This is a genomic window from Kitasatospora sp. NPDC043950 (assembly GCF_056435345.1).
Genome location: NZ_JBWKER010000001.1, coordinates 137,096 through 194,766, shown reverse-complemented (window position 1 = coordinate 194,766; position 57,671 = coordinate 137,096). Strand labels below are relative to the sequence as shown.

At 72.8% G+C, this 57,671-nt stretch carries 29 protein-coding genes (1 of these 29 cut by a window edge); 22 read left to right on the top strand and 7 right to left on the bottom strand.

Annotation, left to right across the window (positions count from 1 at the left end):
• From AC07BF_RS00720 to AC07BF_RS00710, 3 genes are all read left to right on the top strand, one after another.
• A protein-coding gene (locus tag AC07BF_RS00720; protein ID WP_363587547.1) for an S-(hydroxymethyl)mycothiol dehydrogenase crosses the window boundary here: on the top strand, positions 1–123 show its 3' portion. It extends 963 nt beyond the left edge of the window; 123 of the gene's 1,086 nt are visible here — the last part of the coding sequence; its start codon lies beyond the left edge, outside the window; the stop codon is at positions 121–123.
• A gap of 73 nt (positions 124–196) precedes the next feature.
• Positions 197–826 carry an MBL fold metallo-hydrolase gene (locus tag AC07BF_RS00715; protein ID WP_400806008.1) on the top strand — a complete coding sequence of 210 codons (630 nt, stop codon included), beginning with the start codon at positions 197–199 and terminating at the stop codon, positions 824–826.
• A gap of 55 nt (positions 827–881) precedes the next feature.
• Positions 882–1,283 carry a pyridoxamine 5'-phosphate oxidase family protein gene (locus AC07BF_RS00710; protein WP_063350534.1) on the top strand — a complete coding sequence of 134 codons (402 nt, stop codon included), beginning with the start codon at positions 882–884 and terminating at the stop codon, positions 1,281–1,283.
• Positions 1,284–1,304: 21 nt separating this feature from the next.
• Here AC07BF_RS00710 and AC07BF_RS00705 read toward each other — a convergent pair whose 3' ends face one another.
• The 3 genes from AC07BF_RS00705 to AC07BF_RS00695 all read right to left on the bottom strand — a co-directional run bounded on the left by AC07BF_RS00705 (position 1,305) and on the right by AC07BF_RS00695 (position 4,450).
• A complete protein-coding gene (locus AC07BF_RS00705) occupies positions 1,305–2,213 on the bottom strand; it encodes a phosphotransferase family protein (protein ID WP_400806005.1) in 909 nt (302 codons plus the stop codon).
• A 130-nt stretch (positions 2,214–2,343) separates the two neighbouring features.
• Positions 2,344–2,874, bottom strand: coding sequence for a DinB family protein (locus tag AC07BF_RS00700; protein ID WP_363631959.1), 531 nt, complete (start codon positions 2,872–2,874; stop codon positions 2,344–2,346).
• Positions 2,783–4,450 (bottom strand): serine/threonine-protein kinase, encoded by a 1,668-nt coding sequence (locus tag AC07BF_RS00695; protein WP_363587555.1) that lies wholly within the window; start codon positions 4,448–4,450, stop codon positions 2,783–2,785. Before AC07BF_RS00695 ends, AC07BF_RS00700 begins: the two co-directional genes overlap by 92 nt.
• 224 nt (positions 4,451–4,674) lie before the next feature.
• Between AC07BF_RS00695 and AC07BF_RS00690 the strand changes: the two genes are divergently transcribed.
• Positions 4,675–5,229 carry a TetR/AcrR family transcriptional regulator gene (locus AC07BF_RS00690; RefSeq protein ID WP_063350538.1) on the top strand — a complete coding sequence of 185 codons (555 nt, stop codon included), beginning with the start codon at positions 4,675–4,677 and terminating at the stop codon, positions 5,227–5,229.
• A gap of 221 nt (positions 5,230–5,450) precedes the next feature.
• On the top strand, positions 5,451–6,563 hold the full coding sequence (locus AC07BF_RS00685) for an agmatine deiminase family protein (protein WP_363587557.1): 1,113 nt from the start codon (positions 5,451–5,453) through the stop codon (positions 6,561–6,563).
• Here AC07BF_RS00685 and AC07BF_RS00680 read toward each other — a convergent pair.
• Positions 6,560–7,168, bottom strand: a complete 609-nt coding sequence (locus AC07BF_RS00680; RefSeq protein ID WP_363587559.1) for a TetR/AcrR family transcriptional regulator — start codon at positions 7,166–7,168, stop codon at positions 6,560–6,562. The genes AC07BF_RS00685 and AC07BF_RS00680 overlap by 4 nt on opposite strands.
• Before the next feature lie 206 nt (positions 7,169–7,374).
• Between AC07BF_RS00680 and AC07BF_RS00675 the strand changes: the two genes are divergently transcribed.
• Positions 7,375–8,574: an agmatine deiminase family protein gene (locus tag AC07BF_RS00675; RefSeq protein ID WP_363587561.1), complete on the top strand. Its 1,200-nt coding sequence runs from the start codon at positions 7,375–7,377 to the stop codon at positions 8,572–8,574.
• A 134-nt stretch (positions 8,575–8,708) separates the two neighbouring features.
• Here AC07BF_RS00675 and AC07BF_RS00670 read toward each other — a convergent pair whose 3' ends face one another.
• A complete protein-coding gene (locus AC07BF_RS00670) occupies positions 8,709–11,828 on the bottom strand; it encodes a phosphocholine-specific phospholipase C (RefSeq protein ID WP_363631968.1) in 3,120 nt (1,039 codons plus the stop codon).
• Between the two features lie 268 nt (positions 11,829–12,096).
• On the opposite strand from AC07BF_RS00670, the gene eccB reads away from it, so the two are divergent.
• The 8 genes from eccB (at position 12,097) to AC07BF_RS00630 (ending at position 39,386) form a co-directional block, all read left to right on the top strand.
• The gene (eccB, locus tag AC07BF_RS00665) at positions 12,097–13,575 is read left to right on the top strand and encodes a type VII secretion protein EccB (protein WP_363587565.1); all 1,479 of its coding nucleotides are present in this window, start codon (positions 12,097–12,099) and stop codon (positions 13,573–13,575) included.
• A 105-nt stretch (positions 13,576–13,680) separates the two neighbouring features.
• Positions 13,681–13,992: a hypothetical protein gene (locus AC07BF_RS00660; RefSeq protein WP_400472581.1), complete on the top strand. Its 312-nt coding sequence runs from the start codon at positions 13,681–13,683 to the stop codon at positions 13,990–13,992.
• Between the two features lie 41 nt (positions 13,993–14,033).
• The gene (locus AC07BF_RS00655; RefSeq protein ID WP_363587569.1) at positions 14,034–14,330 is read left to right on the top strand and encodes a hypothetical protein; all 297 of its coding nucleotides are present in this window, start codon (positions 14,034–14,036) and stop codon (positions 14,328–14,330) included.
• Between the two features lie 21 nt (positions 14,331–14,351).
• Positions 14,352–14,717 carry a hypothetical protein gene (locus AC07BF_RS00650; RefSeq protein WP_363587571.1) on the top strand — a complete coding sequence of 122 codons (366 nt, stop codon included), beginning with the start codon at positions 14,352–14,354 and terminating at the stop codon, positions 14,715–14,717.
• Between the two features lie 89 nt (positions 14,718–14,806).
• Positions 14,807–17,212, top strand: coding sequence for a hypothetical protein (locus AC07BF_RS00645; protein ID WP_400985059.1), 2,406 nt, complete (start codon positions 14,807–14,809; stop codon positions 17,210–17,212).
• A gap of 146 nt (positions 17,213–17,358) precedes the next feature.
• The gene (locus AC07BF_RS00640; RefSeq protein WP_363587575.1) at positions 17,359–17,811 is read left to right on the top strand and encodes a YbaB/EbfC family nucleoid-associated protein; all 453 of its coding nucleotides are present in this window, start codon (positions 17,359–17,361) and stop codon (positions 17,809–17,811) included.
• Positions 17,804–18,106, top strand: coding sequence for a hypothetical protein (locus AC07BF_RS00635; protein ID WP_363587577.1), 303 nt, complete (start codon positions 17,804–17,806; stop codon positions 18,104–18,106). The genes AC07BF_RS00640 and AC07BF_RS00635 overlap by 8 nt, the downstream gene beginning before the upstream one ends.
• Before the next feature lie 76 nt (positions 18,107–18,182).
• Positions 18,183–39,386 (top strand): WXG100-like domain-containing protein, encoded by a 21,204-nt coding sequence (locus AC07BF_RS00630; RefSeq protein ID WP_478332725.1) that lies wholly within the window; start codon positions 18,183–18,185, stop codon positions 39,384–39,386.
• A gap of 34 nt (positions 39,387–39,420) precedes the next feature.
• Here the strand turns inward: AC07BF_RS00630 and eccD are convergent, their stop codons facing one another.
• On the bottom strand, positions 39,421–40,803 hold the full coding sequence (gene eccD, locus AC07BF_RS00625; RefSeq protein ID WP_400805984.1) for a type VII secretion integral membrane protein EccD: 1,383 nt from the start codon (positions 40,801–40,803) through the stop codon (positions 39,421–39,423).
• A 201-nt stretch (positions 40,804–41,004) separates the two neighbouring features.
• On the opposite strand from eccD, the gene eccCa reads away from it, so the two are divergent.
• The 6 genes from eccCa (at position 41,005) to AC07BF_RS00595 (ending at position 54,523) form a co-directional block, all read left to right on the top strand.
• On the top strand, positions 41,005–44,931 hold the full coding sequence (gene eccCa / locus AC07BF_RS00620) for a type VII secretion protein EccCa (protein WP_363588564.1): 3,927 nt from the start codon (positions 41,005–41,007) through the stop codon (positions 44,929–44,931).
• A complete protein-coding gene (locus AC07BF_RS00615; protein ID WP_363631975.1) occupies positions 44,928–47,642 on the top strand; it encodes a hypothetical protein in 2,715 nt (904 codons plus the stop codon). The genes eccCa and AC07BF_RS00615 overlap by 4 nt, the downstream gene beginning before the upstream one ends.
• Before the next feature lie 215 nt (positions 47,643–47,857).
• Positions 47,858–48,304 (top strand): hypothetical protein, encoded by a 447-nt coding sequence (locus tag AC07BF_RS00610; RefSeq protein WP_363588556.1) that lies wholly within the window; start codon positions 47,858–47,860, stop codon positions 48,302–48,304.
• 67 nt (positions 48,305–48,371) lie between these two features.
• Positions 48,372–49,874, top strand: a complete 1,503-nt coding sequence (locus AC07BF_RS00605; protein ID WP_363588554.1) for a carbohydrate-binding protein — start codon at positions 48,372–48,374, stop codon at positions 49,872–49,874.
• 63 nt (positions 49,875–49,937) lie between these two features.
• On the top strand, positions 49,938–53,297 hold the full coding sequence (locus AC07BF_RS00600) for a right-handed parallel beta-helix repeat-containing protein (protein WP_400985055.1): 3,360 nt from the start codon (positions 49,938–49,940) through the stop codon (positions 53,295–53,297).
• Positions 53,294–54,523 carry a S8 family serine peptidase gene (locus AC07BF_RS00595; RefSeq protein ID WP_363588550.1) on the top strand — a complete coding sequence of 410 codons (1,230 nt, stop codon included), beginning with the start codon at positions 53,294–53,296 and terminating at the stop codon, positions 54,521–54,523. Before AC07BF_RS00600 ends, AC07BF_RS00595 begins: the two co-directional genes overlap by 4 nt.
• A gap of 191 nt (positions 54,524–54,714) precedes the next feature.
• Here AC07BF_RS00595 and AC07BF_RS00590 read toward each other — a convergent pair whose 3' ends face one another.
• Positions 54,715–55,719, bottom strand: coding sequence for a MinD/ParA family ATP-binding protein (locus AC07BF_RS00590; RefSeq protein ID WP_363631978.1), 1,005 nt, complete (start codon positions 55,717–55,719; stop codon positions 54,715–54,717).
• Between the two features lie 565 nt (positions 55,720–56,284).
• Here AC07BF_RS00590 and AC07BF_RS00585 point away from each other — a divergent pair.
• Positions 56,285–56,635 carry a hypothetical protein gene (locus AC07BF_RS00585; RefSeq protein WP_363588546.1) on the top strand — a complete coding sequence of 117 codons (351 nt, stop codon included), beginning with the start codon at positions 56,285–56,287 and terminating at the stop codon, positions 56,633–56,635.
• A gap of 217 nt (positions 56,636–56,852) precedes the next feature.
• Entirely contained in the window at positions 56,853–57,551 is a 699-nt protein-coding gene (locus AC07BF_RS00580) for a sigma-70 family RNA polymerase sigma factor (RefSeq protein WP_350879510.1), read from the top strand.
• The last annotated feature ends 120 nt before the right edge of the window (positions 57,552–57,671 follow it).

Below are 57,671 nucleotides of genomic sequence, written 5' to 3'. Positions count from 1 at the left end.
CACCTCCAGGGCCGCCTGGACCTCGGCGCGTTCGTCACCGAGACCATCGAACTCGACGCGGTGGAGCAGGCGTTCGAGCGCATGCACCAGGGCGACGTGCTCCGTTCGGTCGTGGTCCTGTGAGCGAGCGTAGCGAGCGAACCATCGAGAGGTGCGCATCGGGCGAAGCACCTGCCGAGCGAAGCGAGGTGGGCGCATGAGTCCGCGCATTGACCGGCTGGTGACGGCCGGGACCTTCGAACTCGACGGCGGCAGCTGGGAGGTGGAGAACAACGTCTGGATCGTCGGCGACGACGAGCAGGCGGTGGTGATCGACGCCGCGCACGACGCCGACGCGATCGAGGCCGCGCTCGGCGGGCGCCGGCTGCTGGCGATCGTCTCCACCCACGCGCACAACGACCACATCGACGCCGCCCCGGCCCTCGCCGCCCGCACCGGCGCGCCGATCCTGCTGCACCCGGACGACCTGCCGCTGTGGAAGCTCACCCACCCCGACCGTCTCCCGGACGGCGAACTCGCCGACGGGCAGCGGATCGAGGTGGCCGGCACCGAGCTGACCGTCCTGCACACCCCGGGTCACGCCCCGGGCGCGGTCTGCCTGTACGCGCCGGAGCTCGGCACCGTCTTCACCGGCGACACGCTGTTCCACGGGGGCCCGGGCGCGACCGGCCGGTCGTTCTCGCACTTCCCGACGATCATCGACTCGATCCGTGAGCGGCTGCTGTCGCTCCCGGCCGAGACGGTGGTCCGCACCGGCCACGGCGACCCGACCACCATCGGCGCCGAGGCCCCGGCCCTGCCGGACTGGATCGCCCGCGGGCACTGACGATGAACGGCCCCCGGAGCACTGCGCGTGCTCCGGGGGCCGTAGCATCGCGATCATGGCCCATGATCCCCGCGACCTCGACGACGCCTTCCTCGCCTTCTGGCGGGAGCGTCACATCGCCACCCTGACCACCGCTCGCCCGGACGGCTCGCCGCACGTGGTGCCGGTCGGCGTGACGTACCAGCCGGAGACCGGGACGGCCCGGGTGATCACCAGCCGCACCAGCCGCAAGGCCCGCAACGTGGCGGCGGCCGGCCCGCAGGGCCTGCGGGTCGCGGTCTGCCAGGTGGACCGGGCACGCTGGTCGACCCTGGAGGGCGTGGCCGTCGTCCGGGACGAGCCGGAGCAGGTCGCCGACGCCGAGCGGCGCTACACCGAGCGCTACCGCGAACCCCGGGCGAACCCGGACCGGGTGGTCATCGAGATCGCCGTCGACCGCGTCCTCGGCCGGCCCTGAGAGCCCTGCTCCCGGGCTTCCTCACGCGTGGCCCGCGCCCATCCTGAGCGCGAGCTCGCGGGCGTGGTCGGCCGCCGCCGGGCCCCGGCCGGCGTCGGGCGCCTCGGAGAGGAAGACGAGCGCCAGCATCAGCGCGGCGTCCAGCCGGCCCACGACCAGGCACGGATCGTCGTCGGCCGGGGCGGTCGCCGTCCTCGCGTACCCGCTGCGGACCGCCGCCGGGTCGAGGTCGTTCTCCGGGTACCGGGCGTACTCGACGAGCCGGCCGAACTCCAGGGCCGGGGGCCCGAGCAGGGCGTTCGACCAGTCGAGCAGGGCGACCGCCCGCCCCTGGTGGCGGCGGATGTTGGCGCTGCGCACGTCGAGGTGCAGCAGGCTGTCCTCGGTGAAACCGGCGAGGTGGCCGGCGATCAGGGAAGCGGCCGGCGGCTCGGGCCAGTCGCAGACGCGGCGGCCGATCTCGGCCCAGCGGCGCCCGATGCGTGCGGCGATCGCCGCCGCCGTGCCGGTTCCCTCCGCCGCGACGGGCCTCAGCTGCGGCGGCGGCACCCGGTGGAGCCGCGCGAGGAGGTGACCCAGCTCGAAGGAGTCGAGGTCCGAGCCGTCGTCGGGGACGTAGGCGGACAGCAGTACGTCGGGGGCGGCCGGGTCGTCCGCCAGGACGAGCTCCCTCGGCTGCGCGACCGGCAGGCCGTGGGCGGCCAGGTGCTTCGCGATGGCGTACTCCTGCCGGAGCAGGGTCCGGGTGTCCACGTGGGGGTCGTTGGCGTTCGACTCGAACCGCTGGCGCGCGAGCCGCACCGCGACGGGCTGCCCGTCCCGCGCCTGCGCCCGGAACACGGAGAACTCCAGTCCCTGGCCGACGAGTTCCAGGCCGCTCAGGCCCCACCGCTCGGCCAGGTCGTCCAACGCGGCGAATCGCTCACTCATGTGCACCTTCGGGGTTTCGCGGTCGCAGGTCGGCCTGCGTCTTTCACCACCAGTGTGAAGGCGCCGGGCGGGCACGTCAGGCGTTCACCGGAGACAGCGCGGGATGGCGCGGGTGCGGCTCCTGCCCGGCTCAGCCCCGGTTGTGGTCGCCGGCCGCGCCGTCGAGGAGTTCGCGCAGGATGTCCATGTGGCCCGCGTGCCGCGTGGTCTCCGTCACCATGTGGATGAGCACCCAGCGCAGCGACACGGCGTCGCCGAACCAGGCCTTGCCCAGGTCGTCGAGGTCGAGCTCGCCGATCATCTGGTCGGCGGCGGCGGCGGCGCGGGCGCGGGCGTAGTAGGCCAGGACGTCCTCGGTGGACTCGTGCGGCTCCACCCTCATGTCGGAGGTCTCGTCGGCCTCCAGGTCGAAGGGCAGGGGCCCCGTCCCGCGGCCGAACGCCTCGCAGAACCAGCCCGGCTCGGCACCCCCCGGGTGCTTGACCAGGCCCGGCAGGTTCGTCCCCGACGGGGTCATCGGTCGCCGCAGCTGCTCGTCGTCCAGGCCGTCCGCCCGGGGTGGCGCCGCGTCAGGCGGAGCGGTGGTAGGAGGTGAGCGAGATCCGGACCGGGCCGTCGTCGGCCGTGGCGAGGATGCGGATGATGGCGATGTCCTGGCCACCCTGGGCGCGGACGCAGAAGCTGCGGTCGGTGCGCAGGGCGTTGAAGGGCAGGGAGGAGACCGGCTGGGTCTCGACGCCCTTGACGCAGTCGGGGAGGGTGAGCCGGCCGGTCGGCGCGACGTAGGCGTCGCTGTCCTCGGGGATGGAGAACTCGCCGGCGTGGCGGCCCAGGTACCAGGTGGAGGCGTCCTGGGCGGTGACCTTCCCGGCCTTGAGGTCGAACTCGTAGGTGGGGTCGGGGGAGGTGAGTTCGAGGTTGGTGTGGACGGCGGTGTACCCGGCGGCCGTCGTGGTGGTGGCGGCGGCGGTGGTGGCCTGGCCGGGGGCCGGGGCGGTGGTGGCGGCGCCGGCGGACGGGGCGAGGCCGGCGGCGACGTTCTGGTCGTCGAGGTCGTCGAGGTACTCGGGATCGAGCAGGACGAACGCGGCCGCGGCGCCGACGAGGAGGGCGGCGGTGGTCAGGAGCACGGTGCGGGTGCGGGTGCGGGTGCGGGTGTGCCGGCGGGCCGGGGCGGCGGGCTCGGGTCTGTCGGGGGCCGGTTGCAGCCGGGTGGGCGGCGGGGCGGGGAGGCCGAGCGTGGTCGGGGCGTCGGCCGCGGCCCGGGCCGGGGAGAGGACGGTGGCGGGCGGGGCGGGTGTGCCGGGCGTGGTCGGCAGGTCGCTGTGGCGGCGGATCGCGCTGCTGACCCGCTGGGGCAGCCAGTCGTCGGAGAAGCGGAGCTCGCCGCCGGTGGCGGGGTGCCGGCGGGCGGCCTCGATCAGCTGGGCGGTGCCCGGCCGGTCCTCGGGGCGCTTGGCCAGGCAGAGCCGGACCAGTTCGTGCAGTCCGGGCGGCAGCTGGGAGAGGTCGGGCTCCTCGTGCACCGCCCGGTACAGCGAGGCGGGCTCGGGCCCGTCGCCGAAGGGGGGAGTGCCGGAGCCGACGTAGGCGATCAGGGCGCCCAGCGCGAAGACGTCGGTGGCCGGGGCGGCGGACAGGCCGAGGGCCTGTTCGGGGGCCATGAAGCCGGGCGAGCCGATCCGCAGACCGGTGCCGGTGAGCGGGCTGGCGTCGGCGGCCCGGGCGATGCCGAAGTCGATGACGCGGGGGCCGTCGGTGGCGACGAGGACGTTGCCGGGCTTGAGGTCGCGGTGGACGACGCCCGCCGCGTGGATCGCCTGGAGGGCCTCGGCGATGCCGGCGAGGAGCAGCAGGACGCTCCGTTCGGGCAGCGGTCCGTAGTGCTGGACGACCTGCTGGAGGGAGGGACCGGGCACGAAGGTGGTGGCCAGCCAGGGAGTGGCGGCGTCGGTGCCCGCGTCGACCACCTGGGCGGTGTAGAGGCCGTGGATGCGCCGGGCGCTGGCGACCTCCTGGGCGAAGCGGTGCCGGAACTCGGGATCCTCGGCGAGTTCGGGCCGGACGACCTTGAGCGCGACCGGCCGCCCGCCGGGGGTGTAGGCCAGGTAGACGAGGCCCATGCCGCCTGCGCCGAGCCGCGCGCAGAGGCGGTAGCCGCCGACCTCGCGGGGGTCGTCCGGGGACAGCGCCTGGAACGCCGTGGGCGACGGGGCGCCGAAGGGCTCTGCGGTCATGCTGGCTCCCAGCGGGTCGTGCGGGTGGGACGGGGGAGTGGCGGAGCGGGGGCGGGGCACAGCGAGGGTGCGGCGGGTGGGCCGGGGCCCGGGCGGACGCCGGTGTCGTGAAGCGCACCGGATCATACCCCGACTGGGATTTCAGTCAGGAATGGGGTCCTCCGGTCGGTCGGTGCCCCGTCCGGGTAAGGTGATTCCTTGTGGCTGACCGTCGAACCTTGATCATGGAAGCGGCTGCGCGGGTCATCGCCCGGCGCGGCGTCCGCGGGCTGCGCGTGGAGGAACTGGCGGCGGAGGCGGGTGTGTCCACCGCGCTGATCTACTACCACTTCAAGGACCGCGCGGGGATCCTCCGCGCGACGCTGGAGTTCATCAACGACCGGGCCGAGCGCTACACGACGGAGCGCGCGGCGGACGCGCCGCCGCTGGACGCCCGGGGCGAGCTGGAGCAGACGCTGCTGCTGGAGCTCCAGGACACCCCCGAGGTGCGGGAGAACAGCACGGCCTGGGGCGAGCTGCGGGCGAGTGCGGTGTTCGACCCCGAGCTGCGGGAGGACCTGGCCCGGGCCACCCTCGTCTGGGTTCAGGAGGTCGCGGAGTTGCTCGGACAGGTGCGGCCGATGAACGGGGCCGCCGCCCTGGCGGCCTCGGCCGAGCGGCTGACCGCGCTGCTGGAGGGGCTGAGCGTCCGTTGGCTCAGCGGCAGCCTGCCGGTGGCGCACGCGCGCGAGCTGATGGCCGGCGCGATCGAGGCCGAAGTGGAGCGACTGCGCGGGTAGCGCGCGTCGCGTTCCGGCCCCGGGCGAGGCGGCCCGGGGCCTTCTCGCGTGCCGGGGCCTTCTCGCGCGCCGGGCCTCTTCCCGGGCCGGGCCTTTTCCCGTGTCGGGGCCGGCTGGGCAGTTCCATGATCTGGAGCTTGACTGAAAATTCAGTCAATGTCAGAGTTGCGGCTGCGGGGCCACCGGTCACTCGGTGGGCAATACTTGATTCGGAGATCGTCATGAGCAACACCCACGGTGACAACCGCTCCCTGTTCGACCGCCTCTTCGGGGCCCCGCCCCCGCACCAGGCGGAGCACGGGCTGCCGTACGCCGGCGAGGCCGGGCTCCCGCAGTGGTGGGTGGACCGCGACGACGTCCCGCACGCCCGCACCTGGATGTCCTGGCCGTCCCGCAAGTCCGTCTGGGGCCGGCAGCTGGCGGGTGTCCAGCAGGACATCGCGCTCATCGCCCGGACGATCGCCCGATTCGAGCCGGTGGTCATGTGTGCCCCGGACGACTACAGCGTCCGGGAGGCCCGGTCCCTGTGCGGATCCGCCGTCACCGTGACGGACGCCGTCCCCACCGATGACCTCTGGATGCGGGACACCGCCCCGGTGTTCCGGCGCGACGGCTACGGGCGGCTCGACGCCGTCGGCCTCAACTTCAACGGCTGGGGCGGCAAGCAGACCCACCGCGACGACGCGGAGGTCGCGCGCGGCATCGCCGAGATGCTCCGACTCCCCTTCTCCTACGCGGAGTTCGTCGGCGAGGGCGGCTCGGTCGAGACCGACGGCGACGGCACCCTGATGGCCACCGAGAGCAGCCTGGTCAACAAGAACCGCAACCGGGGCATGAGCCGGGACGAGATCGAGGAGGCCGTCCTGGAGGTGTACGGCGCGGACAAGATGATCTGGGTCCCCGGGATCAAGGGCCGGGACATCACCGACGACCACATCGACGTCACCTCCCGGTTCGTCCGGCCGGGCGTCGTCCTGGTGCAACTGCCCCCGGCGGACCGCCACGACGTCTGGGCCCGGGACGCCCGCGAGCAGTTCGACATCCTCTCCCGGGCCACCGACGCCAGGGGCCGCCGGCTCCGGGTGATCCGGGTGGACGGCCCCGACACCGTCCGCTCGCGGGACTCGAAGTTCGTCGACTCGTACCTGAACTTCCACGTCGTCAACGGGGGCGTGATCGCGGCGCAGTTCGGCGACGTGTACAAGGACGAGGCCGCCCGGCGCACCCTCGCCGAGGCCTTCCCCGGGCGCGAGGTCGTCCAGCTCGACGTCGACCGCCTGATGGCCGGGGGCGGCGGCATCCACTGCTCCACGATGCAGGAACCGCTGCCTTAGGGCCTGTCCGGTCGGCCCGGGAGACGTTCGGCCCGCCAGCCCGCGATCTCCGTGCCGATCGCCTCGCCGAGCAGGCTGCGCGCGCGGTCGAGCGGCAGCGAGCCGCTCAGCCACCGGATGGAGAGGCCCTCCAGGAGTGCGGTGAGGCGTTCGGCGGAGGCCGCGTGCGCGGGCGCGGTGCCGAACGGGTGGGCGCGGCCGAGCAGGCCGGCGATCTCGTGCACCCAGGTGTGGGTGGCCCTGGCCAGGTCCTCGCGGAGGCGGGACTCGAAGACCGCGCTGGCCCGCAACTCGCCCCAGGCGGTGCTGTTCTCGCGGACCTCGGTGGAGTCCTGGAGTTCCAGCAGCAGGGCCTGGGCCAGTTCGCTCCAGGGGTCGTTCGCGGGCGCCCCGGGCTCCGGTTCGGCGGTGTAGCGGTCGGCCCGTTCGCCGATGAACTCCAGGGTCTCGCGGAGGATCCCGGCGCGGTCGGTGAAGTGGTAGTAGATCAGCGAGGTCGACACCCCGGCCGCGGCCGCCAGTTCCCCCACCCGCAGTCCGCGTACGCCGCGTCGCGCGATGAGTCTCGTGGCCGCTCTCAGTATCTCTGTTCGACGGTCTGGCATGGTGGTCCACTGTACTCGAATTATTGACTGAACTTTCAGTCTCTCCCGGGAGGTGCCCACCCGGCCCACCCGGCCCACCCGGCCCGGCGGATCGCCCGATTCGCCCGATCGGCGCCGCGCGGGCTCGCCGCCGGACCCGCCGGCCGCCCCTACTGTCGGATATCGCCCGTTTCGGGGTGGAATCCGTGTCAACGAGGGGACCTGCCGTGAGAGAACCCGCCCTGTCCCGCCGGGCCGTGCTGCGCTCCGGGGCGGCCGTGGCCGTGGTCGCGATGGTGGAAGGCTGCGGTTCGTCGGGGGCCTCGTCCCCGAAGGACGAGCCGACCACGGCCGCCGGCACGGGCACGGGAGGAGCCGCGAGCGCCGCGGCGTCGTACGCGATGCCGGCCGAGTGGCGTCCGCACACCAGGACGTTCATGGCCTGGCCGGCCCTCGACTCGGTGTGGGGCGACCAACTGCCCGCCGTCCGCCAGGACATCGCGCACGTCGCGCAGGCCGTCGCCCGGTTCGAACCGGTGGTGCTGATGGCCCGACCGGACCAGAGCGCCGCGGCCCGGCAGCTGTGCGGCTCCAGCGTCGAGGTCCTCGACCTGGCGGTGGACGACCTGTGGGCCCGCGACACCGGCCCGACCTTCGTCACCGGCCCGGCAGGGCTGGCCGGCGTCGACCTCAACTTCAACGGCTGGGGCGGCAAGCAGACCCACGACAACGACGCCAAGGTCGCCCGGAACCTCCTCGACCACTACGGGATCCGGCGCATCCAGGCGCCGATCACCGGCGAGGGCGGCGCGATCGAGGTCGACGGCGAGGGCACCCTGATGGCCACCGAGAGCTCGTGGGTCAACTCGAACCGCAACCCGGGCACGAGCCGCGACCAGATCGAGGGGGCCCTGAAGGACCTGTTCGGCGTCCAGAAGGTCATCTGGTTCGCCGGCGTGGCCGGGCAGGACATCACCGACTGCCACATCGACGCCCTGGCCCGGTTCGCGGAGCCGGGCGTGGTCGTCATCCACCGCCCCGGCCCCGACACGCCGCCGGACATCTGGTCCCGCGCCTCCGACCAGGCCTTGCAGGTGCTCGGCTCCACCACCGACGCCAAGGGCCGCAAGCCGCGGATCGTGGAACTCGCCGAACCCGACCTCACCGGGCAGCCGGACCGGGGCAAGGACTTCCTGGCCACCTACCTCAACTACTACGTCGTCAACGGGGCGGTGATCATGCCCCAGTTCGGGGACAAGGCCTCCGACGACCGGGCGGCGGGCGTGCTGGCCGACCTCCACCCCGGCCGCGAGATCGTCCCGGTGAGCATCAACGCCATCGCGGCCGGCGGTGGCGGCATCCACTGCTCGACCCAACAGCAGCCCGAGGCCGCCGGGGCCTCCGGCGGCTCCTCGGGCCCGGCCTGACCGATCGGTCCGAGCGGCCGGGCCCGCCGGCCGACCTGGCCTGAGGAGCCGCCGGGCCTGACCGATCGGCCGGGCCGCGCCGAGCCCGGAAGCCGGGGCGGCGCAGCACGGCCGATCGGGCCGTTCCCGGACGGTCAGCCCGTGATCGGCCGGCTGTCCAGGCGGACGTGGTCGACCGCCCAGTACCAGTTGTTGCCCGCGTCGTACATCCGGAACTTCAGCGTCACCGCCTGCGCCCCCGCCGGGACGGCGAGGCGGCGGGTGACGAGGGTGTTCTGGACGTCCTTGCCGGCGTTGTCGTTGCCGGTGGCGTCGGCGCTGTAGAAGACCAGGCGGGTCTCCGTGCCGTTGTCGAACACGGCGGTGACGGACGCCTTCTGCGGGGCCTCCTGCCGGTAGTGCGAGTCGAAGGCCAGGTACAGGGTGTCGGCGCCGGCCGGGAGGCGGACGGCGGGGGAGACGAGCGTGGAGTCGAAGACGCCCTTCCGGGAGGGGGAGCCGGTGTCGTCCCAGTCGTCCGGGTCGGCGACGGCGAGGACGCCCAGGCCGCGGGTGAAGTTGCCGCGGTCCTGCCCGGCCGGGGTGGACCACTCCCGCTTGGTGTGGAAGGTCCAGCCCTGGAGACGGACGGTGCCCTGCGGCATGCCGGGGGCGTTGACCACCGACCAGCCCTGCGGCGCCTGAGCCGTCCAGCCGAGCACGCCGTCCTGCGGCTGGAGCACGCCGGCCAGCGACTCGAAGTCCTCGCCCAGCAGGTGGCCGGCCATCACGGGGGCGGGGCGGGCGGCGAGTTCGCCGTCGGCGATCGCGAAGCGGTCGCCGGCCAGCGCCCGGGCGGTGACCAGGATCCGGTGGGTGGCGCCGTCCGGCAGCTGGGCGGGCGGGGTGACCTCCCAGACGGCGGTGGCGGTGGCGCCGGCGGCGAGCGAGGCGGGCGGCGCGGTGACGGCGGTGACCGTCCAGCCCGGCGGGACGACCGGCTGCGCCTCGACGGCGGTGAGCGCGGCGGTGGCGGTGAGCACGGCCGAGACCCGGGCCGGGCGGCCGGGCAGCAGGACGGGTTCGTCGATGGTGCTGGAGGCGGCCCCGAGGGCGACGTCCACGGCGAGCGGGTCGGCCAGGCCCAGGGCCGGGTCGGTGACCGTCCGGTCGTCCCAGGGGAAGCGGCCGGCGATCCGGCGGCGGAAGGTGAGGTCCCCGCGGACGGCCACCGCGACGTCGTACCAGCCCTCGGGCCGGACCGCGAGGTTGACGGTCCGGTCGTCGCCGGCCGCGACCCGCACCTCGCGCAGCCCGTCGCCGTAGGCGAGGTCGCCGACCAGGAAGGTCTGGGCGGTGCGCGAGCGGTTGATCACGTCGACTTCGAGGACCTTGCCGTCGCGCTCCTCCGACAGCGACACCTCGTACGTGGCGGCGGCATCGCCGCGCAGGTGCCACAGCGCGCCGTTGGGGCCGTGGACGCGCAGGTCGTAGCCCTCCGGGCCGACCGTCCAGACGTCGGAGAGCCGGCTCTTCGCGCCGACGGTGTAGTGCCGGGGCGCGCCGCCCGGTGCCGGGTAGACGGCGAACACCGCGCCCTGGCGGCCCTGGTTGACCAGGTCGAGGGTGAGCTCGCCGCCCTTCAGCCGGGGCTTGACCAGCAGGTCGTAGGGCGCCGGGCGGGCCGAGCGGGTGCCGCGCTGCTGCTGCGGGAAGGCCTGCGGGCTGGGCACGGTGGGGGCGGGGAGCTTGCCGGTGTCGACCACCTTCTGCCGGTTGCCGCTGGTGTCGGGCAGCTGCGGCCAGACCGGGTTGCGGCCGGAGAAGTCGAAGACGTTGGTGAGGTCGCCGCAGACGGTGCGCCGCCACGGGCTGATGTTGGGCTCCTGGACGCCGAAGCGCTGCTCCAGGAAGCGCAGCACCGAGGTGTGGTCGTAGACGGTGGAGTCGACGACCCCGCCGCGGGTCCACGGCGAGACCACGACCATCGGCACCCGCACGCCCAGACCCATCGGGTACGGGCCGGAGACCAGGGTCTCGCCGGCCGGCAGGGTGTCGGACCAGGTGAGCGAGCCGTCCGCGGCCTTGACCCGGTACTTGCCGTCCTGACCGACGACCCGGTGGTAGGTGGCGGAGCCCTTGCCGACGCGGACGACGACCTCGCCGTCCACCGGCACGGTCGACTTGCCGCGCCCGGTGGCCAGCGGCGGGACGGGCGGCAGCTGGTGGTCGAAGAAGCCGCCGTGCTCGTCGTAGTTGAGGATGAAGACGGTCTTCTGCCACACCTCGGGCTTCGCCGCCAGGGCGGCGAGCAGCCGGGCGGTGAGGTGCTCGCCGTTCGGCGGCGCGTAGTTGGCGTGCTCGGAGAGCGCGGCCGGGGCGACGATCCAGGACACCTGCGGCAGCTGGTCGGCCTGGACGTCTGCGGCGAAGGCGTCGACCAGGGCGTCGCCCATCGCGAACGGGTCGTTCTTCTTCGCCGGGTCGCCGACGGCCCGCATGCCGCGCTCGTACAGCGGCTCGCCGGGCTTGGCCTTGACGAAGGGGGCGAACCAGGCGAGCGCGTTGTCGTCGAAGTTGTCCAGCGCCTGGTAGGTCTTCCAGCTGACGCCGGCCCGCTCCAGGCGCTCGGCGTAGGTGGTCCACTCGTAGCCGCCGGGGATCTCGGTGTTGTCGGTCACCGGGGTGTCCCGTACGGTGCCGCCGCTGGTCCCGGTCATCAGGTGGTCGCGGTTGGTGTTGGTGTTGCACTGGACGGACGCGTAGTAGGCGTCGCAGGTGGTGAACACCGAGGCGAGCGCGTGGTAGAAGGGCATGTCGGCGCTCTCGTAGTAGCCCTGGCCGAGCCAGCCGCCGGAGCGGCGGGTGACCGAGCCGTCGGCGAGGCCGTCGTTCCAGGCCTTCATGGAGTCCACGAAGCCGAAGGCGGGCGCGCCCTGCTGGTAGGCGCTGGTGTGCGCGGCGTTCATCGGGAAGGGCAGCAGGTGGCCCTCTTTGCGGCCCGGGTCGGGCTGGTGGAACACCGAGCGCCCGTTGATCCCGCGCACCGCCGTCCGGTCGCCGAAGCCGCGGACGCCCGCCAGGGTGCCGAAGTAGTGGTCGAACGCGCGGTTCTCCTGCATCAGCACCACGACGTGCTGGATGTCCGCCAGCCGTCCGGGCTTGGCCGGCGCGGCGAGCGCCTCCTGGACGCTGATCGGGAGGGCGGACAGCACGGCGGCCGCCGCCGCGCCGCCGAGCAGGCTGCGGCGCGACAGTTCGGGCATCGGACTCATCGGGTGGGGCTCCTTGCTGACGGGCGCCGGACCATCGGTTCGACCCGGACCAGTCATGTTTCTAAGTGACCGAGGTGACCGGGGCCGGGGAGTTCGATGACGATCCGATGGCCGCCAAGGGGCCCGGAGCTGTACAGACAACTTGACTTGACGCCGAGCCACGGAGAACCGCGGTCGACGAAGCCCGGTGAACTCTCGCGCCCCTCCGGGCCGTAGCACCGGGGTGGGGGCGCGGAAGCGGCGCGCCCGGACACCGGGGAGGAACTGGATGCAGTCCCGACGCGACCAGGTGCAGGCGCACCTGTTCGTGATGAGCAGGCTGGCCTCCGGCATGCTGCGGGCCGAGCCCGACGCGCCGGACACCCCCACCGGGCGGACCACCCGGGGCACCACGACCGGACTGGCCGTGGCCGTCCTGATCGGGCTCGGGGTCGTGGTGTACGGGGTCATCAAGCCCGGCGGCGACGCCGGCTGGACCAAGCCCGGCACGCTCGTGGTGGTGGAGGAGACGGGCGCCCGCTACCTGTTCGTGGGCGGGCAGCTGCACCCGGTGCTGAACGACACCAGCGCCCGGCTGGTGGCCGGCGACCAGATGGCGGTCGCTCAGGTCGGCCGGGCGTCGCTCGCGGACGTGCCGCGCGGCGCTCCGGTCGGGATCGTCGGCGCCCCCGACGGGCTGCCGCCGGCCGCCGAACTCGCGGGCGGCACCTGGCTGGTGTGCGGGACCGTCCAGCCCGGCCCGACCGGCGCCCCCGCGCCCCGGCTGGGCCTGCTGATGGACCCGGTCAAGGAGGGCAAGGCGCTGACCCCTGGTCAGGCCGTGCTGGTCTCCCTCCCGGACGGGACGGTGCACCTGCTCTGGCAGGGCCAGCGACTGCGCGTCGACACCGCCAACCAGGCCCTGCAGGCACTCGGCTACGGCGGAGCGACGCCCTTCCCCGTCCCGGCCGGGGTGCTGAACGCGCTGCCCGCCGGACCGGATCTCGCCTCCCCCGCCGTCCCCGGGCGCGGCGGCGACGGCCCGGTGCTCTCCGGGAAGCCGACCCGCATCGGCCAGCTCTTCGACGTCGCCGGCGGTGCGCACTACCTGCTCACCAAGGACGGCCTGGTCCCGCTCACCACGACCCTGTACGAGCTGCTGCGCGGCGATCCGCGCACCCAGAAGGAGGCGTACGCGAACAACGCCCCGGCGCCCGCGCTGATCGGCCCGGTCGACCTGGCCGCCCACACCGCGCCGGGCGGGGCTCCGGCCACGGGACTGCCCGAGACGCCGCCGACCCTGGTCACCCCGCTGCACGGCGAGGGGGTCTGCGCCGACCTGCACACCGGCGCCGGCTCCCCGGTCACCGCGATCACCCTCCTGGACGCGGCCGCGGCGGACACCGGCCGCCCGCCGACGGTCCCGTCGGGTGCGGCGGGCGGCACCTGCGCGGTGGCCGACCGGATCTCCGTCCGGCCCGGGCGCGGGGCCCTGGTCAAGGCGGTCTCCGGCGCGGGCACGGGCAGCACCGAGTACCTGGTCACCGAGGCCGGGGTGCGGTATCCGTTGCCCTCGACGGCCGTCGCCAAACAGCTCGGCTACGGGGGCGCCACGCCGGTCTCGGTGCCCGCCCCGGTGGTCGGGCTGCTCCCCGCCGGGCCGCTCCTCGACCCGGCGGCGGTGGCCGACGGGGCCGCCGCCACGCCGACGGCCGCCTCGACGGCCGCCGCCGCGGCCGCCGCGCCCGGTTCGGCCCCGTGCAGCTGAACCACCCGGTCTCGCGGGCCCGTTGAGTCGGTCAGGAACGTGTGCGGGGTCGCAGTCGCGCCCCCGCTCGTGCAGGGAAGGGAGCATGCCGTGGGCACACCGTCCATGTTGACGAAGGAAGACGAGGCGATCCGCCAGGTTCTTTCGAGCCTGGAGCAGCAGATCGAGAACATGGTGACCGCCGGCCGCACGGTCGAGCGGATCAAGGAGGAGCTCGCCGCCGGCTACATCTCCGGGGCGAGCAGCATGTTCCAGTCGAGGGTCGACGACTGGATGCAGCGCTACCAGCAGGTCATCGGTGCCTTCGAGCACTTCGTCCAGTCCACCCAGGGCGCCAACCAGATCCTCACCCAGGCCGAGGACGACGCCCGGGCACACGCCGCGGACGGCATCTACAACGGGCTCCAGGGCGCCTGAGGGCGCGTCGGAAGAGCAGGAAGACTAGGGAAAGCGAACCGATGGACTTCGGAAACATCCAGCTCCACCACGAGACGGTCGAGCAGTCGGCGGCCGAGCTCCGGCAGGCCGGCAACCTGATGCGCAGCAACCTGGACGAGCTCATGGGCAAGCTGAGGGGCGTGATCGACGGCGGGCACTTCCAGGGTGTCGCCGCCACCGCCTTCGAGGAGCTCTCCCGGGTCGTCGCGGCCAACGAGTCGAAGATGGACGAGGACATCGAGGGCGCGGCGGGCACGCTCACCAAGATGCACGACATCATGATCGAATCGGACTACAACGCCGGCAAGCAGTTCTAGTCCGGGCGGGGGCACGCGACCATGGGTGAATCGACGATCAAGGTGACGGTCGAGGGTCTTGAGACCTTCGTGAAGGACCTGAACGCCTTCGAGCAGGACGTCAACGGCCAGAAGACGTCCTGGAGCGAGGTGCCGGCCCTGAAGCCGGGGCGGGAATCGTTCCCCGCGACGAAGGCCTTGAAGGCCAACTTCGACGCCTTCTCCAAGAGCGTGGGCGAATCGATCGAGGCCATCCGGGGCGACGTCGACAAGATCGTGCTCGACCTGATCAAGGCGCGGGAGAAGCTTCACCTCGGAGACGGTGAAGCCCTGACGGAGGCCCAGATGATGGACGTCCTCAAGGACGTTCTCGGCGGAGTCACCGGAGCTCCCGCCCCGCCCAAGTGAGGGCCGTCGTCGGATCGGACGGTTGTGGGGCCGCCCGATCCGACGGCACACCGATGTCCTGACCCGTGTCACCGCGTTCGGAGGAAACCATGGCGGACGAGCCGCCCAAGACAGAGCCGCCCAAGGTCACGTACACCTGGGAACAGATGCTGGAGGCGTTCGCGGGGTCGGACCACAGCGCCATCGTGAAGCGGGGGGACGTCACGGGGCAGCCGTGGATCACCGGGCAGGAGCTGGTGACGGACTCCCGGTACAACAACAACCTGCGCAAGAAGAAGGACGGCCTGTCCACCCACAACGCCGGCTACGACATGTGGGCGGAGTGGGACTACGGTGACGGCAACGCCACCACCGCGTTCACCACGATCCTGGGTGTGACCTACAACTGGCCCTTCTTCGACGACAAGCCCTCCGGTAAGACGGGGAGCGTGCTGCACCTGTTCCATACCGACCCCGGAGAGATCCTCGGCGGGGCCATCTTCCAGGGGGGCCCGGGTAACGACAACACGAACTACAAGACGCTGACCGAGGCGGCGCGGATCCTCGCCCTGGTGGACACGTTCTTCGCGGACAACCGGGCGAAGATCCACCAGTGGGCCGAGTCCGTGGACGGCGCGGGCAGCGATTTCCAGGGCAGTGCGGCCGGCCGGTTCAAGGAGGTCCTGGTCGGGCTGCAGAACGAGTTCAAGACGCTGCACTACCGACTCAGCGGCGACCTCGACGCGTTCAAGGACGACGCCCCCGCGCCGGCCGCGGGCAGCAGCATCGCCGACAAGCTGAAGGCGGCAGGCGATGCGCTGGTCAAGGTCCAGCAGGACATGTACAACAACGGGTACAACCCCTGGCGCGGGTACAGCGCCTTGACGGACCCCACGGGCTCGTGGGCGTACAAGAAGAACGACGACCCGGACAAGCACGCCACGTACGCCTGGCCGGACCTGTGCATCCACTACGCGTTCACGCAGGAAGTCCAGAAGCTGACGGCGACCCGCTACCCGACGAACGACGCCTCAGGGGATTCGTACGAGGCCACGGTCACCGGCGGCTCTACGACCATGACGAGCGGTTCCACCGGAACCGCGTCGGTCGCCGCCTTCGCCACGGTCCTGAACAACGCGGCGACCAAGCAGTGGACGGACGAGGTCGTCAGGGTGCTCGACAAGGCGGCCACCGACGCCGGGACCGCCCTGGCGACCGCCTACGAGGCCGCGGCCAGGGTCCTGATGTCGTTCGCGGCCCCGGGCATGGACCTGGCGCCGGACAAGGTGGACCCCCCGAAGGACGGCCCCGACAAGGGGCCCGGCGGTCCTGACGGCCCGAAGGACGACACCAAGGGCCCGCCGAAGGGCGGCGCCGGTGCTCCGCCGCCGGGCATCGCGCCGCCCCCGCCGCCGAAGCCCGGCGGGATCGGCGGCGGGGGCGGTGGCAAGGGCGGCGGCACCGGGACCGGTGGCATCGGCGGCATCGGTGGCATCGGGGGGATCGGCGGAGGCAACGGCCAGGCGCCGCTGCTCGACAAGAACGGCAAGCCGGTCCTCGACAAGGACGGCAAGCCGATGTACGTCCCGCCGGGGACGACGGTCAACGGCAAGGGCGAACTCATCGGCCCCGACGGCAAGCCGCTGCTCGGCCCCGACGGCAAGCCCCGGCACGTGCCGGTGGGCACCGTCGTGGGCCAGCCGACCACGGGGTCGGGCGGCTCGGGCGGTTCGGGCGGTTCGGGCGGGTCGACGTCCAATACGCCGTTCAAGGTGCCGCCGGGCTCGAAGATCAACGACGACGGCACGGTCACCACCCCCGAGGGCAACCTGCTGAAGGACTCCAACGGCAACCCGGTGGTGCTCCGCAAGGACGACAAGATCGACGCGGACGGCACCGTCCGCACCGCGAGCGGTCGGCCCGTCTCGCAGTTCGAGCAGCTGCTGTCCGACGAGGAGCACGCGCTCTCCGGGCGGGGCGGCGGGCTCGTCGTCGGTGGGGGAGGTGGCAGCGGCGGCAGCGGCAGCAGCTGGACCGGCCTGCCGAGCTCGCTCGGCGGCGGCGGAATCTCCTTCGGCGGTTCCGGCGGTTCGAGCTCCCTCAAGAGCGGCACCGACCTGTTCGGCGAGCCCTTCAGCGGCCAGGGCTCCGGCCCCAAGACCATGGGCGGCATCGCCGCTCAGGGACCGCCGCGCATCGGCGTCAGCGACCGCCTGGCCTCCGCCCTGGGCATCGACAAGGGGGCGACGGCCGCCGAGGAGGCCATGGCCTCCCGCACCATGGCGGCCGAGCGGGCGTCAGCGGCCGGGCTGGCCGGCGAGGAGGCCCAGCTGATGGGCCGGGGGGTCTCCACCACCGGTGGCGGCGGCCCCATGATGCCGCCGATGGGCGCCGGTGCCGGCGCGGGCGCGGGCGGTCAGGGGGAGAAGGAACGGCAGCGCACCACCTGGCTGGCCGAGGACGAGGAGGTCTGGGGCACCGACTCGGGCGCCGTGACGGGCGTCATCGGCCGCTGACCGGGCGATTCGCGTCGGCGGTCGAACCGCAGGACCCCGCCCATCCGTAGAGAGAACCGTACGACCCCACGAGCCGGCGCGTCCCGGGCCTCACCCCCGTAGGCCCGGGACGCGTCATCGGGATTCGGGACGAGACGGAAGTGCGGGTGAAGGCGTTGTCGTACGCCGAGCAGATCGAACAGGCCATGGCCGCTCTGGAGGAGCAGCAGGCCAAGATGGCGGTGGCCGCCAAGGAGTTGCAGGCGGCCACCGCCTCGGTGACGTCCAAGGACCGGATGGTCACCGCGACGGTCGGGGCGCAGGGGCAGGTGGTGTCCCTGGTCTTCCACACCACCGCGTACCGGTCGATGGCACCGGCCCAGCTGGGGCAGGTCCTGGCCGACGTGCTGAACACCGCGCGGGCCGACATCGGCGAGCGGGTCGCGGAGACCATGGGCGCGTTCAGCGGCCTGGGCGAGGCCCTGCGGGCCTCGATGACCGGCGGGACCGAACTCGACGACCTCTTCGCGCCGCTGCGGGACATGCGGCCCGGCTACGCCGACGAGGCCGCCGCGGCGGACCGCCGCAAGCGCGACCGGCAGGAGGAGTTCCGTGGCTAAGCCCCAGCTGACCGCGATGGCGGACCTGAAGGACAAGTTCGCCAAGTTCGGCCCGCTCTCGGACACCATCGAGGAAGTCCGCCGGTGGACCGACGAGATCAACGAGTTCAACAAGAGCTCGGCGGGCAACGACGACATCGGCAAGGAGTACCACAAGAACGTGGACGGGCCGACCGCCGATCTCGACGACCTGTTCAAGAAGGTGCGCGACCAGGTCGAGGGCGCCGGAACCAAGGGTCAGAAGACCTCCGAGATGCTGAAGAACGCCGACGAGGAAGCCAAGAACCAGAACTGACGATCCGTCAGGTTCTCGGTCCGGCCCGCTTCGCCCAACCCTCGACGAACGCCAGGAGTACGCCCCCGTGTCGATCATGCTTCCCCCGGCCCTGGCCAAGCTGTTCGGGTTCGTGACCGGCATGAAGTGGCCCGAGGCCAACGAGGACCGGCTGCGCACGGCCGGTGACGACTACCTGGAGATCTACAAGAAGGTCCCCGAACTCCGCTCCTACCTGCTGGAGTTGGTGAACTACGTCAAGGAGGAGTTCGAGGGCGAGGCGGCCGACCGGTTCGTCCAGCAGATGGGGCAGCTGATCGGCGCCGACGGCGGCACCGACTACGTGACGGCCTCCGGGGATTCGGCGAAGGAACTCGGCGACTACGCCCACAAGACCGCCAACCAGGTCGAGTACGCCAAGTGGATGATCATCGCCCAGCTGGTCCAGCTGGCCGCGCAGATCGCCTGGGCCATCGCCAACATCCCGCTCACCTTCGGGGCTTCGCTGGCCACCATCTTCGCCGCCGAGGTGGCGACCAGGGAGCTGGTCAAGCAGGTCTTCATCTGGCTGTTCAAGCAGATCGCCCTGCACGAGTTCCTGAACATCACCACCTCCATGATCATGGACGGGATCATCCAGGGCATCCAGATCGGCCAGGGCCACAAGGACCACTGGGAGAAGGACACCTTCCTCCAGGCGATCGAGTTCGGCGCGATCAACGGCCTGCTCACCGGCCCGCTGGAACTGTTCACCTTCGGCTTCGGCAAGCTCTTCGGGAAGATGTTCGGCGGCGGCATCGGCAAGGAGCTGCAGAACAACCTCAAGAACCTGGCCGGCGCCGAGCTGAAGACCGCGGCAGACCTCGCCAAGGGCGCGGGCCGCTCGCTGGAGAACGCGGGGCTCAACACCCTCAAGAAGACCGGCGAGGGCGGGCTGGCGGGCCTCGGCAAGACCGGGGTGAAGGACGGCCTCAAGGGCGCGGCGGAGGGTGCGGCCAAGACCACGGCCAAGGACGCGGTCGAGGGTGCGACGAAGACCACGGCCAAGGGTGCGGCGGAGGGCGCGGCCAAGACCACGGCGAAGGACGCCGTGGAGGGTGCGACGAAGACGACGGCCAAGGGTGCGGCCAAGGACGCGGCGGAGGGTGCGGCCAAGACCGCAGGCAAGGACGCGGCCAAGGGCGCGGCGGAGGGTGCGGCCAAGACCACGGCCAAGGACGCCGTGGAGGGTGCGGCCAAGACCGCAGGCAAGGACGCGGCGGAGGACGCGGTCAAGGCCGCCGAGAAGAAGCTGTCCAACGTCGAGAAGTTCACCCAGGAGATGGGCAAGTCCTTCGAGGAGCAGCTCGGGAGCCTGGGCATCTCCAAGGACCTGGCGAACGAGGCCGGGCGGAAGGTCGCCGAGACGATCGCCGGCAGCGGCGCCCGCTACGCCGTGGACCTCGGGACCGTCCGCAAGCTCCTGGACGCGGCGGTCAAGGACGCCGGCAAGGGCGGCGAGCACCAGGCCGTCAAGGACCTCGCGGACCGGACGCTCCACCTGATGGACGGTCTGCGGCCGCAGACCGGACTGCAGATGCTCTACAAGTTCGGCGAGGGCATCGGCGGCTACCTCAAGGGCGGCGTCCAGAACATCCTGACCGAGGGCACCTACAACTCGATCTTCGGCGACGGCTCGTTCTCGGTCACCGCCGAGACCTTCTTCGCCGGCGTCGCCATGGGCGCGATCGGCCACGCCGGGCACACCCTCACCGGCCCGGCCCGGCTCCGCTTCCAGGACAAGATCCGCGCGTGGGACGAGGAGTCCAGGAACACCAGCGACGCCACGTACTACGGCCTGGGGCATCCGCGGACCCTGCTGGCCATCGCGTCCACGCTGATGGGGCACCCGACCTCGCTGCTGATCCCCCGGCCGGAGGGGCCCAAGGCCCGCGAGGCGCGGCTGGCGGCGGAGGGGAACTTCGAGCACGCCACCCAGCCGAAGGACTTGCCCACCAGTTCCGACGGCTCCAAGTCGCAGCCGTCCACGACGGGGGAGCGGCAGACCAAGGACGCTCCGACCAAGACGGAGGCCAAGGCCCCCGAGGAGACGTCGAACAAGCCCGAGCCGCCGGCCAAGGTACCGACGTCCGGCGGCGGCTCGCACGAGCAGGGGCAGAAGTCGACGCAGCAACCCCCGGCGCACGAGACGGTGCCCGCGCCCGCCACGACGTCCGAATCCAACGTCCCCGCCCCCGCCCCCGCCCACGTCCCGGTGACCGGCGGGCACGAGCAGCCGAACCCCCGGGAGCAGCAGAACCCCCGGGGGAACGAGAACACCCGCGACAACGAGAACACCCGGGGGAACGAGAACACCCGCGACAACGAGAACACCCGGGAGAACCCGAAGACCCCCGAGCAGCAGAACCCCCGGGGGAGCCAGAACTCCCACGAGAACCCGAAGACCCCCGAGCAGCAGAACCCCCGGGGGAGCCAGAACACCCACGAGAACCAGAACACCCACGCCCGCAACGAGGAACTGCAGTACCTGGAGGTCGACGAGTCCAACGCCCCGAAGGAGCACGGCCACCACCTGCCGTCCGCCGGCCCGGAGCGGCAGCCCGGCTGGGTGCTCGGTGACAGGCCGTCCCAGGAGACGTTGAAGGCCCTGGAGCGCCTGCCCCTCGACCCGTCCCGCTTCGCCCTGGTGATCCACACCAACGAGCACGGGATGCCGATGCACAACGGCCGCGAGCTGTCGGTGGAGAAGCTGGCCTCCGTCGTGCGCGGGCTCGCCCAGACCGGGCACCTCGGCGGGGACCGGCGCACGATCGAGTTCGTCGCCTGCGACCTGAACGGGCCGCTCAACTCCCGGTACGTCCAGGAGGTGATGGAGCACGTCTGGGCGGACCCGAAGCTCGCCGACGTCAAGGCGGTGGCGGCCGACGGTCCGGTCTGGGTGGTGCCGGGGTTCGACTCCCCGACCGCGATGAAGGAGGGCCCCGGTACGGGCCACGTCGTGGTCGCCGCGAAGGTCGGCTTCGGCCGGGACGGCAAGCCGGTCGTCGAGGGCGGCGGGAACTGGTACGAGTACGTCAACCCCGCGTCCGAGGAAGGCCGGGCGCGCGTCGAGGCCGGCGAGCCGCTGGTGCGCTCGTACCCCTCGCCGCTGCCCGAGCACTACACGTCGGGGCCCAAGCACACGGACATGGCGGAGGCCGCGGTCTTCGGCGACGCGGCGAAATCCGCGCAGGAGCACGGACAGCCGGCCCCAGGACAGGAACCGCCACCGGCCTACCACTACACCGACGCGCCCGAACACGTCCGCGCCGACGAGGACGGCCGGCGCGAGGAGCAGTGGCGCCAGGCCCAGCGGGACCTCCAGGACGCCTACGACGCCAAGCTCGCCGAGGCGGCCGACAAGCTGCGCCAGGACCCGGACGGCAGCGGCCACGTCCATGACGCGCAGGCCGAGGAACTGCTCCGCGAGTCCTTCACCGAGGGGCCCGTCCGCTTCCCCGACGACGCGCCGCCGGGCCTGCCCACGGCGGTGTGGAAGCGCGCCAAGGACCTGATGTACCAGGAGCTGACGGCCCGGCCGCAGGACCGCGAGCAGATCCTCGACGGCCTCGACGGCCTCACCCACCTCGCCGCGGTCCGCGAGGCGGCCGTCCGGGTGGCGATGGAGCGCTTCGACCGGACGGTGACCGAGTGGAGCGCCCCGCCGCGCACCCTCGGCGACGGCCCCGTCACGGTTTCGCACGCCGACCTCCCGGCGGTGACCCGGGACCTGATCCGCAGCGAGGCGCGGGGCGGCTTCAGCGCCCGGGCCGAGGCCGAGGTGGCCCGGATCTACGCCCGCCCGGAGGACCTCACCGGCGCGGGCAACGCGCAGGCCCAGCACGCCCTGAACCGGCTCACCGAGCACCTGCGCGGCGAGCTCGACTTCCGCGCCGACCACGAGACCGCGCTCGCCCAGGCGGAGCACCTGGTCGAGCGGGCCACCGCCGACTGGTACGACCGCCTCTCCCCGGCCGACCGGGAGCTGCTCGCCGCCGCCGGGGTGACGGAGCGCCCCGAGCTGTCACCCGACAGCGTGACCCTGATCAGGGAACAGCTGCGGGACCGCCTCGGCACCGACTTCGAGGAGGTCGCCGGCCCCGTCGACACGGCCGCCGGACCGCGCCGCGAGCGCACCCAGGCCGCGGACCTCTTCGGCCTGGCGCTGGCCGGCCGCGCCCAGGGCCTGCCGCACGAGTTCGCCGTCCAGGCGGTCCGCGAGGCGGCGATCCGGCGCGCCGCCACGGAGGCGGAGAAGGCGACCGAATCCTGGAACACGGACGCCGGCGCCGAACGCAAGGACCGGGCCGCCGCCTTCGGTGTCACCGAGCACGACGTCCAGCAGGCCCGTGGCACCGTCACCCGCGAACTGGCCAAGGCCGCCGACCGGCTGGTCGCCGACCACCTCAACCGGAACACCGAGGACACCGAGGCGTTCGGGCGGGAGCTCGACGAGCTCACCGGCACCGGCGCCGTCCACGACCGGCTCACCCACCAGGCCGCCCGCCTCGCGGCCCGCCGCGCCGCCGAGGAGGCCGCCGAGAAGGCCGCCCAGGAGCACGGCGGCCTCACCGGGCACGGCATCGGCCGCCTGAAGGAGGGGCACAGCGACCGGATCGCCTCGGCCTTCGACGAGGTGTTCGGCAAGCCCGAGGACCTGAAGGTCCGGCAGGAGGAGTGGGAGGGACGGCACCGGGAACTCACCGAGGAGCTGGCCGAGCACGCCGCCTTCGAGGCCGAGGCCGCGCCCGCCCTGCGCGACGCCGCGGCGGGGTTCGAGGACCGGGCGGCGCCGCACGTCCTCACCGACGACGTGATCGCCTTCCTCAAGCGCGAGTACGGCGACGAGTTCTTCGAGCGGTACCGCGAACTGTGGAAGCTCGCCCACCTGGACGCGGCCGGCTGGCGCGCCCACGAACGCGGCCACGAGGACGCCTTCGCCCGCCGCCGGGAGGAGGAGGCCGCGGCCGCCGAGGAGCAGCTCGCGCTGGTCCGGACCACCCCCCGGACCGACACCCCGGAGGGGGCGGGCCACCACACGGATTTGCGCGAGACGGATTCGCACGAGACGGATTCGCACGAACGCCCTCGGCAGGACGACCTCCCCGAGTCCATCGAGACGGCGCTGACCGGCGCCACCACCCGGCCCGAGGAGCAGCCCGCACCGTCGCACACCGAGGCCCCGTCCGACCTCACGCTGCGGCCCCGGCCCGACGGCGAGGCGGTCGTCCACACCTCCGACGAGACGGTGGTCGTGCATGAGTCCGTGGAGTCGCCGGTGTCGGCGCCGCGGATGGTGTTGGATCGGACGCCGCGTTTCGTGGTTCATTCCTCGTTCGAGGCGCGTCGGTTCGATCACGAGGGTCCGGTCACTGATCTGACGGTGCGGATCGACTTCGTCGAGGGTGGTCGGGGGCACAACACCGCTCTGGTGTGGGACAAGGTCGTTCAGGGTGTGGAGGAGTATCTCAACGCGCCCGGTTACCGGTTGGCCAATGGCGACCGGATGCATGTGACGGTGTTGCCTGCCAGGCTGGGTGAGCAGGCGCATCTGACGGTGGACCTGGTCTCGCGGGGCCGGGAGATGGACCAGAAGTCCTGGTGGCTGGACGCGGATCCGATCGACTACGCGCACGAGTTGGGCCACCAGATCGGCCTGCGGGACGAGTACCGGACGGTGGATCTTCCGCACCGTCCGGCGGTCGAGGGCAGCCTGCTGGGTGACCATCGGGCTCCGGCGGCGGATGGTTTGCGGCAGGGTGGTCTGCGGGAGCGGCATCTTCAGCTGATCTCGTCGGTCGTGGGGCACCTCGATGTGCCGACCGGCGGAGGGTCGCACGGTCGGACCTGGGATGAGGCGCGGGAGTTGGCGTCGCCGCATGACCGTGAGCACGTCTGGGTGGACCCGGTCTCGGCCCCGCACGGGACCGGCTCGCACGAGGGCGGCCCGCTCGACGTCGCACCGAGGGTGCTCGGTGACGACCACCTGCCGCCGGGCAGTCGGCGGGTCATCAAGCAGCCCGGCTACGCGTCCGGTGACCAGTTCGGCATCTCGGTCGCTCTGCTCAACGACGCGAACCTGCACGTCATGATCGCGCGCGGGCCGCAGACGGCGGACGGTCGCGCCGTCGACCCCAAGGACAAGTCCCGGGAGATCGAGGCCTTCTACCGCTCCATCGGGATCCCCGCGGACCGCATCCACATGGTGGACGTGCCGAGCATGAACAAGGGCAGACTCTTCGAGGTGCTGGACGGCAGGGCCGGGCAGATGGCGGAAGGCTGGGGCGCCGTCTCGAAGACGGACTACGAGGCGATGGTCAGGGACGTCACGTTCGCCTCCTTGAAGGTCTCCAAGGATTTCTCGGACGAACTGCGGGAGAGGGTCCGCGAAGCCTGGAGGATGACCTCCGTGCGCGACCAGCAGATCGCCGACTGGCTGACGAGTCGTGGGATCACGCTGCCCGCCGAGGGCTCGAAGGTTCTGGTGCTGTGGTCCCGTTTCACCGGCAAGGCAACCCGGTGGGACGACTTGAGCAGCCGGATGGAGCACGACACGAGTTTCCAGGGGGCGCGGCAGATCCTGCGAGAGTTCGCCCGCGAACACGGCATGGTGATCATCACCGGTGACCCCCACCCCTCCCGGAACACCAAGTGGGACGAACTGGTCGCGGAGATGCGCGAGGAGCTCGGGATCGACACCATCCACCACATCACCGGCTTCTGGAGGGACGGCGGATCGGACCCCTCCGTCTGGACGGAGAACCTCAGGACCGGGCAGCTGAGGCTGTACGACTTCCTGAACCGCCGGTACGACATGAACCACCTCGGGGCCCGCTCCGGCAACCTGGAAGCCGCCGCGCTGCTCGGCCACGACGTCACGTACCTGGAGGAGGTGGGCTCCAGCGGACGGGCGCGGATGGAGCGGTGGCACCTGGACTACAGCACCGGCAGGGCCGCACTCGGAGGCAAGGCGCCAGGCTACGAGCGCGTGACGATCGACTTCCCGCCCACCGCGTCCGGCAAGTACACCACCCAGTTCGACGCGAAACACGGCTCCTTCCTGCCGGCGGGTGAGCGGGGCATGGGCAACGCGCCGGCGGGAAAGAACGAGATTCAGCCGTCGGGCACGGTCGACCGCGGTCACCAGCCGCGGGGCGAGACCGCCCTGTGGCGCAAGCCCGTGGAGGTCTACGCCGGGGAACGCGGCTTCGACTACGAGGCGCTGCGCAAGATCCGCGCGGAGCTGGGGCTTCCGGGTGACCGGCCGCTCGACGCCGGGCAGTTCGCCGCCAACCGCGTCCAGCACCTGCGGAACCGGTACGAGAAGCTGCGCCAGGAGTTCCTGAGGTCTTCGGGCAGCGAACCGTGGGTGGAGGGCTACATCGGCGAGCTCGACTACTTCTTCAAGGACAAGCCGGAGTTCGCCAACGCCTCCCCCGAGCAGATGTACCAATGGATGGTCACCAACGGGTTGCCCAAGCTGCCCGGACTTTGGTCGTACCACCGCGCGTCCCATAACAATGCGCTCGTGGCCGCCGAGGGCTACCGGATCCAAGACGTGCCCCGTGACGGGGACTGTCTCTACAACTCCGTCAACCAGCAGCTGTACTGGTTCGCTGACGCGTTGCAGATGCGCGCCCACGTCACCGAATGGATCAACCAGAACCGGGAGCTGGTCACCGCATTCGCGACCGAGCACGGGTCGACCTTCGGGGACCTTCGCTGGATGGCCCAGTCCCAGGGGTGGTGGGCGGGGTCCAACGGGGACCTGATCCCGTCGATCGTCGCCTCGGTATTGGGGGTGCGGTTGAACATCTTCGACGGGGTCAACTGGCACCCCGTGGTGCCGATAGCCGGTGCCCCCGCGACCAATGGAGAGGTCCGCCTGTTCCTCTCCGAGAGCCACTACTCCTTGCTGGTTTCCGAGCCGGCCCCCGTCACCGTTCCGGTGGACGAGGGTGGGCAGAAGCGGCAACTCGACCACAACAGTGACTCGGAGCCGGAGGATTCGGCGGAGAAGAGGCTTCGGCCGGCGCCTTCGGGGGTGTCGGAGGGTTCCGTCATGGTGAATCCGCTGGCGGTGGAGCACGGTGGTGGTATGCCGGTTCCGGGGCCGTTGCATGAGCGGGTGCAGGCGTTGGAGCACCTCGGTCCGGAGGCCCGGCGGGAGCTCGCGGCGGACACGGTGTTCGTGGCGAGTCTGCGGTCGGAGTTGTCGGCGGAGGACTTCGCGCAGGCGGCGGCGCGGTTGGTGATCGACGTGGACCCCCGTGTGCATCAGCCGGTTGCTTCGCGGCGTGAGGCCGAGTTGCAGGTCGCGCGGATGTTGCAGGACAAGGAGGTCGCGGCCAGGCTGGTGGCGGCTGGTGTGCGCGTGGTGGTGGTGCCGCGTGACGTGCCGTTGACCGGGGTGGCGGGCTTCGAGAAGCTTCGCGGGCTGGTGGCCGGCGGTGAGGCGGGCAACGGGCGCAGTGTTGACCAGTTGCGGGGGGCGAACGACGAGCTTGTGGTGGCGATCCCCGAGGAGAACCTGCTCGGTGAGCGGACGTCGGTGGGGCCGCACACTACGCAGCCGGAGGGGTATTCCTCGGCGACTCATGAACTCGCGCACGCGATCATGGAGTTCGGGCTGAGTCGTGAGCAGAGGGCGCTGGTCGAGGAGGCGTACCGGGGCAAGCGTCTCGCCGACGGTCTGGCCGATCTGTTCGGTGACGAGTCCGTGACGGTCTGGCCCGATGGATCGCGGCGCAACGCTGCGGGTGAGCTGGTCGGCAACTACTCCTCGGCCGATGTCCACGAGTTCTTCGCTCAGCTGAGCAACACGTATCTCGGGACGAACCACGGGAACGATCCGCAGACCGGGAAGCCTCGCAACAACGGTGTCGACTGGGTCCGTGAGAACGAGCCCGAACTGCTGCCGCTGCTGGAGCACCTTTACGGCACCGACCCGCAGTCCGTCCAGGAGCGGCCTTCGAACCAGGTCAGCCGGGCCCGGGCCGAGGAGGAGATGTACGAGGGCTTCCGTGAGTTCATGGAAGCGACCGGAGAGGAGCGGCACACCGTCTCCCACGAGGAGTCCACCCCGCAGGAATCGGTGGTCGTCCACGAGTCCGTGGAGTCGCCTGTGCCGGCGCCGCGGATGGTGCTGGATCGGACGCCCCGTTTCGTCGTGCATTCCTCGTTCGAGGCGCGTCGGTTCGATCACGAGGGTCCGGTGACTGATCTGACGGTGCGGATCGACTTCGTCGAGGGTGGTCGGGGGCACAACACCGCTCTGGTGTGGGACAAGGTCGTTCAGGGTGTGGAGGAGTATCTCAACGCGCCCGGTTACCGGTTGGCCAATGGCGACCGGATGCACGTGACGGTGCTGCCCGCCAGGCTGGGTGAGCGGGCACACCTGACGGTGGACCTGGTCTCGCGGGGCCGGGAGATGGACCAGAAGTCCTGGTGGTTGGACGCCGATCCGATCGACTACGCGCACGAGTTGGGCCACCAGATCGGCCTGCGGGACGAGTACCGGACTGCGGGTCTGCCGCACCGTCCGGCGGTCGAGGGCAGCCTGCTGGGTGATCACCGGGCCCCGGCGCCGGGTGGTCTGGGGCAGGGGGGTCTGCGGGAGCGGCACTTGCAGCTGATCTCGTCCGTGGTGGGGCACCTCGACCCGGCTCCCACGCATGGTCGGACCTGGGATGAGGCGCGGGAGTTGGCGTCGCCGCATGACCGTGAGCACGTCTGGGTGGACCCGGTTTCGGCCCCGCACGGGACCGGTTCGCACGAGGGCGGCCCGTTGGACGTCGCTCCGAGGGCGAACATCCACGAGGACAACCTGCCGCCGGAGCACCGGCGGTTGGTCAAGCAGCCGGGTTACTCCTCCGGTGACCAGTTCGGTATCTCGGTGGCGCTGCTGAACGATTCGAACCTGCACGTCCTGATCGCGCGGGGGCCGCGCACGGCGGAGGGTCGCGCCGTCAACCCCAAGGACAAGTCCCTGGAGATCGAGGCCTTCTACCGCTCCATCGGGATCGACGGGGATCGCATCCACACCGTGGAGGTGCCGACCATGGAGACGGGCCGCCTCTACGAGGTGATGGACGCGGAGGCCCGCCGCATCGTGGCCGAGGACTGGGAGGTGCTTTCCGAGCAGGACCAGGAGGCGGCGGTCAAGAGCGTCACGTTCGGTACTGACAAGGTCGCCAAGGTGTTCTCGGACGAACTGCGCCAGACCGTCCGCGACGCCTGGAGGATGACTCCTGCGCACGATCAGCGGATCGCCGACTGGCTGACGGGCCGTGGGATCACGCTGCCTGCCCGGGGTTCGAAGGTCTTGGTGCTCTGGTCCCGTTTCACCGGCAAGGCCACGCAGTGGGCCGACCTTGGCGGCCGGATGGAGCACGACACCAGTTTCCAAGGCGTGCGGCAGATTCTGCGGGAGGTCGCCCGTGAGCAGGGCATGGTGCTCATCACCGGTGACCCCCATCCTTCTCGGCAGAACAAGTGGAACGAGCTGGTCGCGGAGATGCGCGAGGAGCTCGGGATCGACACCATCCACCACGTCACCGGCTTCTGGAAGGACGGTGGATCGGACCCGTCCGTCTGGACGGAGAACCTCAGGACCGGCCAGTTGAGGCTGTACGACTTCCTGAATCGCCAGTACGACATGAACCACCTCGGGGCCCGTTCCGGCAACCTGGAAGCCGCCGCACTGCTCGGCCACAAGGTCGCGTACCTGGAGGAGAAGGGCTCCAGCGGACGGGAGCGGATGGAGAAGTGGCACGCAAACGACGTGGGGGAGACTGGATTCGGAGGCAAGGCGCCGGGCTACGAGCGGGTGGTGATCCCGACCCCGCCCACCGCGTCCGGCCGGTACACCATCCCGTACGACGAGAAGCACGGCGCCTCCAAGCAGTCGGGGGCGGGCGGTAAGGGCAAGGAGAAGAAGCAGTCGGGTGGGGGCGGCAAGGGCAACCAGCCGCAGGCCAAGCCCAACCACGGTTTCCACCTGAGGGGCGACATCCTCCGGTGGCGCAAGCCCGTCGACGTCTACGGCCAGGAACGCGGCTTCGGGTACGACGCTGTGGCCAAGATCCGGGAGCAGCTGGGGCTTTCGGGTGACCGGCCGCTCGACGCCGGGCAGTTCGCCGCCAACCGCGTCCAGCACCTGCGGAACCGGTACGGCAAGCTGCGCCAGGAGGTCGTGACGGCCTCGGGCGGCGGACGGGCGGTGGAGGATTACCTGGGCAAGTTCGACGAGGTCTTCGCCGACGGGCCGCGGTACGCCGACAACCCCCCGTGGCAGGTGTACCGGAGGATGGCCGAGGAGGGGCTGCCCCTGTTGCCCGAACTGCAGTCGTACCACCGCAGCCTCCACGACGGCGCGTACCTGTACGAGATGGGCTACCAGATCCACGAGGTGCCCCGCGACGGGGACTGTCTCTACCACTCCGTCAACCACGTTATGGGCACGGCCGTCAGCCCTCAGAACGCGGCGATGCTGCGCAACCGCGTCTCCAGGTGGATCGGCCACAACATGGAGCTGGTCACCGCGTTCGCGCAGACGCACGGGGCGAAGCCCGATGATCTCGGCTGGATGGTCAAGACGAGGGGGTGGTGGGCCGGGTCCAACGGGGACCTGATCCCGTCGATCGTCGCCTCGGCCCTGGGGGTGCGGCTGCACATCTTCGACGGGGTCAACTGGCACTCCTTGGCGCCGGTACCCGGTGCCCCCGAGGGCAACAGGGATGTGTCCCTGTTCCTCTCCGACAGTCACTACTCCCCGCTGAGCCCTGTCCCCGCTCCGGAAGAGGCACCGGCTGCCGCCAGCACCCAGGAGGGCGATGGGGCTCCGAAGCGGCCGCTTGAGCACAACAGTGACTCGGAGCCGGAGGATTCGGCGGAGAAGAGGCTTCGGCCGGCACCTTCGGGGGTGTCGGAGGGCTCCGTCGTGGTGAATCCGCTGGCGGTGGAGCACGGTGGTGGCATGCCGGTGCCGGGGCCGTTGCATGAGCGGGTGCAGGCGTTGGAGCACCTCGGTCCGGAGGCCCGGCGGGAGCTCGCGGCCGATACCGCTTTTGTGGCGAGTCTGCGGTCGGAGTTGTCGGCGGAGGACTTTGCGCAGGCGGCGGCGCGGTTGGTGATCGACGTGGACCCCCGTGTGCATCAGCCGGTTGCTTCGCGGCGTGAGGCTGAGTTGCAGGTCGCGCGGATGTTGCAGGACAAGGAGGTCGCGGCCAGGCTGGTGGCGGCTGGTGTGCGCGTGGTGGTGGTGCCGCGTGATGTGCCGTTGACCGGTGTTGCGGGTTTCGAGAAGCTTCGCGGGCTGGTGGCCGGCGGTGAGGCGGGCAACGGGCGCAGTGTTGACCAGTTGCGGGGGGCGAACGACGAGCTTGTGGTGGCGATCCCCGAGGAGAACCTGCTCGGTGAGCGGACGTCGGTGGGGCCGCACACTACGCAGCCGGAGGGGTATTCCTCGGCGACTCATGAACTTGCGCACGCGATCATGGAGTTCGGGCTGAGTCGTGAGCAGAGGGCGCTGGTCGAGGAGGCGTACCGGGGGAAGCGTCTCGCGGACGGTCTGGCTGATCTGTTCGGTGAGGAGTCCGTGACGGTCTGGCCCGATGGATCGCGGCGCAATGCTGCGGGTGAGTTGGTCGGCAACTATTCGTCGGCGGATGTGCATGAGTTCTTCGCTCAGCTGAGCAACACGTATCTCGGGACGAATCACGGGAACGATCCGCAGACCGGGAAGCCTCGCAATAACGGTGTCGACTGGGTCCGTGAGAACGAGCCGGAGCTGCTGCCGTTGTTGGAGCACCTTTACGGCACCGACCCGCAGTCCGTCCAGGCGCGGCCCTCGAATCAGGTCAGCCGGGCCCGGGCCGAGGAGGAGATGTTCGAGGGTCTCCGGGAGTTCATGGACGGGAGGGCCGAGGAGCAGCGCGTAGAGGAGATGTTCGAGGGTCTCCGGGAGTTCATGGACGGGAGGGCCGAGGAGCAGCGCGTAGAGGAGATGTTCCAGGGCTTCCGGGAGTTCATGGACGGAAGGGGCGAGGAACAGCACATCGTCGTGCCCGAGGAGACGGCGGTCGTGTCGCAGGACACCTCCCACGTCGTCTCCGAGACCGAGTCGGTAGAGCAGGCCGTCGACCACACCGTCTCCCACGACGAGTCCACCACGCAGGAATCGGTGGTCGCCGAAGAGAGCGGCCTGCCGCTGACCACGGACGATGAGGGGGCTGCGCTCCAGCAGACCTCCTCGCACACCGAGGAGACCACCGAGGAGACCACTGAGGGGATCACTGAGGGGATCACTGAGGGGATCACTGAGGGGATCACCGAAGAGTCGCTGACGGTGGCGAACTCCCATGAGGTCACGCAGAGCTCGCAGCAGCAGCAGGATCAACAGCAACAGCAACAGCAGCTGGAGCAACAACAGCAGCAAGAGGTGCAGCCTCCGCCGCCGCCCGCCCCGCTACCGCCGTCCCGTGTCGGCGAGCGCGGGTTGGCCGCGTACGACGTCCTGGTCGCTCTGAACCACGACGACGTGCGGATTCTGAACCAGCTCACCGACCGGTTCGCCGAGGCGCTGCACGGGGACCGGGATGCCGCGCGGACGCTGGCGAACAGCCTGTTCGGCGGCGAGGTGCTGCGGCCGACGGTGTCCGCGCTGTCCCGGGGCGATGTCCGGGAGGTGGACTTCCAGGCGGGCCAGTGGTCCGGCACGGTCCGGATCACGGGTGGCGCGGGGGACGGCACGTACGTCGAGACGGTGTCCGGCTTCGAGTTCGAGTACGGCTCGGAGCAGCAGAGCATGATCGGCGTCACCTCCGACGGGTTGACGCAGGCCAACCTCGGTGTGCAGTTCAAGGCGAAGTTCGGCAGCTCGGGGGATCTCACCGAGACGCTCGGCTATCAGCACGGCTGGCTGCACGGCAGTGCCACCGCCGAGGCCAGCAGGACACTGGCCCGGGGTAAGACCGTCGAGCCGGCGGCGCTGTTCGACACGCCGTTCAACGTGCGGGTGGAGTTCCTGGACGCCCGCCTCCAGGGCGCACCGGGGCCGTGGAAGGTGCCGCAGCCGATCGACCTCGGTTTCACCGGGCGGGTCGCCGTGCCGGTGCGGGAGACCGCGAACGCGCCGCAGGTGCCCCAGGCCCACTACACGGTGCCGCGGGAGACCGCCGAGAACCTGCGGCTGGCCGGCTCGCACATCGTGACCGACGTCTGGACGACCGCCCGCCCGCCGGCGCCCGTGCCGAACGCCGCGGGCGACATCGAGCTCGCCCCGGTGAACCAGCCCGTCGCGCCGGCCGGGCACGGCGCGGCGGCCCTGGCCACGTTCGTGGCGGGCTTCGAGGGCCAGGCCGAGCAGTACTTCGAAGGGCGCTGGCCCGCCCTCAAGCGCAGGCTGCTGGAGGAACTCGACCTCGGCACCCTGCACCAGGAGCTGAAGGGGGTGATGTCCGGCCAGAAGCTGACCATCGTCGACGACAGCCTGACCGGGCCCGCCGCGGTGATCACCATCGGCGGCGGGACCGTCTCCCGGATGCAGCAGGTCCACACCCTGCCGAGCACCGAGTTCAACATCGCCACCGCGACGACCCGTTCGCACGTCGAGCAGAAGACCGGCAGCAAGGACTGGCAGACGCTGCCGTCCTCGGTCGGCAACTGGATCGCCAAGAACGGCGGTGCCGGGGGCGGGCTGGGCGGCCGGGCCGGCCGGGACGACGTCGAGCTCCACGGCTCCGGTGACGACCTGGGGCTCGGCACCAAGGTCAAGAACCCGGCGGTGCTCTTCGAGGGGGCGGCCGACCTGACCGTCACCTTCGGCTGGCGGAGCAGGCTGGCCCAGCCCGCCGACCAGGACGCCCACGTCGATCTGGGCTTCCGGGTGGTGATCGACCAGGCCGAGGCGACCCTCGTCACCCCGGTCGAGGAGGTCGTGCCCGGCACGCAGCCGCCCGTGTTCACCGCCGCCCAGCAGCTCACACCCCCCGAGCACGCCCACGCGGTGGGAGACGAAGTCCTGGCCCCCCGGGACGAGTTCTGGCAGGGGCTGCCCGACACCGCCACCGTCCGGGACCTGCGCAGCGTCGCCCCGCTGCACGCCGAACTCGACCGGATCGGCCGGGAGGTGTTCGGCGGCGAGCAGGGCTGGTCGGCGGTGCGCGAGGACATCCTGCAGGCCTACTCGCACGCCGCCGTCAGCGCCCACCTGGTCGGGATGTCGCGCGGATCCGAACTGCGCGGTCCCGAGGTCACCCTCGGCCCGTTGGAGAAGATGCACGTCTCCGTCACGGCCCGGGTCACCCGGATCGACCACGTGCGGCCCCAGAGCAACGCCGAGCTCAACCCGATCCGCGAGAGCAGCACCTTCGACTCGTCGCGTCACCTGCGCTCCGACACGAAGACCGTGCAGGGCCAGGGCGGCGGCAAGGGTCCGGTGCACACCCGGGAGGTGCTGGACGCCGCGGGCAAGCCCTTCAAGGACACCATGCAGGGCAACGTCACGGCCTCCGTGGAGTCGCGGGTCCGCGACGGGTGGCGCGGCGGGGAGTCCAGCAAGAGCTACGCGAACGGCAAGTACGGCAGTGCGCAGGAGCTGTTCCGGACGGAGATCACCCTGGACGTGACGGTCAACGGGGAGCATCGCGGGTCGGTCCCGCTCTCCGCCGAACTGAGCCTGGAGCAGGTGCACACGGCGCTGCGCCAGGTCGGCGAGCACGACCGGAACGGCTTCACGGCTCCCTCGGCCCCGCACCAGGAGGTCGCGGAGCAGGTGGCCACGCAGCGGACGGTCACCCGGCTCGGCCAGTCCGACGTGGTGCTGAGCCTCGGCAGGGGCGACACCGCCGTGCTGAGGCAGATCAGGGAGACGCTCGAACGGCAGTCCGGCCACCCGGTGCCCGAGCGCGTCCTGGCGCGGCTCGCCAGGGCGGTCGACCCGTACGGCCTCAAGGCCGCGCTGTCCCGGCTGAGCCGGGGCGAGCGGATCCGGATCCCGGTCGACCTCGACGGGTGGAAGGGAACGGTCGTGGTGGCGGCCGAGCTGATCAACCCCCGGCCGAGGGAGACGCTGGTCACCGGCTTCGAGTTCGAGGTCGGCAGCCAGCAGCGCACCACCACCGGCACCACCTCCGACCTGCGCACCCGGTTCCGGTTCCGGCTCAAGCTCGGGGGTTCCGTCCCGCACGTCGACCTCGCCGGGGAGGCCTCGCACACCCGGGACTTCGTCAAGGGGCTCTCGATCGACCGCACCGGCGGCACCAACAGCCGGGCCAAGGCCACGGAGTTGGCCCGACTGTCCGACTCCACCGCCGAGTTCACCGTCTCGTTCGAGCCGTCGAAGCGGTCGGCGAGGCTTGACGACCTGACCGTTCCGGTGTCGGCCGTGGTGGCCGCGCCGCACCGCACCATTGATCCGGCCGCGCCCGTGCGGCAACTGCCGAGCCACCGGCTCGGCTCCTCCGACGTCGTCACCGCCGTCTACCGGGGGCTGGGCCGGGAGGGGACGGTCCACGAGGTCGTCCAGGATCTGGGCCGCAGGGCCGCGGGCTTCCTGGGCAAGGACTGGCCCGGCATGCAGCGGAAGCTGCTCGCCGAGCTGGACTTCGACCGGCTGCACACCGACCTCAAGTCGGTGATGGCCGGCCACCCCATCGTGGTGAAGCACGGCCGCAGCCGGGCGTGGATCACCGCCGAGGTACGGGAACTGACCCCGACCGGTCCGGCACCGGTGGTCGAGTTCAACATCGGCCACGGCGCCCAGACCTCGCTCACCAGCGCCGACGGCGGGACCAACACCGGCGGCGGCCAGGGCACCGCGATCACCGGCAGCCTGCTGGCCACCACCGACGTGCTGGCCACGGGGGCGGCGTTCGTCGGCGGCGGCAGCGTCACCGGGGCGTGGGGCGTCGACCGGCTGGAGCACGGCAGTGCCAGCACCGCCAGCGGGACGGCCGTCAAGAGCAAGGTGACGGACGGCCGGTCCTACCGCGCGGACGTGGTGCTGAAGGTCGAGTTCGAGCGCAAGCCGGCGGTGAGCCTGGCCTCCCCGCACAAGATCCGCCCCAGCCGCGAGGCACGGGAGCAGATGTTCCGACGGCAGGACAGGGAGCGGCAGGACGCCGGCGGCAGCGCCGCCCCGTCCAAGTTCCAGGCCCTCAACCGGGAGCTGGTCAGGACCGGGGACCGCCTCGCCCGCGTCGGCCTGTACCGGCGGACGGTCGTCGAGACGCGGATCCACGCCGACGTGCTGCTGGAGTCCGGCCGGGGCGAGCCCGTCCGGCCGCCGCGCCCGGACGATCCCGACCGGCAGTTGCCCCCGATCCCCCCGGCCGTGCCGTCCGCGACGCAGGTCGTCCGGCGGCCGCCGGAATCGGTGTTCACCCACGGGGTGCACGAGACCGGCGTCGTGCGCTGGCTCGACGACACCTCCGGCGTGCGGGACCTGCTGACCGTGTTCGGTGAGCGCTTCTTCCGCGAGGGGACGTGGTCCTGGCTGGAGTCCGTCGCCCGGAACACCCACAGCCACGCGCAGTTGTCCGCCCTGTTCGGGTCGGTCGCCCGGGGCCGGGAGATCCTGCCGCCGTCGGAGGAGCACCCGAACGCCCCGCGCCGCGACGCGGTGGTGCAGGACGGCCGGACCATCGAGACCCCGTCGGCCGGCAAGCGCCTGTTCGTCGACGACGCCGGCATCAGCGCCACCATCTCGATCGTCCAGTTGGAGTACCACAGCGACAACCGGGTGGCCGCCTTCAGCCCGGCCAACGACTCCACCAGCGGCGGGCGGCACACCCGTCTCGACTGGCGGCGGTGGAACGTCCAGGGCCAGCTCGGCGCCAAGTTCGGCGCCAAGGGCGCCGCCGAGTTCACCACCGGCGTCGTCGGTGGGGGCGGCCACCGGTGGCGTGAGGGGCCGTCCGCGGGCTCCTCCGGGAAGACCGTGGCCAACGCCAAGATCCCCACCCCGGCCGCCCGCTACGTCGGCCAGGCCGAGGTCCAGCTGACCTTCCGGGACGGCGACCGGACCGAGACCGTGCAGGGCCTCGTCCCGATCGAGATGGAGATCCCGATCAGCGAGACGACCGTCGTCCAGTCGGTGAGCAACCACCGGGTGCTGTACTCGGTCCTGCACCCCGAGGGGCAGACGATCAGCCGCGGCTCCACCGCCGACGCCGTCGCCGAGACGCTCGCCACGCCCCTGCCCGGCCCCGCCAACGGGGTGCACTACCTCGCCGACCTGAACGAGCGGGGCACCCCCGCCGCGCAGGCTGTCCTGGAGGCGCTGAGCCACCTCCCGGCGGATCCCCGGTACTTCACCCTCGCCTACCACACCCTCCAGCACGACGGGGCGCCGACCTGGCTCGGCAGGGAGCTGAGCCCGGAGGAGATGGCGGGCGCGCTGCTGCGGCTGGCCGAAGGCGGCCAGTGGCAAGGCGAGCCGCTGCGCTTCCTCTCCTGCAACTCCGGTTACCGCCCTCCCGGCCCCGAGGGAAGCGCCGAGCGCCAGGCCTCCTACGCCGACAGGACCCTGCTCGCCCTCCACGAGGCGCTCGCGGCCCGCCGGGCCTTCGCCGAGGCCAACAACCTGCCCCTCAGCCCGGCGCTGGAGCGCCTCGGCCGCCCCGAGGCCTTCGCCGCCGGGGGCCTGGTCCACCTCACCGGCGGGGACCAGCCCCGCATGGTCGTCGCCGCGCGCGTCGGCTACACGGGGAACGGCCTCCCGAGGGTCGAGGGGGCCGGCGACTGGTACCACCTGGCGGTCACCGAGCACGGCACCGTCCAGTCCACCGCACATGGCCAGGAACTCCTGCGCCCGGACGAGGAGCCCGTCCCCCAGGCCACCGAGCACGACCCCATCGACCCGGACCAGCCGGTGCCGGTCGTCCTGGGCGACGTGGGCCAGGTCGGCGTCGGACATCTGGGCGATGAGGATCAGGTCGTCGCCGGGCATGCGGGCGATGAGGACCAGACCGCCGCCGGATCTTCGAGCAGCGACGGCGATTCCGTCTACTCGGTCCTGATGACCTTCCACGTGACGGTGCCCCTGCCGGTGGCGGAGACCCCGGCCGCGCCGAGGCCCCCGGCCGAGTGGTCGGTTCAGCGCACCCGCGCCTTGGAACTGCTCCAACCGCCGAAGCGGAACCGGATCGAGGGGGAGGTGTACGGCCCGACGGACGGCGGCGGCGCACCCGGGTCGAGGAGGCTGGAACGGCTGGCGTACGACTACGGCACCGGAGAAGCGGCCCGCACCGCGCTGGAGCTGCGGCTGCGTGATTCCGCCACCGTGGCCACGGTGGCCGTCACCCGACCGGGCGGCTTCGCCGAGGTGTGGACCGTCCGCGGGAACACCGAGGAGGAGGGAGGCGGCCTGCGCTGGGAGCTCAAGGAAGCACAGGAGAACGTGGAACAGTCCGCCAGCGCGGTCGTTCCCCCGTCGATCACGCCCGACACCCACCTGTGGGTGACGGCGTCCGGTGACCACGTATCGGCGGACGGTCTGAAGCTGCTTCCGAAGACGACTTACACCATCAGGGCGGAGAACTCCGGCGACATGTACCACATGCGCGCCGCCCTGGTCGCCTATCCGGACCGCGGCCTGGTGATCTGGAACGTCACCGAAGCCACCAAGGGCCAGGTCGAACAGATCATCAATCTGCATGACGACCTGATCCGGTCGGGGCGCACGGTGGTGTACACGACCGAGACGCAACTGCCGAGCAAGTTCGGTCGCAACGAGACCGACGCGTCGGAGGATCTCGCCGCCTACCTCAAGCGGCCGCTCGTCGCCGACCATCTGAAACTGGTCAACAGTGCCGTGCCGTCCGCGACGAGGAACGCGGAGACCAAGGAGCAGGTGCAGGTGCAGGTGCAGGTGCAGGAGCTGACACGGGCCGTGGGCATGGTCGAGAAGCGCACCGCGAACTATCAGGATCCGACGGGCGAGGTGACGTTCCAGGACGCCCGGGTGACGGAGTTCGCCCGTGGCTACGGGCACTACACCCCGGAAGAGGGCGAGGCCTTCCGGCGGGACCTGGCGAATCCGGACTTCGGGGGCTTCGAGGAGGGGAAGAAGTACGTGCTCGTGGTGTACCGGGGCAGCGGTCACAGCGGCCGGGCCGGCGCCAACGCACCGGCCCTCGACACCGGTACGGAGGGCGTGGTGCAGATCATCGAGCAGGCCAAGGCGGCGCTCGGGGACGGTCACACGATCGTTCCGATGGGCGAGGAGCCCGCCGTCTGGGAGGGGCCGGCCCTGCGGGAGTACTGGAACTGGCCGTCGGTCGGGAACCGCCGCAAGGAGCTCGCGCTCCTCAAGTACCTCTCCGACACGTACGAGGTGGTCGGAGCGGTCGGCATGCGCAGCGGCGTGATGGACGAGCTCTCCTTCGCCGGAATCAAGATCGTCTCGATCGACATCAGCCCGCACCGCAACGAGGGCGACGGGCTGCCGAACCTCAAGCAGTCCAAGGGATGGACGCGCGGACTGAAGTTCGAGGAAGCCATGGGGCGGAACTACGGCCGGGCATTCATCACCGAGGCGAGGGCGAATGACCGGATGCTCGAAGGCGCGTTCCCCGGAAAGTTCCTGGGGGGCGATCCGAAGGTGATTCGAAGTGCGATCGAATTCTATCTGGGCCGTCACGAGAGGCCCATGGAAGTCGGGCACGAGTCCCACCCGCACCTGGCGGATCCCGTGCGCGTGGGCCTGGATCAGATGAAGGCCGTCGAGGAGATGACCGGCTTCGAACTGGCGAAGCAGACCCTGCCCTACCTGCGTGAATTCAACGAATTCAAGGAGCGCCTCGCTCCTGACGCGTGGGAGCAGGTGGAGGGGCAGCTGGCTCTGGCGGAGGACATGGCGCACGAGATCGAGTCGGCGGCCGCCAAGGTCTGCGCGACTGCCGTGCCGGAGTTCGGCGCCAACGGACTCAAGGCGCTCGGAGTCACCTGGATAGCCGACAACCACTGGAAGGTCCTGGCGGAGGACTACACCGGAACCATCGACAAGAAGGTCAGCAACGCCGCTTTCAAGGCGATCAGGGAGGGGCTGGAGGAGGCTCTCGCCGAGTACTTGACGAGGCAGGCCAACCCCGGGGTGGACGAGAAGACCATCAAACAAATGCGGAAGGGTTTCTGGACCCCGGAAGTCAAGGAAATGGTCCGGAAATTGACCGAGGACCAGCTGAAGAGGATCTACCAGATCTGCCGTGAGCAGTACAAGGCCCCGTCGGACGAAGACGGCGAGGCCCCGGCCGGATGATCCGGCCGGGGCCCGCCCCGGGGGCCTTGGCGGCTCAGCCGCCGAGGCCCCGCAGGGTGTGGTAGACGCCGCAGGCCTGGAGGGCGAGCGGAAGCAGGGAGAGGGCGCTGAGGGTGTGCAGGATGTCGGCGATCCGGCCCCAGTAGGGGAGCAGGCGCCGGCCGGGGACCGTCCAGGCGACGACCAGCAGGGCGACGGCCACCGCCAGCAGGCCGCCCAGCAGGCCGAGCCGCTCGGCGGGCGAGGCCGTGTGCGCCGCCCGGGAGACCAGCACCAGGCCGCCGTAGACCCCGGGCAGCAGGATGCTCAGCCGCTGGCGGATGCTGCCGACGGCCCGGCCGTGCAGCAGGAGCAGCAGGCTGAGTGCCGCGGCCTCGGCCGGGCCGGCCCAGCCGTCGGTGAAGGCGAGGACGGTCAGGCAGGCCGCGCAGACGGCGCCGATCGCCGTGTAGAGGGCCATCAGGTAGTCATCGGCGATCAGGGCGCGCGGCAGTACGGCGGCGGCCGGGACGGGCTCGATGTTCTCCTGCAGTTCCTCGGCGTTGCGCGGGAGCATCGGCAGCCGCAGACCGGAGAGCCGGAAGGCGAACGACGGCACGAAGGCGCCGATCAGGACGGCCACCACCGCGACCACGGCGACCAGCTTGCCGAGCGTCAGCCCCGCCAGCACCAGCACCCCCGCCAGCACCCCGAGCACCGCGACCAGCACCACCCCGAGGAAGAGCGGGGCGGCCCCGCCCACCGCCGCCAGGGCCAGCACCGCCGCGCCGGCCCCGGCGGAGGCGGCCGCCAGCACCCGGGCGCCGAGCAGGTCGTCCCCGCCCGGGCCGCTGGGCAGCAGCAGGGCGGCGAGGCCCAGGTACGGGACGGCGGCGGCGCCGAGCGCGGCGCCCGCGCCGGCGTCGGCCATGGCCCGGGAGGCGCTGGCGGCGCCGAGCAGCAGCAGGGCCGCGACGGCCGCCGCGGCGGCCTGGCGCGGGCCGGCGGGGCCGGGCAGGGCGAGCAGCACCCAGGCGGCGGCGAGGGCCGTGAGGGTGACGGCGAGAGCGAGGCGGCGGGTGAGGGCGGGGCGCCAGGTGTCGCCGCGCTCGTTCATGCCGGAGGCCACGCCGTCGACCAGGTCGTCGAAGTGGACCGGCGGCAGGGCCTGGTGGCGCGGGCGCAGGTGGACCGCGTCGCCGTCGTGCAGCTTCAGCGCCTCGGTGCTCTGCTCCTCGTCGAGCGGATCCTCGCCGAGCCGTTGCAGCACCCAGCCGCCGTGCTCCAGCCCGGTCTCGGCGAGGTCCGGGCCCGCGTGGCCGAGGATGGCGGGAAGCAGGTCGCCGAGCGGTACGTCGGCCGGGACGGCCAGCTCGAAGACCACCTCCGGCGCGTGGAACCTCAATCGGCACAGTCCTGCGACGACACTGCTGCTCACGCCAGTCCTCCGGCTCGGTGGTGTTCTCCGCTCGGTTGAACGGGCGGCTCGGCGCGCCGCGTTCAACCGCGGTTGAACCCCGGGTGCCACGCCGTCCGTGAGCCAGAGGGACGGCTGTCGCAGTGAGGAGCCCGTCACAGTGAGGAGCCCTGAGTGAGCGTTGTGCTGGTCACCCGGACGCCCCGGCGCCCGGGGCCCGAGATGCCGGACGGCGAGATCCAGTTGCAGGAGCCGCCGGGTCTGCCGGAGAAGCAGAGCGGCATGGCGAGCGTGATCAGCATGGCCCCGATGGCGCTCGGCTCGCTGTCGATGGTCTTCATGTTCCTGCACCCGGGCGGCGGCGAGGGCGGCGGTGGCGCGCTCAGCTACCTCGCGATGGGGATGATGGCGCTGTCCGCCGTCGGCATGCTGGTCACCCAGCTGATCCGCGGCTCCAGCGACCGCAAGCAGCAGTTGCGCGGCGAGCGCCGCGACTACCTGCGCTACCTCTCCCAGGTGCGCCGCCAGGTGCGGCGTTCGGTCGACGCCCAACGGCAGGCGCTCGCCTGGCGGCACCCGGCCCCGGACGAGCTGTGGTCACTGGTGGGCACCACCCGGCTGTGGGAGCGGCGGGCCGCCCACCCGGACTTCAGCGACGTCCGGATCGCGGTCGGCGCCCAGCGCCTGGCCACCCCGCTCGCCCCGCTGGCCACCAAGCCGGTCGAGGACCTGGAGCCGCTGTGCGCGCACGCGCTGCGCCGCTTCATCCACGCCTACGGCACCGTCGCCGACCAGCCGATGGCGATCCACCTGCGCGGCTTCGCCCAACTGCTGCTGCGGGCCGAGGACCCGGAGGCCGCCCGCGCCCTGGTGCGCGCCGTGCTCGCCCAGCTCGCCGTCGTGCACGGCCCGGACGAACTGCGCATCGCCGTCGTCACCGACGCCGAGCGGCGCACCTCCTGGGACTGGGCCAAGTGGCTGCCGCACGCCCTGCACCCGACCGACACCGACGGCGCCGGCCCGGTCCGGCTGGTCGCCGGCAGCCTCGGCGAGGTCGAGCAGCTGCTGGGCGAGGAGTTCACCAGCCGCCCGGGCTTCGAACCGGACGCCGTGCCCAACCGGGACGAGCCCTTCACCGTCCTGGTGCTCGACGGCCCCGGCGCCCACACCGGCAGCCGCGCCGCGCTCACCGGCTACCGCAACGCCGTCCTGATCGACCTGTCCGACAGCCTGGAGTGGCGCGCCGCCCGCACCACCCTGCGGCTGCGGATCGACGACGGACGGCTCGCCATGATCGGCGCCGACCGCAACCGCAAGGACGTCGTCACCGACCTCGGCCGCCCCGACGCGCTCGCCGTGCCCGCCGCGACCCGCCTCGCCGCGCTGCTCGCCCGCTACCGCATCGCCGACGGCGTGGACGTCGCCGAGCCGCTCGCCACGGACTTCGACCTGACCGCCCTGCTCGGCATCCCCGACCTGAACACCCTGGACGTCGAGGCGCTCTGGGGCCAGCGCGGCATCGCGCAGCGGCTGCGCGTCCCGCTCGGGCTCGGCCCGGACGGCCGCCCGGTCGACCTCGACCTGAAGGAGTCCGCGCAGGGCGGCATGGGCCCGCACGGCATGCTGATCGGCGCCACCGGCTCCGGCAAGTCCGAACTGCTGCGCACCCTGGTGATGGCGCTCGCCGTCACCCACTCCTCCGAGGTGCTCAACTTCGTCCTGGTCGACTTCAAGGGCGGCGCGACCTTCCTCGGCCTGGACGGCCTGCCGCACACCTCCGCCGTGATCACCAACCTGGCCGACGAGGCCGCGCTGGTCGACCGCATGCGCGACGCCCTGCACGGCGAACTCATCCGCCGCCAGGAGCTGCTGCGCGAGGCCGGCTACGCCTCGCTGCTGGACTACGAGACGGCGCGCGCCGGCGGCGCCGCGCTGCGCCCGATGCCCACGCTCTTCGTCGTCGTCGACGAGTTCAGCGAACTGCTGTCCGCGCACCGGGACTTCATGGAACTCTTCGTGATGATCGGCCGGCTCGGCCGCTCGCTCGGCGTCCACCTGCTGCTCGCCTCCCAGCGCCTCGACGAGGGTCGGATGAGCGCGCTGGAGTCCCACCTGTCCTACCGGATCGGCCTGCGCACCTTCTCCGCGATGGAGAGCCGCGGCGTCCTCGGCGTCCCCGACGCCTACCAGCTGCCCTCCCAGCCCGGCAACGGCTTCCTGCGCAGCGACATCTCCACCCTCACCCGGTTCAAGGCCGCCTACGTCTCCGGGCCGTACCGGCCCAAGCGCCGGGCCTCCCAGCAGGCCGCCCTCGCCGGGCAGGTCGTCGCCTACGGCACCGACTACGTGCTGCCGCGTCACCTCCCGGCGACCGCGGCCGAGCCCGAGGAGGAGCAGGCGTCCGACGGTTCGCTGCTGGAGGTCGCCGCCGGCCGGCTGCGCGACGCCGGACCGCCCGCCCACCGGGTCTGGCTGCCGCCCCTGGACGTCCCGCCCACCCTCGACGAACTGCTGCCGCCGCTCGTCCCGCACCCCGAACGCGGCCTCACCACCGAGGACGAGCGCTCCCACGGCTCGCTCGGCCTGCCGGTCGGCATCGTCGACCGCCCTTTCCAGCAACTGCGCGACCTGCTCACCGCCGACCTGGCCGGCGCCGGCGGGCACGTCGGCATCGCCGGCGCCCCGCAGAGCGGCAAGAGCACCATGCTGCGCACCCTGATCACCGGCCTCGCCCTCACCCACACCCCGCGCGAAGTCCAGTTCTACTGCCTGGACTTCGGCGGTGGCACGCTCTCCGCCCTGCGCGGACTGCCGCACCTCGGCGGCGTCACCGGCCGGCACGACGGCGAACGGGTGCTGCGCACCGTCGCCGAGGTCAACGGCATCATCACCCGCCGCGAGCAGTACTTCGCCGAACTCGGCATCGACTCCATCGCGTCCTTCCGCCGCCGCAAGGCCGCCGGGGAACTGCCCGACGACCCGCACGGCGACGTCTTCCTCGTCATCGACGGCTGGAACACCCTGCGCCAGGAGTTCGGCGACCTCGTCCAGCCGCTCACCCTGATCTCCCAGCGCGGCCTCAACTACGGCGTCCACCTGGTCATCGCCACCACCCGCTGGGGCGAGATCAGCGGCGGCCTGCGCGACCAGTTGCAGACCCGCTTCGAACTGCGGCTCGGCGACTCCGTCGACTCCGTCATCAACATGCGCGCGGCCGCCAAGGTCCCCAAGCTGCCCGGCCGCGGCCTCACCGACGAGCAGCTGCACTTCCTCACCGCCCTGCCCCGGATCGACGGCTCCGGCGACACCGACGACCTCGGCGACGGAGTGGCCGACCTGGTCGACGCCGTCGCCGCCCACTGGACCGGCCCACGGGCCCCCGAGGTCAGGATGCTCCCGCTCACCCTCGACGCCGCCGGGCTCCCCGCCCCCGAGGGCCGGCTGCGCGTCCCGATCGGTCTGGAGGACACCGAGGTCTCGCCGCTGTGGCACGACTTCGAGGAGAACCCGCACCTGCTGGTCGTCGGCGACAGCGAATCCGGCAAGACCAACCTGCTGCGGCTCATGATCAACGCCATCACCTCCGCCTACACCCCCGCCGAGGCGCGGATCATGCTGGTCGACTACCGGCGCGGCCTGTTCGACGCGGTGCCCCAGGAGTACCAGCTCGGCTACGCGGTGGCCGTCGACAAGCTCCGCCAGATCGTCGACGGCGCCTCGCGCGCCATGAAGAACCGCATCCCGCCCGCGGACATCACCCCCGCCCGGCTCAGGCTGCGCGACTGGTGGACCGGGCCCGAACTGTTCATCCTCGTCGACGACTACGACCTCGTCGGCTCCACCAGCGGCGCCCACCCCTTCGCGGCCCTGCTCGAAGACCTCTCCCAGGGCGCCGAGATCGGCCTCCACCTGGTCGTCGCGCGCGGCGCCAACGGCGTCGGGCGAGCTCTCGGCGACCCGCTGATGCGCAAGCTCCAGGAGGTCAACTCGCCTTCCCTGCTGCTCTCCTGCCCGCCCTCGGAGGGGTACCTGTTCGGCAACGTCAAGCCCCGGCAGTTCCCCGCCGGGCGCGGCCTCTACATCACCCGGCGACGCACCGTCCAGGTGCAGACCGGGCACGTGGCGGACGAACCGGAGGCCGGCCGGTGACCGCCTCCACGCTGCGGGCGCTCGGCCCGCACTACGTCATCGCGCCGCCCGGCGCGGAGGCCGCCGGACTGGCCGAAGCCCTCGCGCCCGTCGGGGCCGAACCCGGCGCGCTGCTGCTGCTGGCCGCCGCCGCGGACGCCGCGCCCGTCCTGCTCGCCTCGCTCGACGACCTCGTACGGGCGGCGGGTGAGCGCGGCGCCGACGTGCTGGTGCTCGCCGCCTCGGGACTCGCCGCGATCGGGCCGGACGGACGGCGGCCCGCCGAACTGCTCGCCGCCCGCTCCGGGCTGACGATCGTGGCGCCCGACGCGATGGTCAGCATCGAGCCGGACGGAACGCTGTCGGCCCCGGACGGCTCCTGGTGGCGCTGCCCGCCGGGCGGCGCCCAGCTCCGGGCCGAACCGCTCGGCGCGCGGTGGCCCGCCGCGGCCGCCATCACCCCGCTGACGCGCGATGCGTACTGGGTCACCGAAATCGCGGGCCGGGCGCGGCCCGCCGCGCTGGACCACGCGGCCGCGACCGACGGCGGACTGCTGCTCGTCCTCGGCGAACCGGCCGGGCGGCTGCCCACCGGGGCCCAACTCGCCAACGCCGCCGCGCTGCTGCTCGGGACGGTCGCGGAGGACGCGCGCCTCACCCTGAGCGCGCCGTGGGCCGCGCCGGTCGAGCTCATCGAACTCGCGGCGGTCGCGGCGGCCTCGCTGGGGCGCGAGGTCCGGGCGGCCGTCGGCCTGCCGGTACGGGGCGCGGCCGGGCTGCGCCACGTCCACCTCGCCGCGGACGGCACCGAAGGGTGGGAGCCCTACCTCACCGAACTGGTCGCCTGCCCGACCGACCGCACCGTCACGGCCGTCGGCTGGCGCAGCCGGCCCGACCTGCCCGCCGCCCCCGGGCCCGCGCGCTACCCGGCCTTCCCCGGCTGGGAACTGGAAGCCGTCGCGGCCGGACTCTGGCTCCGCCCGGCCGCCACCGCGGACCGCGGCCCCCGCCTTCGGAGGCCCGACCCGGCCGGCCCCGCGCTGGTCGTCGGGTCCCCGGGACGCCCCGTCCCCGAGACACTCTGGGACCACCTCGGGGCCGTGCTCGGCTCGCTCCCGCCGGCGCCCGCGCGCCTCGCCCTCGCCGTCGAGGGGACGCTGGACGTCGAGTCCGGGGCGGTCGGGCGTTTCTGCGCCCGGCTGTACGGGCTCGACTGGGTCGGACCCGCCGCTGCTTCGGCTGCCGTGGCGGCGCCCGGCCCGGAGGCGGCGCCCGCGCTTGCGGCGGGGCCCGTAGCTGTACCTGAGCCCGCGTCGGTGGAGCTCGGAGCGTCGGCGGAGGCGGACCCGGCGCCGCTACCGGTGTCGACCGAGCCCGGGGCGCCGGAGCCGGTGGCCGCGACCGGTCCGGTGTTCGAGATCGAGACGGAGGCTGGGACCGGGACGGAGACCGAGACCAGGACGGAGTCCGAAGCCGGGATTGGGACGGAGAGCGGGATCGAGACGGATCCGGTGGCCGTACCGGTCCCTATGGCCACGATGGGGGTCTTCGGAGGAGAGCCCGGGGAACGCCCCGCTTCCCCTCCCACCCCCGAGCCCGCCCCCGGGCCGACTGCGGCCGCGGTGGGCGACACCGGCACGACGGTGGCCCCGGACGCCGGCCCCGGCCCGGCCGTGGAGCCGGGGGCGAGCGTCGCACCCGGGGGAGGAGACCGGACGCCGCCCGACGGGGAGGCCGGCCCCGGGCCCGCGCCGGCAGCCGCTTCGGAGGAGAGCATCCCCGTAGCGGAGGAGGTGCCGACCCCTGCCCCGGCACTCGACCCTGAGCTGGCCGTGTCCACGGAGGCCGCCGAGTCCACGGAGCCGCCGGGAACCATGGCGGGCCAGGCCGGGGCACACTCGACGCCCGAGCCTGCGGCCGGCTCCACGCCAGTGCAGGCCCCGGGGCCTGCCCCCGAGCAAGCTCAGGCGCAGTCGACCGCCCCCTTGTCGGACCTGGTCGAGCTCTCCACCCCCGCCGAGGACCGTGCGGCCCTGGTCACCCTCCTCGGGCCCGCCTACCAGCGCTTCGTCCGGCGGGCCGAGGACGTCGCGACCCGCCTGCCCGGCCTGCGGGCCCGGGCCGACGAGGGCGATCCGCGGCCCGAACTGGTCGCCGTGCTGCTCCACCACACCGACTCGACCGTCCTCGCCGAGCGTGCCGAGCTCCGCGCCGCGGCGCGGTCGGGCGCCCCGGGCCCGTTCGGCCCGTACCTGCGCTGCCTCGCGGCCGGGCTCCGGCGGCTGCCCAGCCACTACGGAGGCGTGCTGGTGGCGGGCCCGGTCGAGTCGGCCGACCTGGCCGCCTACACCCCGGGAACCGTGGTCACCGAGCGGGCCCCGGTCAGCGGCCTGGCGGCGCCGGGCGCGGACTTCGGCGAGGACGTCGGGGTGGAGTTCGCCATCTGGTCCGTCGGTGGCCGCCGCAGCTCGGTCTTCGGCGAGCCGGGCGACCAGCCGACCGTGATCTTCGCCCCGGGGACGGAGTTCGAGGTGGTGGACGTCGACCTGCCGGACGAGACGACCGGGCGTCCGGCCCGCGTGCTGCTCCACGAGATCGGCGGCGTCCGCCCGCGCCCCGACCGCCTGCGCAGTTGGCTGGCCCGGCGCGACGCCGTCGCTCCCGCCGACCGGATCCGCCCCGCCGACCCGGCCCGCTACCTCCTGGACCTCGGCGGCGCGGCCGGACGGTGACGTCCTGTGGGGGCCGGGCGGCCGCGTCGTGGCGCGGATCACCTGGTCCGAGGCGCGGCACCGGCGCCCCTCCCACTCTCCCCGGCCGGTGGTGGGCCCTGGCCCCGACCCGGCCGGTCGGGCCGTCGGCCGACGGACCGGCACCGCGATGAACCCGGGGCGGCCTTCCGTCCGTCGGACGAAGCGTAGGGGCGAACCGGCGGGAGGAGTGCGGGATGAGCGGGACGAGCGGGACGATGCGGGACGACTTCCGGTTGGCGTCGGTGTTCGACGCCGTGGACCCGGTGACGGGGCCGGGCTTCGGGCCGGACCGGCCGAGGATCGAGGAGCGCGCGGAGCGCGAGGCACTCGTCGGCTACCTGCGCGCGGGCGCGCCCGTGCTGCTGACGCCGATGCTGATGGACGACGTGGTGGACCGGCAGCGGCGCTCCATCGTCCCGATGGGCTTCCGTACCGACGGGTCCTGGATCTGGACCGACACCGTGACGTACTACCTGGAGGAGTACGGGCTGGCGCCCGACCCGGAGCTGCTCGCTCACGTCCGCGCGCAGGGCGACGGTCCGTGGGCGGCGCCGGACGCGGCGGTGCTGGAGCGGGCGGTGTCCTTCGTCCTGACCCCGCCGGACTCCGACGAGGAGCCGGTCTGGACGGTCGGCTCGTAGCGGCTGAACCGGTTCGGCCACTCCGTCCGTACCTCCCCACAGGAGTGTCGTCGAGTGCAGGGGATGCATGGTGGCCGAGGAGAAGCGCGGCGAGGCGGGGCGGACGGGCGCCGGGTTCCAGCTCCCGGAGGTGAACTGGGCCCTGGCGGCGGAGGTCGAGCCGCCGGAGGGTGCGTCGGCGGCGGCCGCCTCGGAGGGAACCGCCTCGGCGAAGGGTGAAGCGGCGGAGGCGGGTTCCGGCGCCGCGACCGCGGTGCTGCCCGCACAGCCGGAGCGCGAGCAGCCGGCTGCACCTCCCGCCGTCCCGCCCGTGCCCGCACCGGCCACGGCCACGACGACCGCAGCACCCGCCACCGCAGCACCCACCGCCGCCGGGACGCCCGAGGCGGTGGCCGCCGCGAGCGTCGCCGAGCCCTCCACCGACACCGGCACCGACCAGGGCCCCCGGCCGGGCCGGGTCTCCCGCCCGATGATCGCGGCGGCCGTCGCCGTCGGCCTGGTGCTGGTGGGCACTTCCGTGGTGGTGACCCAGCTCGGCGGCAACGAGCACAAGGGCGGCCCGGCCCAGGCGGACGCCCCGCCCGGCTACGGGCAGAGTGGTGGGGACGGCGGCAACGGCTTCGTCCCGAACTTCGACGAGCACGGTGGTACCAGCGGCTCCGGCGGCACCCCTGCCCCCGGTCAGCCCGACGCGGTGGTCCCGGCCGCGGACGCCGGCACGGGCACGCCCGCCCCGGGCGACCAGCCGGCCTCGGCCCCGAACGGCACCGGAAGCAGCGGAGGCGCGGGAGGCACTGCCGCTCGATCCGGCGGAGCCGCTAACTCCGGTGGTGGAAACGCGAGTTCGACCACCGCTCCAGGTCGCGCCCAGGGCGGCTCCGGCTCCGGCTCGGGTTCCGGCTCGGGTTCCGGTTCCGGTGGCGCCGCCGCTGCCGCCGCAGGTGGCGCGGCGGGGAGCGCGGCCGGTGGCGCCGCCAACCCCGCCCCGCAGAACCCCGCGCCGCAGCAGCCGGCCCCGCAGAACCCCGCGCCGCCGCCGGCTTCCCAGCAGCCCGCGCCGCCGCCCCCGCAGAAGGCCGCGCCCACCGTCGTGGTCACCGGCCCGTACTGCGGCAACAAGAGCGGCGTGTACAGCCAGAAGGGCTGGTTCGACCAGGGCGACTCCGGCTGGCGGAGCAACTCCGGCGGCTACAGCGGCGACGGCTGCAACGGGACGTACACCTCGGTGCCGATGTCCGGGGACGGTTCGGACGACAAGAACTCGGTGGTGTGGACCTTCACCGTGGACAAGGTCACCAGCTGCACCCTGGACGTCTACATCCCGGCCAGCGGGGACGTGAAGAAGGTCGGCGGGAACCCGACCTACTACACCGTGCAGAGCGGCAGCGGGTCGAGCGACTTCAAGATCAACCAGACCTCCAACCAGGGCCGTTGGGTCGGCGAGGGCACCTTCCAGTACCGCGGCTCGCTGTCCGTCACCCTGCACACCCGCGGCCAGGACTGGGTCGGCGGTAACAAGACCTACGCCCACCACGCCGCCAGCGCCATGCGCGTCACCTGCACACCCTGACCTGACCCTCATCCTCCGAGCAGGTCACGAACGAACGCCCCACGACGAAGGGAACCCCCAGGCATGTCGCGCCCGGTGCTGACGGTCTGCGCGGAGCAGCGGGAACGCGGCTCCTACCGTACGATCGGCGAGGCCCTCCAGGCAGCCCGCAGCGGCGCGGTGATCTCCGTACGCCCCGGCCGGTACGAGGAGAACCTGGTGCTCACCAAGGTGGTGACCATCACCGCCGAGGACGTCCGGGGCAGTGTGCGGATCAGTCCGCGCCGTGGCTCGGTGGTCCAGGTCCTGGCCGAGGCCGTCCAGCTGACCGGCCTGGTGATCCAGGGGCAGGACGACGACCTGCCCGCCGTCGACGTCCCGCGCGGCCAGCTCGCGCTACAGGACTGCGAGGTGATCGGCAACGCCTGGACGGCCGTCCTCACCCGCCAGCAGGGCGAACTGGCCATGCGCGGCTGCCGGGTGGTCAACACCGCCGGCGCCGGGCTGGTCGAGACCTCCACCGGCGCCAGCGTCATCGAGGACAGCGTCATCGAACACCTCGGCACCTCCGCCCTGGTGATCGGCGAACGGGCCAACCCCACCGTGCGGCGCTGCGTCCTGCGTGACGCGCGCGGCAACGGCATCTGCGCCAACGGGGAGGCGCGCGGAGTCATCGAGGACTGCGAGATCTCCGCCACCGACAAACCCGCCGTGGCCCTGGAGGAGCAGAGCACCACCCGCCTGCTGCGGACCGAGGTCCGCGACAGCGCGGTCGGCGTCTTCCTCGGCTCCACCGCGCGGGTGGTGCTGGAGGACTGCACCGTCACCGCCGTGCGCGGCCACGGCTACGTCCTCACCAACGGCACGGACCCCCTGCTGCGCCGCTGCCGCGCCGTCCGCAGCCAGGGCCACGGCCTGCACATCGCCGGCCGTGCCCGCGGCACCTTCGAGGACTGCGAGGTCACCGCCGCCGCGCAGGCCGGCATCCACGTCGACGAATCGGCCAGCCCCAGCCTGGTGCGGGCCGTGGTGCGCGACAGCGAGACCGACGGCGTCGACCTCACCGGGGAGAGCGCCGCGGAGTTCGACCGCCTGGAGGTGCGCGACGCGGCCGGCGCCGGCATCGTCATCCGTGACGGCGCCAACCCGCTGCTGCGCCGCATCACCGTCACCGACGCCGGTGGCCACGGCGTCGAGGTGGCGCGGGACGGGCGCGGCCGGATCGAGGACGCCACCGTGCTGGACGCGGGCAAGAACGGCATCCGGATCGCCGACGGCGCCAACACCTACCTCGGCGGCAGCCTCGTGCGCGGCAGCAAGGCCTGCGGCATCTCGATCGGCGCCGAGGGCATCGCCACCCTGCGCGACGTCGAGTCCGCCGACAACGCGTTCGACGGCGCGAGCGTCGAACACGGCGGCGAACTCACCGCGACCAGGACCAGGCTGCGGGCCAACCGCCGCCACGGGCTCCACCTGCTGCCCGGCGCCCGCGCCACCCTCACCGGCTGCCAGCTGACCGACAACACCGTGGACGGCCTGCGCTCGGAGTCCGCCGAACCCGTCCGGCTCACCGACTGCGTCACCGCCGAGAACCAGGGCGCCGGGCTGCGGCAGAGCGAGCCCACCGACCGGCTCGCCGTCGAGAACCTCGACAGCCGGGACAACCGCTCGCCCGACGCGCACGGCACGGTCACCGCCGCGGCGACCGCCGCCGGGGACGAGGGCGAGTCCGCCGACGGCACTCCGCAGGAGGCCCCCGCCGCTCCCGGGCCGCAGGGCCCGCAGGCCGTCCTGCAGACCCTGGTCGGGCTGGAGGGCGTCAAGGAGCAGGTCGCCACCCTGGTCAACCTCAACAAGCTGGCCCGGCGCCGCGAGCAGGCCGGGCTGCCCTCCCTCCCGATGAGCCGCCACCTGGTGTTCGCCGGCCCGCCCGGCACCGGCAAGACCACCGTCGCCCGGCTCTACGGCGCCATCCTCGCCGAACTCGGCGTGCTGCGCAGCGGCCACCTGGTCGAGGTCGCCCGCGCCGACCTCGTCGCCTCGATCATCGGCGGCACCGCGCTCAAGACCACCGAGGTCGTCATGGAGGCGCTCGGCGGCGTGCTCTTCATCGACGAGGCGTACACCCTGTCGGCCGGCTCCGGCGGGACCGGACCGGACTTCGGCCGCGAGGCCATCGACACCATCGTCAAGCTGATGGAGGACCACCGCGAGGACCTGGTGGTGATCGTCGCCGGGTACGAGAACGAGATCCGTGACTTCCTGGCCTCCAACCCGGGCCTCGCGTCGCGGTTCAGCCGCACCGTCGAGTTCCAGAACTACAGCGTCGACGAACTCACCACCATCGTCGAACACGCCGCCGGGGGCCACGGCTACGAGCTCGCCGACGGCACCCGCGAGGCCCTCGCCGTCCACTTCGACCGGATGCCCAAGGGCGCCGACTTCGGCAACGGCCGCGCCGCCCGCAAGGTCTTCGAGGAGATGGTCGACCGCCAGGCCTCCCGGCTCGCCGAACTGGAAGACTTCGACAACGCCGACCTCAGCCGGCTGCTCCCCGCCGACGTCGGCGAGCAGGCCGCCGCCGCCGTCGCCCGCGCCGCCGCCGGAGCCGACCAGCCCGAGGAGCCCGGCCTGCTCGACCGGCTGCGCGGCATGGTCGGCCTCGCCGCGGCCAAGGAACAGGTCGAGGACCTGGTCAACCTGACCCGGCAGACCCGCCGCCGCGTCGAGGCCGGACTGCCCGCTGCCACCATCAGCCACCATCTGGTCTTCTCCGGCCCGCCTGGCACCGGCAAGACCACCATCGCCCGGCTCTACGGCGAACTCCTCGCAGAACTCGACGTCCTGCCGGCCGGTCAGCTCATCGAGACCGCCCGCGCCGACCTCGTCGGCCGCTACATCGGCCACACCGCGCAGCTCACCCGCGACGCCTTCGAACGCGCCCGCGGCGGCGTGCTCTTCATCGACGAGGCCTACACCCTGACGCCCCGCAACGGCACCGGCGGCGACTTCGGCCAGGAGGCCGTCGACACCCTGATGAAGCTGATGGAGGACCACCGCGACGAGGTCGTGGTGATCGTGGCCGGCTACCAGGAGGAGATGCGCGGCTTCCTCTCCTCCAACCCCGGCCTGGCCTCCCGCTTCTCCCGCGAGATCACCTTCGACCACTACGCGGACGACGAACTCGTCACCATCGTCCGCCTCCAGGCGGAGACCGCCGGGTACAACTGCACACCGGAGACGCTGGCGGCGCTCGGCGAACTCTTCGCCGCCGTCCCGCGCGACCGGTCCTTCGGGAACGGGCGCTTCGCCCGTCAGGTGCTGGAGTCGATGATCACCCGGCAGGCCGGCCGGCTCTCCCGGCTGGAGGTGGCGGACCTGGACGAACTCAGCCTGCTGCTGCCCCAGGACATCCCGGCCGGGCGGATCGGCAGCCTCGCGTGAGGACGGCGGCCGCCCTCCTCGCCGTCGGACTGCTGCTGCCGACGGCGGGCACGGCCCTGGCCGACACCCCCGCCGGCGACGACAGCCTCCCGGGCGTCACCCAGCTGCGGCGCGACGCGTCCGGGAAGCCGGCCGGCTGCCTGCCCCCGTCCACCAAGCGCACGTCGCTCACGCCCTGGCCCCAGACCTTCCTGCGCCCCGACCGGGTCTGGCCGCTCAGCCAGGGTGACGGCGTCACCGTCGCCGTCCTCGGCTCCGGCGTGACCGACGGCACCGGCCTGCTCGCCGGTCGCCTCGACTACGCCCCCAAACTCACCGGAGGCGGTGACCCAGCCCGTGACTGCGTCGGCCACGGCACCTTCCTGGCCGGCCTGATCGCCGCCGACCGCCGCGACGGGACGGGCTTCGCCGGACTCGCCCCACGGGCCCGGATCCTCGCCGTATCCGTCACCGACGACGGCGGTGCCACGACGGCGGACCTGCTCGCCCAGGGGATCACGGCGGCGAGCGAACGGGGAGTGCGGATCATCGCGGTCGGGGCGGCGTTGCCGGCCGGCAACGACGCGCTCGCCGGGGCGGTGCGGGCGGCCCGGAGCAAGGGGGCGGTCATCGTCGCGCCTGCGGCCCCCGACGTCCAGCCCGGCTCGGGGAAACCCGGACCGGCCTATCCGGCCGCCTACGGCGAGGTCCTCGCCGTCCGCGACCTCGCCCCCGGCGGCGCCCTCCCCTCGGGCGCCGGAGCCGTCCCGATCGGCGGCCGGGTCGACCTCGCCGCCCCGGGCGACGCCGTCACCGGCACCGGCCCGGCCGCCGGCGGCAACTACACCGGCGCCGGGCCGAGCTTCGCCGCCGCCTTCGTCGCCGCCACCGCCGCCCTCACCCTCGGCAGCCACCCGGACCTCACCGCCGACCAGTTGATCCGGCGCCTGGAGACCACCGCCTACCACACCGTCACCACCCCCGACCCGCAGGTCGGCTATGGCACCATCGACCCCGTCGCCGCCGTCACCCAGCTCTCCGTCCCCGACCAGGCGCCCCCCGCCGCGACACCGGCCGCCCTCGCCATGCCCCCCGCTCCACCCGCCTCCACCGCCCCCACCCAGGCCGTGGTGATCTCCCTGGCCGCACTGGCCGTCATCGCCCTCGTTGCCGCCGCCGGCGCCGTCACGCCGCGTGCCCGTGCTCGCGGCTGGCGCCCGGGGAGGGCGGAGGACGGCCAGGCGTGAGAGGTCGGCCCGGCCGTCCTCCCGCTGCACCGTCGCGCCGCTCCTCGGGCGTGGGCACCGCGCCCTCGACCGCCGGGCTCCCGGTGGCCCCGGCGCTCGTAGCCGCTCTCCGGGCGGGGGCGCCCCCTGGTTCGTCCCGTGACGCACGTACCCCGAGGCCGCCCATCCGTCCTCCGGGCGGGGGTGCGGCCTCAGACGGTGTGGCGGATGGCCAGGGCGTCGCCGACGAGGGCGGCGAGTTCGAGGTAGGCGAGGTGGGTGTGGGGGCGGAGCCGGCCGGGGGTGCCCGGGGTGTGCGCGGGGAGGAGGACGACGTCGCGGCAGAGGGTGCGGAAGTGGGCGAGGAGCTGGCGGTCGGCGACGGGGCGCTCGGTGGGCGGGCTGGGGACGAAGACGACGGTGCCGCCGCGGACGAGGTCGCCGTGGCCGCGGAAGGTCAGGTGGTCGATCAGCGCTGAGGCGTTGCGGGCGCCGTCGGCGGAGGCGTGTTCGCAGATGACCAGTTGGTCGGCGAGTTCGACGGCCGTGAGCTGGACGTCGTCCGCGGCGGCCGTGGTGTCGCTGAGGATCATCGGGTAGCGGCCGCTGAGGTCGGTCAGGGCGTCCCGGAACGCGGGGCCCGGGGTGTCCGGGCGGACGGCGAGGATGTCGAGCCGGCCGGCCGCGCTCCGGTCGAGGATCCGCCGGTCGGCGTGCGAGACGCGGGAGGCGTCGGCGAGGTCGAGGACGATCACCGGGTCGGGCCGGTGCTGCGCCAGGAGGGCGCCGAGCGTGACCGGGACGCCCTCGGCGGGCCTGCCCAGGAGGGCGATGCGGTGGCAGCTGCGCAGCGGGGTCCGGATCCGCTCCACGAGGCGGCGGCGCCGGGCCTCCGTGCCGCCGCCGAAGGGCAGTCGCAGGGCGCGCGGGTGGGCCGCCCGGTCCTGGCGCGCGGCGGGGGCCGTGGCCGGGGACGGCGTGGGTACCGCGAGCAGGGCGGTGGGGGTGGGGTCGCCGGGCGGTGCGGGCGGCTGCGCCTGAGACGCCGGTGTGCGGGTGAACAGCCGCCGTTCGGCGGGCGGGATCAGGACGGTGCCGAGTGGGTCGAGGGGCTGCCGGGGGAACAGCGGGACGGGCTCGGGCCAGGCGGCGGGTGTGTAGTCGGGCCGTTCCGGGGTGGCGGCGGCTCCGTCGGGGCTGCCGTCGGAGAAAGCCATCGGGTGACCTCCTGGTTCACGGTGCGCCGGGCCGGACCGTCGGTGCGTTCAGTCGGGACTACGGGCGAAGGGCCCGTTCCGGTTCAACGCGCGTCACCCTGCGGATCGGTGAACCGCCCCCGGTGGAAGGTCCGTTGAGCGGGACAGGGCGCACCTCGCGTTCCTCGTCACGCTCGGAGGAGCTCATGCGCGCCACCAGGAACCGCGCCGTCACGACGGCCGGTCCGCCGTCGTCGGCCGGTCCTCCGGCCGGTGCGACCGGTGCCACCGGCGGCGGCCCGGCCTCGACGGCGGTCTGGGGCGGGGCCGGTGTCGTGGTGCGGGGTGGGCGCCCGCCCGGTGGCCGCGGTGTTGCCGAAACGCGGAGGCCCAGCCGGGCGCCTCGTCGCCGGCCGAACCGGTGTGCAGGCGGCAGCTGAGCGGCAGCTGCCCGGCCGTACCGGAAAACCCTCTGCTGGACCGGCTGTCAGTAGATACCGTCTTCGGATGGCACTCGATGCGGAACGAGTGCCATGCAGGAGCAGCCGGCGTGACTCCCGTGGGACGGGATGGGGGAGGGACAACGATGGATCCGGACGGGCCGGACGTGCGCGAGGTGGTCGCGGCGCTGGTACGGCAGGAGGAACCGAGCAGGCCCGGGCCGCCTGCGCTGGTGGTGCCCGAGGGCACGGCGGAGGAGGTGACCGCCGCCGCCCGGCGGCTCGCCCTGCGGGCGCTGCCGACCGAGCGGCGGAGGCCGGAGCCCGCACCGGGGCTGCGGGAGCTGGCGGCGGCGCTGGTGGTCGACGAGCACCCCTCGGCACCGGCCTGGTCGGCGGTGGAGCGGGAGCAGCTGGCGACCTGGGTCGCGGTGCTGATCGAGCACCGGGGGGAGGACGGGGTCCAGGAACTGGTGCGCGTGCTCAACGAGGCCTGAGGGGCGGCCTGGTGGCCGTGGGGCGGCCGGGAGATGGCTGCGAGATGGCTGGCTGGTGTCCGTGCGGAGTCCTGGCCTGCGGCCCGGCCGTGCGGGGCCGGGGCGTTGGCGGATCGTTGGTGCGGCCTTGGCGGCTGCGGGCAGTCTGCTGCTTGTAGCCGCCGGGGAAGTCCGGTCGGTGTGTCGCCCTGCCCTTGCCCGATCTGAGAGGCCGCGCGTGTCGAAGCAGCCCGTCGCCCAGCCCACGTCCGTCGCCCAGCCGCCCGTCGGCCCGCCGGCCGGCACGGACCCGTCGGCCACCACGGGATCCGCCCCCGCGCCCGGCACGCCGAAGGCGGCCCGCCCGACCCTCGACCCGGACACGCTCGCCGAGATCCACCGGCTGCACGGCGGTTACCTGCTGCGCGCGCTGCTGCGCGCCACCGGCGGCGACCGGGGCAAGGCCGAGGACATCCTCCAGGAGACCCTGCTGCGCGCCTGGCAGCACCCCGAGGCGCTGGCGGCCGGGGCCGAGCAGAGCCGCCCCTGGCTGTTCACGGTGGCCCGGCGGATCGCGATCGACCACTACCGGATGGCCGCCGCCCGCGCCAAGGAGGTGATCGGCGAGCCGCTGGAGGACCGTCCGCTCGCCGAGGACCCGTACGAGCAGGTGGTCGTCGCCCGGGACATCGCGCTGGCCCTGCGCCGGGTGCAGAAGCACCACCGCGAGGTGCTGGTCGAACTGCACCTGCGGGACCGCTCGGTGGTGGAGGCGGCGGCCCGGCTCGGGGTGCCGCCGGGGACGGTCAAGTCCCGCAACTTCTACGCGATCCGGGCGCTGCGCCCGGTCCTCGCGGCGGAGCACGGCTACGGCCCGGCCGACGGCCGGGGCCAGGCGGCCGCGCTCGACCGCCCGGGTGCCGCCGTCTCCCGCTGACCGTTGACTGCTGACCGCTGACCGGGTCCCCGGGGGGGGGGGGGAGGGGGGGGGGGGGGGGGGGGGGGGGGGGGGGGGGGGGGGGGGGGGGGGGGGGGGGGGGGGGGGGGGGGCGGGAGT

Bases quoted from the DNA above. Each gene is read 5' to 3' on its own strand.
- AC07BF_RS00610 (WP_363588556.1), top strand. From the start codon at position 47,858: ATGAGCGGGACGAGCGGGACGATGCGGGACGACTTCCGGTTGGCGTCG.
- AC07BF_RS00710 (WP_063350534.1), top strand. From the start codon at position 882: ATGGCCCATGATCCCCGCGACCTCGACGACGCCTTCCTCGCCTTCTGG.
- AC07BF_RS00605 (WP_363588554.1), top strand. From the start codon at position 48,372: ATGGTGGCCGAGGAGAAGCGCGGCGAGGCGGGGCGGACGGGCGCCGGG.
- AC07BF_RS00695 (WP_363587555.1), bottom strand. From the start codon at position 4,450: ATGACCGCAGAGCCCTTCGGCGCCCCGTCGCCCACGGCGTTCCAGGCG.
- AC07BF_RS00645 (WP_400985059.1), top strand. From the start codon at position 14,807: ATGGCGGACGAGCCGCCCAAGACAGAGCCGCCCAAGGTCACGTACACC.
- eccB (WP_363587565.1), top strand. From the start codon at position 12,097: ATGCAGTCCCGACGCGACCAGGTGCAGGCGCACCTGTTCGTGATGAGC.
- eccCa (WP_363588564.1), top strand. From the start codon at position 41,005: ATGCCGGACGGCGAGATCCAGTTGCAGGAGCCGCCGGGTCTGCCGGAG.
- AC07BF_RS00655 (WP_363587569.1), top strand. From the start codon at position 14,034: ATGGACTTCGGAAACATCCAGCTCCACCACGAGACGGTCGAGCAGTCG.
- AC07BF_RS00685 (WP_363587557.1), top strand. From the start codon at position 5,451: ATGAGCAACACCCACGGTGACAACCGCTCCCTGTTCGACCGCCTCTTC.
- AC07BF_RS00715 (WP_400806008.1), top strand. From the start codon at position 197: ATGAGTCCGCGCATTGACCGGCTGGTGACGGCCGGGACCTTCGAACTC.
- AC07BF_RS00680 (WP_363587559.1), bottom strand. From the start codon at position 7,168: ATGCCAGACCGTCGAACAGAGATACTGAGAGCGGCCACGAGACTCATC.
- AC07BF_RS00690 (WP_063350538.1), top strand. From the start codon at position 4,675: ATGGAAGCGGCTGCGCGGGTCATCGCCCGGCGCGGCGTCCGCGGGCTG.
- AC07BF_RS00590 (WP_363631978.1), bottom strand. From the start codon at position 55,719: ATGGCTTTCTCCGACGGCAGCCCCGACGGAGCCGCCGCCACCCCGGAA.
- AC07BF_RS00660 (WP_400472581.1), top strand. From the start codon at position 13,681: ATGTTGACGAAGGAAGACGAGGCGATCCGCCAGGTTCTTTCGAGCCTG.
- AC07BF_RS00650 (WP_363587571.1), top strand. From the start codon at position 14,352: ATGGGTGAATCGACGATCAAGGTGACGGTCGAGGGTCTTGAGACCTTC.
- AC07BF_RS00600 (WP_400985055.1), top strand. From the start codon at position 49,938: ATGTCGCGCCCGGTGCTGACGGTCTGCGCGGAGCAGCGGGAACGCGGC.
- AC07BF_RS00630 (WP_478332725.1), top strand. From the start codon at position 18,183: ATGCTTCCCCCGGCCCTGGCCAAGCTGTTCGGGTTCGTGACCGGCATG.
- AC07BF_RS00705 (WP_400806005.1), bottom strand. From the start codon at position 2,213: ATGAGTGAGCGATTCGCCGCGTTGGACGACCTGGCCGAGCGGTGGGGC.
- AC07BF_RS00670 (WP_363631968.1), bottom strand. From the start codon at position 11,828: ATGAGTCCGATGCCCGAACTGTCGCGCCGCAGCCTGCTCGGCGGCGCG.
- AC07BF_RS00585 (WP_363588546.1), top strand. From the start codon at position 56,285: ATGGATCCGGACGGGCCGGACGTGCGCGAGGTGGTCGCGGCGCTGGTA.